Source organism: Hyphomicrobium sp., from assembly GCF_036833075.1.
GTDB lineage: Bacteria > Pseudomonadota > Alphaproteobacteria > Rhizobiales > Hyphomicrobiaceae > Hyphomicrobium_C.
In genome coordinates this window covers 1-50,891 of sequence record NZ_DAITQL010000025.1, presented here as the reverse complement: position 1 = coordinate 50,891, position 50,891 = coordinate 1, and the positions used below count along the sequence as shown (strand labels likewise).

The window sequence follows — 50,891 nt, the reverse complement described above, 5'->3', positions numbered from 1 at the left end:
TTCAATGACGACCGGATTCCAGTTGCCCCCGGATAAAAGAAGGGGGTCACATCATCGGTTGCGCAAACATGATGAAGCTGAACAGCCCTCGGACGTGCTCCAACAATTGGAGCAGCGGAGTAAACGCTCCAGTATTCTCGTTTTGATGCAATCTGCCGTCGAATGGGCCAGCATTGTCGCGAAAGGAGAACCGCTCCTGATGCAGAAGCTCGTCGACCTTCTCGACAAAGCTCCCGAAGGGCGTGACGACCTACGCGGGACTCTCCTCGGTTCTGTCGAACATCTCGGAGAAACAGTCGACGGTTTAAAGCTACTCTTGCCGCACTTGTATCACGGATTGGTTGGTTCTTCGGTGCTCGTCCGTTCCTATGCCGCGTCTGCCGTGGGTGAACTCAGCAGCCGAAATGTACCTCCTCTGGTCTATGAGGCATTCGCAGTGTTGCTTTGGGATCAGTACGTGGCGGTTCACCAATCGGCCGTCCACGCGCTCCGCTTCTTTCATTTGCCCGAGGCTTTGCGTGGGCGCGCGGCGCAAGCGTTATTGAACTTGATCCGATACTACTCGGAAAGAGCAGGTGAAGACCGCTTTGTTGTCGAATGTGTCAGCATGCTCGCGTCGGAGCTCCATCGCTTAGGTCGCGCGAAAAGCGAAGTTGCAAAATACCTGGTTCAAGTACTCTTAAAGGTCGACCCACTCTATGTACGCTCGGAGCTTAGATGGCTTTCACATTCTCTCGGCGAGACGGAAGGCTTCGTCGATCTATTGCTCCTCCATTTGCCGATGGTCCGAGCGGACCATCATCGCACCGACGAGGCGCTCGAACTTCTCGAAGCCTTGCCTGCCGAAGCAGTCCAGGCGAGGCGTGCGGAATTTGAAGCGATAGGACGGAAGTTGGCTACAGATGCACCTTGGTTGGCGGCGCATACGATTGAAGTACTAACGAGAGCGAGTTGCTGGGCGGAAGCGCGACAGGTAGCGCAGGCGGGTGTTGATGCCGGGGAGCCAACCGTCCGCAACCAAGCCAGACGCCTATATTGTCAGTCGATGGCAATCGCCGTCAGATTTGAGGAGGCGATCGGCGAAGGTCGCCTTGTCGACTTGGCCCAAATTTCAAAGCAATGGGGCGACAACGTTCTGGAGCGACAAGAGCACGACGCAGATGTCAAAAAACGCAATTCTCGATCAAGTTTTCCCGGTTCGCTCTAAAGCGATAGACGCATTGCGCGCTCCGCAAAAGTTGGGTGAGCCTCTGCGCGAGGTGGCTGGGGAAGCGAAGCACGTGGCCCTGTCCTACGGGCGCGCCGCCGCCGCGCTACGTTGGGAAACCTTTGCCGAATCACTGGAGATCGTCGGCCTGCTCCTGGAATGGCTAAACGCAGTGGCAGCGGCAGAGTTAGAAGCGGACCGGTTCCTTCGCGCAGCTCGTAAACGGATCAAGGAACTTCAAGCTCGCAAGTTTGAGGATCGCTACTGTATTCGGCTCATCGAAATACTCAACGCCGTTGACGGGGAGCCTAGGTCACAGAGCGTCGAACTCATTCGATCCGCAATTTGTGCCGAGCCTATGCCGGTTGCCATCTACGCTGATCCAGAACCGGAACGGCCAGATTGGGCGCGAAACTCCAAGCATCGAGTTGAAGAGCCAGCGGATATCGCTGTGGCATTTGTTGAGTTCAAGATCAACGGAACCGTCGCTGAGCGCCTTCAACATCTCCGGCCAGGAGAGATGCACGATTTGGATATAGCTGTTCGGGTATCGCGGTGGCCGGACAAGGCCACATCGCTTGTGCTCAGTCCGATGTCGATTGAGCCACCAAGCAGTTACGACCTGCCAGTTTTTCGGTTTGATCGGCCGATCGGGGAGCCGCCGTTCCTGTTCCAACAACGCGGACGGATGGCGTTGCGCATGGCGCAAAACCTAAAGGCCCGGCCATTTGAGTTCATGTATACGGCGGAATTTTTTCCTGTAGCGAGCGACCAGCCTGTATCGATCGCTGGGCAGCGTACTCTGCGCCTGAACGGATCGAAAAGCGATCAACCTATCACCGGCTATCCGGCGATCGACCGGAAGATGCTCTCGCTGCGAGATCGACTAAGGGTTGAACCACTGATCCCGGAACAGGACCTGGATGACTTGCTTCAGGTTTTGGTGCCACTTGGCAATTTGATGGGGCAGTCTGTTCAAGACGCGCTGTTTCCAACTGTCATATCGGAAGCCGAATTCCAGGCGCGGGTGCGCGAGTTCCTTAGGCGGCATCCAGCACTTGGCGTGAATGTGGAAGAACAGGCCCATTCTGCGGGTGGCCGCACGGACTTGTCATATCGCGGCATTCGCATCGAGCTAAAGAGCGAAACGAAGGTTCGTTTGTTGCCTGACGACTGCAAAAGATACGCGGGACAGGCTGCAAGCTACGCAGTGGGAACGAACCGACGTGTGGCGGTGCTGTGCGTGTTGGACTGTAGCCCGAAGGAAACCGGGCCGTTTCCCATGGAGGACGGACTATTCGTCTTTCCATTCGACACAGGTACGTCGCACGTTTACATCGTGGCCTGCCTCGTTCAGGGGAATATTCCCAAACCAAGTTCTCATTCTCGTTGAAGTAGAGCGGATGAGTGTGTGGAAGTGCGGCGTGCCCTGCGGGGTATGCACGAGATATTGGCCGTCGGCCGCTGATCCTCGAAGAACTGACCGAGCAGGCTCCCTCAACGCGCGCCAAGAAGACGGCGGGGGAAAGACTCCGCAGGATTTGTTCCAGCTTGCACGGTACAATTTAGTGCACCCGCCGACACCTCTTGCGGTCTCCTCGGCAACGGCAAGCGCATGCTCCGGCGGAAATGTTTGTAGCCAGGCTATCCAGGCCTTCAAAAACAGCAAGAAGTCCTCTTCGCTGACCGTGATCACTCAACAACGGATTTCCATTTGAAATACCGCGACGTCGACAACGATGAGCAAGCACCGGCGATGCGCTCGGGGATTGGTTCGGCCGCCACGAGAAATCAGTGGTGCCGCATCCCAGGGTGGCTTGTAGAACAGGCGCGCGGAACTTCCTCCTAGCTTTGCGGATGTGTTTGCTCGTCAACCGTAAGCAGACTTGATTTGCTAACGCAGCAAGGCGCGATCGCGGCCCCGGCGCGATGTCGGCTATTGGGACGATGCGCCTTCGTGCTGTGGGCCCTCGGCACCTCTTGGCCCGATGCCGCTATTCGGGTGTTTAGATCCAACCTCCCAAAAGGGCGGGGTACCGCAGTTTCGCCCACATACCGCCACCAACCGCTATTTTCCGCGGACTGTACGAAACCCGCACTACGGCGTAGCGCATCGCAAACTCGGCTATTCGCACCAGACGCCGGATCACCCAAACTAAAGAAATGCCTGAGAAAGCTACAGAAACTAGCGTGGAGAGATCTCATCCCGCTCGAGCGCAGCAGGAAACGCGTCCGGGTATGCACCCGCCAAAAGCGTTGTCCGCGGCTAATCTCGACGAGTGGCGTCAGCCGCATTCTGTTGCCCGTACGCGGGAAGCCCGCGCGGGAAGTTCGGCGCAAGAATGCCTGCAATCAAATGCAAATCACAGTATTCAGACAGTAGACTGGGCAGGTTGCCGGCTGGGGTGCATGTTATTTTTCCTCCCGCCACCTCAATTTTGCGTAGCACATGCGCACCAAAGGTCAGCCAAAACAAAAGAATTACTCATATTTTGCTTGGCGGCGGCTTTGCCGCGCGGGCGGTCGCGATCTTGCCAGTGGCGATATTCCAGGCTGGAACAGGCTCGGGAGATTGTCGGGTATGGCACGTAACCCTCGTTCGAACGGCGGATGGCCAAGGCTGATGCGGCCTCAAACTGCGGCCGCATATTGCGATGAAACGTCCGTCGACAGGTTCCTGAAGGACGTGGGGGTTATCTGGCCAAGGCCCGTGAAGGTGAAGGGCCGCGGCGAACGATGGATAAAAGATCATCTCGATTTGGCGATCGACCAACTCGGCGGGGAGCCGCAGAGCCGGACGGACCTCGCCGACGTGTTCTGAAAAAGAAGGAAGACCGGCGCCCAAAGGGTTGGCCAGCGCTGATGACGACGCGGAAATTGAAGAATGGCCTCACCTACTACTGGGTACCCCCTTCGCGCGACGTCAAAGCCGGGTACGACATTTCAAGCCGCAATCTCGGCACCGACTACGCGATCGCCTATACGCGCGCCAATGACCTCAACGAACGGATTGCGCGCTGGCGGCGCGGAGAGCTGGATCTGGCGTCGGAGGTCATAGTCGACGAAACCATCCCCGGCACTTTCGCATGGATGTTCGAGCGCTACTACGAAACCGATGCATTTCAGCGCCTCAAGCCACGCACACAGGAAATGTACCGCCGAATCATCAATCGCACGCTCAAGACGAAGAGCAAGGAAGGCCGCGAGCTCAGGGAGTACAGGCTCGCAGCCGTGTCGCCGTTGGCAGCCGACCGCATCTACCAGCGCCTCTTGCAAGGCCCCAAGGGAGAAGCCGTTCGGGTTGCCAACTTCTCGATCACGGTGATCAAGCGGGCCTGGCGCGTGGTGGGCCGTCAATACCGCCGGCATTTCCCTGCGCTCAATCCGTGGGAGGATTTGGAGCAGCGGCACAAGTACAAGCCCAAGCGCGCGGCCAGCCGCCGGGAGGCATATGCGCTGGCGCGCGCGCTGAATGAGAACGGCTATCCCCATCTCGGCCTCGTGGCGTTGGTTTGCTATGAGTGGCATCAGCGCCCCGAGAACATCCTGTCGGGATCATTGAAATGGAGCGACTGGCGCCCGCCGGATCGGCCGAACCATGTGCGTCTGGAGCACGCCAAGACAGGCGAGGAAGTGTGGCTGCCTCTGGTCGTGGACGGCAAGAAGATGTTTCCGGAGTTAGAAACCTACATCAAGCGCCTGCCGCGACTTGGCGAGGCCATGGTGATGACCATGGGCGAGCGTGGCCTGCCGCATCCTTACTCCTTCGAATATGCTAACCGCCGGATGCGGGAGGCGCGCGAGACAGCGAAGCTTGGAGCGCATGTAACCTTCGACGCATGCCGCCATGGCGGCATGACCGAACTCGGCGATGCGGACGTGACCGAGCAGGGCATCATGGCGCTGTCCGGCCACAAGACGCCGGACGCGGCACGTCGCTATGTGAAGTGGACGGAAGAGCAGCGCATCGTGAGCCTGAAGAAGCGTCGCGCTGTGATGTCGAGAGCCATGCGTGGCATAAAGGCGGAGGAACGCGCGGCGCGGCGCGAACGCTGAAGGAGGTGCAGTTAGGTCAGGCTTGATTATTGGCGGCAACGCCTGGGAGACGGAACCCTGGACGCTGAGCTAGCCGAACAAGTTCCGACATCTGCCCGTAGCAGTGAGCGAGCACGCTGTAGAGCGTATCGTCGACATCCTGAAATGATGACCTGTAGGTCTTGACGATATCCCTGATGCGATTGTCTATTCCGGGATCATCCAGCACATGCGCGATCTTGTTGCGCAGCGCATTAATCTTCTTGATCGTAGCGAAGAGCGTTTTCGGTTCTTCATTTGGCAACGCCATCGCTTCTGCGAGGCAGATAGCCTGATGGCTTTCGAGCCGCGCCGCCGCCAAGGCCTCGGGACTCAGCAAGCGTTGCGCGATAAACTCGTGCACCTTCTGCTCGATCAGCAGATGGCCCTTGAGAATGATCAGCGTAATGTCGGTAGTCGCCGCCGGAGGCATATTGCGGATGTAATGGTCGAGAGAGGCGAACTCTTCCTCCGTCCGTTCCTCTACACTCTTGAGACGAGCTTCGGCTTCAGCGCGCTGTTCATCCGTGAGCTCACCGGATTCGATAGCGGCGCGGGTGACGTCAATGAGGTGCTGAAGGGATCGAGGTCTCTTTGGATGGTTGCTCATCGGCGAGTGCCTTGCCGGATCAGAAAAGCGCGACGATGCACGCTTCTCACGATTCGTCGGCCACCAGAAGGGCAGCACCGTCGCCTGCTTCAACAGACCGGGCGGCGGCAACGCGAGCGGGGCTTGGCTTCGTTTCGACAAGGGCGTTCTGGCCACAGGCCAAGCCAGGGCAATTTGCGAGTACAAAGCGTTGATTTAATTAAATCTATTGTGGGACGCTGTCGAAACGACTTAGCCTCTGACTCTGCCTGTCTAGGTTCGAATCCTAGTCCCCCAGCCAACAAAATCAAACACTTAGCGGCTTCTAAAAATATCGCGACATCGTCCGGCGTACCGCGGGCGTACCGTTCGGGCGGTCGATTGAGCTTGGCGTGATCCCGCGATTTTAGAAATCGACCCTTAGCGAGGAGCCGGAAGATCGATGTGCTCGCACTGTCCCGAAGGTTCCCGGACAAGACGCATGTGTCCAACAGTCGTGCTCTTAAGCTCTTCGATGAAACGGGAAGTGTGATTCCCCAATCCATGAGGCGTGACCTACGCCCAGCTTGTGGAAAAACTGTCTGAGATCGGAGTTGCAGAGACCGAACCGAATATCCGCAATAAGCTCGCGAGAGGGAAGTTTACAGCGGTGTTCTTGATCCAATGTCTAGAAGCAGTTGGGTGCTCCACCCTCCGTTTGGAGTAGGTTTGGCCGTTGTCGCTATGCTCTTCGGAGCGGGGCTAGCTAACAAGCACAACGAGTCCACTCGCGCCTACAATGCCGCCGAGCACGAATATGGGATATCCCTCCAGGCGACGCTCCGAGCGGAGCTCGGATATCGCGATGAGAAAGCCTATCGCGACGAATGGCGGGCCGAATACGATCTTGAAGCGCAGAGGGAGATGGCTCGCGCGTCTTGGTGGATGGTGTTCGCGACCTTCGTTGGTGTCTTGTTCTTGGCTGGCACGCTCTATGAGACTGCCAGCGCTGCCACTGCGGCCGCGAAGGCTGCGGACGAAAGTCGGCGCGCATCTGACATTGCTGAGCGCACCCTTAACCTGAGCCAACGCCCGTGGCTGAATGTTGGCGCCATCCACGCAAAGGGAACTGATGGCATTATCGACGGGCGTCTCCATCTCGGAATGCTCATCAGAGCACGCAACTTTGGAAAAACCCCTGCTATCGACGTCATTAGCGACGAGTTGGTCCGAGTGGCCATTGGCGAAATTCACCTCAAGGATCTTGCAAAGGAGCTTTCCGATAAGCTCCTCGCAAGGCTGGGTAACGACACGTGGGACAACGTGACGGTTCCAGGCGAGTGGTTTAGTGAGCCCATAGGCAAATCCCTGACGGTGGATGAAGCACGCGTGAGACCGTTGAAGGACGGGACTCTTTCGGCAGCCGCTTTGGTCGTCGCGGGAGTTGCCTACCGAAGCACAACCGATCCAACCCCCCGCTACAGCATTCGGACATTCACTTATGGTTGGCGCAGAGATCCAAACAACGTGGTGTCCGTCAGTATAAAAGAGATCCCCGGCGGAAGTCTCATGAACTGAGTATATCGCCATCACAGCGACCACCGCCGCCCGCGCCAGCATCACCCAACCCCCACCCTGAGGCTTGGTGCGTTTGCTACGCAATGCCGGATTTGTCAGCGTGCATCATGAAGTGTACGGATGACAACGCTTGCGAGCAGATGCTAGGTTTCGAACGGCTGCTCGGCTCTCGTAGGGGCGGATATGAAAACGAGACTGATACTCTACAGTGTCTTCCTATGGCTTTTTAGTGCGTCCGGGGCATCGGCCGATATCACGGACATACTGTCTCATGAACGCACGCTCCTATCCGGCCAATGCACGGAGATCGAGTTTTATCCGGGCTTCATCGACGTCACGGATCTCAATGGCGATCGTTGGGACGATGCGATCATCGATTATCAGTACCTCATGTGCGATGGATCGTTTTCGGCATTCTGCGGCACAGGCGGATGTACGCTGAGGCTTTACAGCGGCGGTCCGAAGGGCACGTTCTCGGAAGCTGCCGAATTCCTGTCGCGGGGCCTTAAAACGAAGGGCCGCGGCAAGAGGATGCGCCTTCTCATCTCTCTTCACGGAAGCGAATGCGGGCGGCCGGGCGCTGCGTCCTGCGTGCTTACGGGGCGGCTCGGGCGTGGCACCTTCATCGTCGACTCGAAGCGATGACCGCTTGCGATCAAGCGATCGACTATGCGCCGATTGGGGACAGTACAGCACGCCATCGGGCCGCCTCCGATCTGCTCCAGCTCATGCAACGACGCTAGAGACGCGAGATGAAACTCATAAAATGTGCACTCGCTGTTGCGGCTTTCTTCGTCGCTATTCCGACCGCTGTTGCTCAAGAGCCGGATCAAGCGACGCTCAAAGGTTCTGACGGCACGGCATCCATCGCGCGTGCATTACCGCGGCATCGCGGCCAGATCAACGCGGTCGCATTCTCTCCGGACGGACAGCGGGTTGCTACCGCTGGAAGCGACGGGGTGGCGCATGTGACAAATGCGGACACCGGCGATCTGATCGTCACGCTATCCGGACACGAGGACCTCCTCAACACCGTCGCGTTCACGCCGGACGGGCTGCATGTCATCACCGGCTCCGGTGGACCGGGTGGCGGGCGCGCGGCTCCGGATATCGTCGACAAAACTTTGCGGGTGTGGGATGCCGCGAGCGGGCGCATGGTTCATCCGTTCAAGGGGCACCGACAGTGGGTTTATGGCGTCGCCGTTGCCCAGGACGGCCGTCACATTCTTTCCGCAGGCGACCAGGTTCGTCTGTGGCGCCTCTCGGATGCCGCGCTCGTTCGAACCTACAAGATCGGTGCGTCGGCCATCGCGATTTCTCCGGATGGGCACGTCTTCGCGACGGATGATCGCGTGCCAGGGTCTCGGTTCAGCCTTCGCGAGGTGAAAACCGGGCGGCTCATCCGCACCTTCGAAGGCCACACGAGCGTCATCATGTCGGTCGCATTTTCGCCGGACGGTCGGCACCTGCTTTCCGGCAGCGACGACGGCACCGCGCGCATGTGGGATGTGGCGGACAGCACGCCGATTCAAACGTTCCGCGGCCACGAGGCTCGGATAGATTCGGTTGCGTTTTCGCCGGACGGCGCGCGCGTCCTCACGGGCGGCCGCGACGGAACCGTGCGTCTATGGGATTCTGCAAGCGGAACGCTGCTCAAGACGTTCGAAACGGGGTCTGAATGGAGCATCGCCGTCGCATACTCGCCTGACGGCAGCAAGGTCGCCGCGGGGACCGACGAAGGCGTGCTGAAGATATGGGACGTTACGATGCGGCCGTCTCGACACGATACGGAGCCGCAAGCCGCTCACATCACCGGAAGATCCGAACAATCGGGCGGCGCGCCAAGCCAGAGCGAACAGCGACCATCGGGCGAGGCGCTTGCCAGGCTGCAACGTGAAACCAACGAACTTGAGCAGCTCTGGAACAGCGAAAGACGAGGGCCCGACCTGACAAGCAAGGTGCTCGAGCTTGCACCGGCCGTCGAGCGCCTTTTGCGGTCGACGCTCGACAGCCCGAGCAGGGATTGGCCGAACGCGAACACCGCGTCGTTTTTTCATCGCGTGCTCAACGACACGAGCTCGGACACGGAGCGGATCTCGGTCTGGCGCGACCTTTTTCTTCTCAAGACCGTCCGGGAGGGGAGCATTGTCGGAGATTTTGCGTCCGTCGCGTGGTTTTACATGCTGCTCGGAGACGCGCGATTGCGAAATCCAGCGGTGTATGAAACGGCGTTGCACATTCTCGATGAAACACACGAGGTGTCATGCCCCCCGCACCTTCGTCCCTCGGTTTGTGAACTCAACATCGGCGGCGGCGCATTGCGCGCGATCGGCGCACCCCATACGGGACTGGAGCTACAGGAAGCCGCCATCGCGCTCCTTGAGCAAGATCGGACGCAAGATTTCAATTACACCGCGATTGTACGGCTGAATGTCGCGGTCGGTTGGTGGCAGGACGGTATCGCCGGCCGTGCCGCGCAGCACGTCGCCCAAGTCGAGGCGCTGCTCGCCTCGGGACAGGCAACCCTACAGCCCGGCGACAAGGCTGCGCTTCACGCGCTCCAAGCGTCGATATGCGAGGCACAACTGCAGTTTCAATGCGCAGAGAGGGCGTTCAGAGCGGCAATCGACGAGATCGACGCGTCAACACCACAGGGGAACGCTCTCGAACTGGTGTATCGCGCTATGGGTCTCCTGAATGATTTGGCGGTTCGGCATATCGGAAGTCTGGACTGCACCGACTGCCATCAGGCGCTTCAAGGCGTCATCCGCGACTATGCTCTGGGGTTCGTGGGGCAGGACAACGACACCACGCCCAGAAACTATTCGCTGGCGATGATGCTGCTGCACACCCTTCCCAAAGGCGACATCGCCGATCAGGAGCGCCAACGACTGCTCGCAAGCCTTGGCCACAGCGATAGGCGGGTGCAGCGTTGGCTCAAACGTCAACGCTCGCCTGAGCGGCGATCGATGCTCCTCGCCGTGTACAAAGGGTTCATGATGGATGAACGGCTGATGTTCGCATCGCCCGATGATTCGACCGAGCTGGACCGATTCCAAAAGTTTATCGATGCAAAGAGCGTTGCAGTCGCCGATCGGCACGTTGACGCTCTCATGGAGCATGTCGTTCGCGCGACTCTCGAGTTCGGGGATGATCGCGCATTCTTCTCGGCTCTTCCACGCATGGCCCTGGATCTACGGACGTTTGGGGCCATCCCCGCTGAGCGTTCCCTCTTACGCTACACGTGGCGCGCCTATCGAACGCAGCTAGTGGATGTCCCCAATCCGGTCGGCCCCGCCCGCAAGGCAACCTTGGCGCCGGTGCTCGCACCCGCGTTCGCACGTTTGGCTTATCTGGAAAAGGAAAGTGGCCCATCGCGGGGCGCGCTCGCTTATGCCAACGAAGCCTATTCGATGCTGCGGCACAAATTTGACCGCGAGTGGCTGCTCGGGAAGGAGCGCTCGGTCGCGGCAGTGCGCTCACTTGCGCCGGTGGCGCATAGCGTGGCCTCGACGCTCCTGGACCTTGCTCCCAAACTCAATAGCAAAGACGCCGCACGAGCCAGACACCGTGCATTCGAACTGGCGCAGGTTTCATCTCAGAGCGACACGAGCGCAGCACTTCAGATCTCGTTGAGACGCCGCCTTCTCGACGCCGAAGGGCAACGAGAAATTTACGAACAGCGCGATCAGATACAGGAAGATATCGACATCGCGGCGGCGATCGCAGCAGAGCATGGCTTCATTACTCCGATCGGTGCGCTGCGGCGGCGTGCGGAACTGGAGACGAAGCGCGCGTCACTGGATGACGGACGTTCCCCAGCCGGGCCGCACCTGTATGACGACCTGACAGCGTCGCAGATCGTTCCGGCAGAGGAGATCGCAAAGCTTCTTGCGCCGGGCGAAAACCTGCTCATCGTCAGCTCCGGCAAGGAGGCGACTATCCTCTTCCTCGTCAGCAGTTCCGGAGGGATCAAAACGCACATCAGCAAGATCGGCGGCGCACCGCTGCGAGAGATGGTGCGTGAAATCCGCACCGGTCTACAGCTTCAGGGCGGGCACTATGTGGATTTTCCCGTTGCGCGCGCCTATCAGCTCTATCGTGCTCTGTTCGGCCCGTTGGGCAAGGATATCGTTGACGCCAACTCGGTGGTGTCGGTTGTCACCGGCCCCTTGGAATCCTTGCCGTTCTCTGTGCTGCCGGTGCGCGACGACAAAGTCGTCTCGATCAATATCGGCGAGGCAAGGTCGAGCCGCATATCGTGGCTCGCACGGCACACGGCCGTTTCGCGCGTTCCTGGCGTCTCGACGCTTGCAGCGCTTCGGAAGGCGAACGTATCCGATCGCGAAGCCGCCTCGTTCTTGGGGGTCGGAGATCCGGATCTGGGTGCGGCGGACATCGTGCGAGCAACAGAGTTTTCCAGCCTCGAACGGGCGCGCGGGTTTGTCGATCCCGATTGGCTGAGGCGTCAGCCCTCACTGCCAGAGACAAGCATCGAGCTGACCACCCTCTCGCGCGAGTTCCTGCGGAGTGAAATCCTGACGCGCGACTCAGCCCGCGAGGCGGTTCTCAAGCGCATGGAGCTCGATCGCTTCGATGTGGTCACGTTCGCCACGCATGGTGTCGTGGCGGGAACGGCATTCGACAACAGCGAGCCCGGCCTTATCTTGACACCGCCTCCGGAAGCCTCGGAAGAGGACGATGGATTTCTCACCATGACGGAAATCGCATCCCTCAAGTTCAACGCCGATCTCGTTATGCTGTCGGCCTGCGACACCGCAACGTCCGATGGGCGCCCGTCGGCCGATGGGCTTTCAGGCCTCGTCCGCGCATTCTACATTTCCGGGGCTCGTAACGTCGTTGCGACGCACTGGGAAATCCCGTCGGATCCAGCAGTGGAAATATCGACGCGCACGGTGCAAGCGCGACAGGCTGAAAAAACGCTCCGATGGTCCGAGGCGTTGCGGCGCGCGCAGGTGGCTCTCATGGATGACGTCGGCTTGCCAGAGTTCGCACATCCCGCGAGCTGGGGTGGATTTCAGCTCATGGGCGCCGATTAGCTTCGGGATCTCAGCCGACGCCACGTGCTATAATCGTCGTTGCTACATTTGCAGCGCCGTTCGGAGATGGCGTCGGCACGCGGTGCAAAGGCCACTTAAGCCGATACCGCTCTAGGGATTTGGCGGTAGTCGATCGCGCATCACTGATGCGTCAGCTCTTCGTCTGCTTCCGGACAATTAGCGTCGACACCGAGCCTGCGGGGATTGATGGAAGTCAAGCTCCGCTTCTGGAACAAACCTGCCCACCATACCGCCCGCAGCAGTGCCGCGGGCGGCGGGCGTGATGCTGGATCACCTACGGCCGTATTCGGAGGTCGAGCCATAGCTGATGGCCTCGACCCAGGACCTCAGATCCTCTTCGCGGTAGAGCACCCGGGCCCGAATGCCCCGTCCCGCCTTGAGATACTTCGGGCCCGCGCCTTCGACGCGCATGCGCTCGAGCGTACGCGGTGAAAGACGCAGGAAGGCGGCTGCTTCCTTGGTGTCGAGGTAGGAAACCGCGTTCGTGTTCGTGATATCCGACATGATTGTGGCCTCCCCTCCTCAGCGTTGACGCGTGTGATGGCGGTCGAGCCGTTGCCGCTCACGCTCTTGCACGCGCTCGGCCAATCTACGCAGCTCGCGTGCCTCGATGCGGCGGTTGAGCTCATTGCCGAAGTTCCACACCGCCTTGCTTTCGCGGGTGAGAGGACGGCCCAAATCATCCGCAGCCGGCGGTGGTGTCGGCTGGTGCGCTCGCTCGATGCGCTCGAAGGTGCGTCGGTCCCAGTCCGAACTCATTCGCTCGCGCAATGCCTTGCGTTCGTCCCGTGACAGCGGCTTGATGCCATTCAGCTTGCCGAACATCCGGTCATCGAACATTGTGCGCTCCTTTTCATGTTGCGTCTGCTTCAGGATCGTTGGCGCGTGCGCTCGAACACCGCACGCAATGGCTCTCGCACCTGCCCTTTCTTGCGCTCCGGCAAGCCGACAACCGCGCGTTTTTGCTGGTCGGCCGCCTGCCGGATGCGGGCAACGAGCTGCTCCTGACGTTGCCGCGCCGCACGCTCTGCCGCATGGCGCAGCAAGACACCGTCGAAGGCGTCGCTGCGGACCCCTGAGAACTTGAGCTCTCTCTTCAAGGCCGCGCGCTCGTTCATCAACCGCTTCGTCTCCCGGCTAATCCGCGCTTCATAGAGCTCGCGAAACAAATGCTCGGCCCTGTTGATGCGGATCGCGGCCCTTTCTGCAATCTTACGTATGCGTGTGATCTCGTCCGGCGTGCGGGCGCGGCGCATGAGCTCCTGCTCGCTACCCTCGCGGAACGCGCGACGCAGACGGTCCTTCAGATGCGGGCGGAAGGGGTCCATAGCCGGCACCGCTCAAGACCGATGAAAGCCGATCAACGGACATTCGCCGTCGGATGGACGACGCTCGTGCCGCCCCCAAGGCGCCCAGTACGTGCAGCGGCTGTAATGGAGCCCGGCATCCGTCTCGTGATAGGCGTAGGACAATCTCAGGTACGGCAGCCCGAGTGCGAAATAGACGAGACACGCCGCAAGCGGCCATGACAGCCACAGAACGTGACGCGGTGACAGAACCCGAAAGCGGGCGTCGCTCTGCGTCTCCCGACGCACCTCGCGGACGATCCTGACGACGTTGCGGTGGCTCATACCGGCTCTCCGTAGCTGATGTCGACGATCGGTTCGGACGGCAACTTGGCCGCTTCGAGTGGGTTCGTATCGAGCATGTCGCAAATCGGCGCGATCTCGTTCTGGTAGAGCTTGCGCGCACGAATGGGCTTCAAGCCGTCGCAGAAGATGATTTGCTCATGACGCGGCAGTGCCAGCACCTCCTCCGGCGACATCAGCGGGCGGCCCTGATCGCTGAACGTGGTCGACAGCTGGTCCTCGCGCGGTGTGTGCCCGTAGCTCGCCACCACATGATGCGTTCGGCCCAAGGCCTCGCTCACGCGCCGGGCCTCATCCCACGTGCTCACGCCCATCACCTGTTTGATGGCGGTGACAGCATCAATGGTGCGAGCGGACTTATCGGAGAACTGACGCTCAATTTCGCTCTCGGCCTGGGCCACCATCAGAACGCGCGAACCGAACTGGCGAATGATCGTGAGGTCTTCAACCAGACCGGCGACGGGCGCGTTGGTGAACTCGTCGATGATGAACTCGACCCTCCGCCCCGGCTCCTTGGCCACGTGCAGAAAGGCCGCCAGATGCAGGATGTAATGCGGGCGGGTGTCGCGCAGATGCTGCAGGCCTGCCACCAGGAACACGACGATCTGGCGGGAGCGGATCTCTTCGTGCGCGAGGTTCGCCGCACTCCCCGCCTCCCATAACAGGCCGCCCTCTTCGTAAACCTCGAGCCGCTGCAGCGCGGTGCTGCGGAAGTCGGCAAAATGCTGCGGGTTCTGAGACCGCTTCTCTATCAGCCGCCGCGCCAGGAGGCCCAGCGCGCTATCGTGGACTTCCTCCTCTTCGAGCGCGCGATCCAGAAGATCGTCCGAGCCAAGCACGTGGCAGGCTGCCGACGGCGTACAATCCTCCGGACAAATGCGGGCCAGATGCTCAATGACGAAGCGGAGAAGATCCCGGGGGCCGTCTCTGAAGTACTTGTTGCGCGCATCTCCCTCAGGCTCGGGCTCAAGCGTGAGGGCCGCGATCCGAACGAGCGTGGCCAGCTCCTGCAAGCCATGGCGTGCCGCGCGCACAATCAGACCAAACGGATTGAGCCGCGTGGCCGGACGCCAGCGCAGCAGATCGGTATCGTCGACAACGGCAACCTCGATGCCGGCGCGGCGCAAGGGGTCGGCGCATTGACCGGCGAGTTCGCCCTTGACGTCGAAGATCACCATCGACGGACGGTCCGGCGACAACGCCTGATGCATGATCGCCGTCACCACCGCGCCGATCGTCTTACCGGCCCCACTGGTCGCAATCACCTTGCTATGCACCGGATGCAGCCGGTGCGGCTCGAAAATGGCGCGACCGCTCATGCTCAGTCCGAGCGGTCGGCCGATGCCGTCAAACATGCCGGCCGCCGCCATCTCAGCCTCATTCGCCCATCGCGCCGTGTGAAGGCCCGCCCCTTGCGTGCGAAAGACATGCAGTTGCCGCCGGAGACCGACGTCCTGCCAGAAACAGCGTGCGGCCGAGATCAGCGAAATGCCAGCCAGCACAATCAATCCGTGGCCCAAAATCTGCGCCATGGGATCGTGAGCCGAGAGCAGCGCCCAGCCAATGCCCCCGCAGACAATGACCGAAAGACAATGTCTGTTGATCGTACGCAGCAACGTCCCGTGTGCCGCCTCCATGATCACCTCCCCTCGTGCAGGTCGCGCCCGATTTCGGTCCGGTGAGCCACCTGTGCCGCTCGGATGGCAGACCGCATGGCCTCAAGCCGCCACAACGGGCCCCACACGTAGCCGGTCTCGGTGCCGCGCCAGCTCGCGCCGCTCACCTGCATGGTGCCGACCTGCGAGGCCGCAAACACACCGACGCCCGATGCGAGCAGCACGCCCGCAATCTCCGACAGGTAGAGAATGTGATGCAGAAAGAACGTCGTGAGCACGGCCCCGGCCGCAAGGCCCAATGCACTCCAGAACGGCATGCGCGAGACTTCGACGGCCGTGATGCTGCGTGTATCGAAGTCCTTGCGTGGGGTCTCGACACGATCCGGTGTCACGGCCCATCTGCCGCAGCGATAGAATTCCGTCATGCGCGCACCTCGCACGCTGCGACGATCTCCGAGCGCCGCATGGCGCTCTGCCAATCACTCACCGGGAACGCGCTGATGAAACCGAGTGACCCCACATGCCAGGCAACACCCGATCGGCCGTCAGAGCTGTTGATCACCGCGCGTGCGCGGCAGGTACAGACATCGCCCGATGCCGCGGCATTGAGCTCCCCAACCTGACGCACACGGGAAACAACCGCATTGTAGTCTTCGCGCGCCGCGTCGACCTGCGCTTCGAGCGGCGCCGCAATGCTTCGGCCAAATTGCTCGAACTGCCCCCCATAACGCTGCATGTACGCGTTGCCGCCGGGATACGCGCCGAAAATGCTGCCCATGATCTGTCGCATGGCGACACCGGTGTCGGGGATCTCGCGCGGTTTGGGTACGGCGGCGATCGCAGCTTCGGTGCTCTCTGCCGCAGCGCTCTTCAGCGCAGCCGTGCAGCGCGCAATCTCCCCGCCCTTGATCACCAACCGCTCGCCAATGGTCGGTGCGGCCACATACGAACCCGCACACCAGAGAAGCGCCGCGCCAGCAAGAACACCCGCGCTGCCGGCAAGTCTTGTCACGTCGATCATGAGGTCTGCTCCTGCTTCATCGTCCCCGTCTGGGCGGGAACTGCAGGAATCCTAGCGGCGCAATGGCTCCCCTGATTACCGAGCCATTCTCCTTTTACGGTCCATCCGTTCACCTCTTACTTGCGTCAGAAGTGAATTGGCGACACTCTTTACGGAGCGACGCCAAGGGGGAGACTGCCATGCGGGGACAGGCCGATCCGGCACTGAAGAAAGCGCTTCGGAAGTTGCGAGAACAGGATCGGGAGCTCTGGAACGCCAATAACGTTCGCAATTTGATCAACAAGAACCCGGATCGCTACGGCAGCCCCACCGGCATTTCCTACAATGCCGTCTGTCACGCCATGAGCGGCCGCCCCATCAGCCCGCACACGCGCGATGTGCTCACCGCCTTCGTCCGGTCACAGGATCGTACGCTTCTGCCCCATACATTGCCCGAGTGCGATCTCGACCTGGCCCTCTTCTACGGCACCAACGGTCCCAAGATGGCCAAGAGCGCATTGCACATCGAAGGGCACTACCAGACCTACGCGCACTCGCTCACCAATAGCCGATACATGCGCCTCGGACGCGTTTCCCTGCGCTTCCAGAACGATCCCGAAAAACCTCGACTCTTCATCGAGGAGGAACAATATCGCCCGCAGATCGGCAGCCTGCCCGAAGTGCGCCTGCTCTGGGAGGGCTATGCCACCGCCCGCGGCGGCAGGTCCTACTTCGCAATCATGCGGGCGCGCGAGGATCTCGAGGACGGCATGGCCATGATGTGCATGATCGAAAAGCAGTCCTCAGGTGCGCACGGCATCAATCGGGCCCGCATGTACACGCTGCAATACGAACCCGAACGCGGCCAGTATCTGCGATCAACGAGTGTGCTCGTGCGCGTGCCGGCATCGCAGCGCGATAAGATCAAGTACGACTTCGTGCCTCTGCTGGAGTTCGAGGACGACACCATCATCAAGGATCTTTGGCTCGAGCCCGTTATTCAGCAACTGACCGACGAACTGGCGCTCCGGAATGCCGCCGGTGTGCGCCGGAGAAAACGTCCGACCCGACGCACCGCGCTCCCGCCCCGCCTCGCCGACAAGGCCAAACGCTGATCCTCACGGGGCGGCACACGGGCCCGTCCGAGCATCGCCGCTGATCTTCGCCCGCGTGACGTCGGGCGTCACGGGGTTCGCGCCTGAGCTTGTTCTGCTCAAAACTCCTCTCCTTCTTGATCGCAGACCGCGCTGATTGCCGTCAGCGTCGTGGGCCTCGCACATCTCTCCCGACCGCGCGTCGCGCTCGCGCAAGCAAGCCCAAACAGGGGCACGCCACGCCGGCCAAAGCCGGGGCGTGCCATCCCGTTCGTTTTGCTGGCGCGTCGGGAGCGGGCGATGTGCGTCTCAGGCCTCACGACGGCAATCAGGCCGTCGCAATAACAAGAAAGGATCTCATCATGAGCACCTCCCAAAAAGCCCTGCCAACCCACCGCGTCTCCTTCTCGGCCGTCATCGGTCGCGACGAGACCGGCGAGAAACTCTCCAAGCCCGTCGAGTGCGGCGCCGTGTGGGCGCGGAAATCCGGCAAGGGCGCAATCATGCGCCTCGATGTCGTGCCGGAAGGGTTCGGTCGCGCCGGTGCCGGCGTCATCTTCCTCAGCCCCGTCACATCGAACGATCGGGGGTTCGCATGAGCCTCGATTGCCAACAGATCAGCCCGGCCCGCCGCCTTCCCGGCGGGCCCCGGCTCGCCCCAAACCGGGCGCCAAACGAGTATTATCCGACGCCACCCGCCGCCACGCGCGCTTTCCTCGACGCCGAACGCTTCGACGGCTCCATCTGGGAATGTGCCTGCGGGGAAGGCTGGATGGCCAAAGAGATCGTGCGCGCCGGCTATGAGGTCTTTGCATCCGATCTTGCCGACTACGGGTACGGCAAGGCCGGGCTCGACTTTCTCGAATGCGAAATCCCGCGCGGCAAACACATTGTCACCAATCCGCCCTATGGCGATGGTCTCGCCGATCGCTTCGTGCGCAAGGCCCTCGCGCTTACCGCCCATACCGGCGGCAAGGTCGCCATGCTGCTCAACCTGAGTTCACTGGCCCATCCCGCTCGCCATGCCAGTTGGATCAAACGGCCGCCGGCGCGCGTGTTCGTGCTCGATGACTGCACCTGCTTTCCCCAGGGCAATCCGACCGAAGCCAACCGGTGGACGCGCACACACCGCTACTGCTGGGCCGTGTGGACAAGCACGCCGGTCGCAACCACCGAGCTCAGGTGGCTCTCGACAGCCCCCTTCCAATCGCAACGTCGTGCGCGGCAGTGATCGCATGGCGTGGCCTGCCTGCGTTCGACGCAGGCAGGCGCGCGCGGAAGGCCTCCGGTCCTGCCGCAAGCGCAAGGCCGCGCACGGCCGTCGTCGTGCGCGACAGACGCAACTCGGCGACGAGCGCCCAGAACAGCGCATCGAAACCGGCACGTGACACGGGCTCTGCCGACGAGCCCGCGCACCACTGCTCATAGGCGGACCAGGCCGCGTCGATCGAGAGCCGCGCGCCAGGCGCGGGCACAATGCGCGCAACCCAGAACGCTTCCATCCGCGCCCGCGCCGACTGCGCGGAGGGCAGTGCGATCGGGGCCGCAGCCTCTGGCAGACGCTTGGCGCTTTCGCGGACGGAGGCGGCACGCGGCGCGCTGTGTTGTAGCGCCAGGTAAAGACCGAGACCGCTGCCGACCTCGAGAAAGAGCGCCGCCAGCAGAACCAGGGCCGTGCGCACACGCGGCGCGCTCTCACCCGATAGCATCGCGAGCATCTCGACCTGCGGCTCGCGCATCAAGCCCGCCCCGTCCGCACGCAAGCGCGCGATCTCGCGGCGCACTTCTGTAAGTTGATCCTCCCACGTCACCCGATCGCGCGCGGTTTCGAGCTCGCCCTTCATCGAGAGGTAGTGCGCGCAGTACGTGCGCGAGGCTCGGACCGTGGCCTCCGTGCACGCTACCGACGTCGTCCAACGCGCATCCTGGCGCAGCGCCGCCAAGTCTGCCTCGATGACAGCAGGCGAGCGCGCTTCGTTCGTCGCTTCAACGCGGCGCACAAGGCGAGTCTCGTCTGCGACGGCGCGCCTCAAAAGCTCCGTCTCGGTCTGGCGAACCTGGGCGTGCCGGTCGCGGATGTCTGCGGCATAGCCCAGCGCAGCAAGCAGCGAGACCGCCGAAAGCAAACCCCATGCCGGCGCTCCTAGCACTAGGAATAGCCATCGGCGCGACCGCCAGGCGAGGACGAGAAAGAACGGCAGACAGGCCTTCAGGATGTCGCCGGCCACGGCGGCCGCGCCGAGCGCCATCGCCGCCTCAGAGGTGTGCGCAAACCCCGCCATGAAGCCGTAGTTCAAATGCGCCGACACCGCCATGAGCACGAAGGCGGCAATCACCGACAAGCCGACCAGCAACGCCCGCATAGCCCTAGCCTCCCTCCGGCTCCAGACCACCATAGGCGGCCTCATAGCAATCGAGCGCGTGCGCCAGCAGGCGGGCCTGGCTTAGGCCGTCCCGGCGAGCCAGGCCTGCCATGCGGTCGGCATCCCCGCGCGCAATCGAAAGGTTTTTCTGCACGCGGGACTGCGTGTCCGGCGTTGGAACGGTGCCGAAACGCGCTTCCAGGATGCGCCAGGCCTGCGTCGCCTCTGCACCGGCGTGCGGCACGGCTTTATGGGCCGCTGTCGCTGCCTCGGGCCGCGCCAAAGTCTCGGCAGCGGCCTTGATCGGGCCGGAGAAAACCGGTCCGATCAAATTTTTTGCTTTACGCACAAATACGCTTTTCATAGATTTATTCTGACCCTCTTTTGAGTTTATGCTTTTATTTATTATTTCCCTCGCGACGTGTTTCTATAATTCTTTGAATTCTGGTTTTTGTGTCAAATGAATTGTGCTAAATCGCGCTTTTAGCGGGGTAGCCAGATAGAGGTTTGTAAACAAACCCATCTGGGCAGGGCTAAGGGGCCTTCCGCGGCCCCTTCCTGCACCGACACCCCACGGCTCAGCGCGCGGCACTTACCTGCACCCGCGCAAGATTGGATGGCGAGCACACCCGATGGCTGGAGCCCGCAACAAGCGACGCGATCCCTCGGCCCAGAGGGTGGCGCAACCGCCCGATCCCGAGCGGCGCTCGCAGGTGATTGCAACCCGCGTCTCACCGCTCGAGCAGCAGGCTATCCTCTCGGCCGCCGTCGCCGCCCAAATGTCGCTCTCTGACTTCGTGCGTCATGCCGCGCTCGGGCGAACCGCCGTCCCGCCACCGCGCGCCGAGACGCCCATGTTCCGGCCGACCTATCTGCCGCTCGTGCGTGAGATCAATGCCATCGGCGTCAACCTCAATCAGCTGACCCGCATCGCCAACGCCTCAGGCCTCATACCGCCCGGTCTCGATCAGGTTCTCGATGAGATCAATGACGCGCTCGATCGCATGATGGATCTGGAAGGTGGCGCATGATCCCGGTTGTCACCACCGGCACCTCGTTTCGCGGCTGCGTGTCCTACATGGCGCACGACAAGCGTCGTGAGGGTGATCCCGGTCCGGCGACGTCGGACCGTGTTGCCTGGACCCAGACACGGAACTTGCCGACCGACAATGTTGAACGGGCCTGGCGCATCATGGCCTTCACCGCCACGCACCAGAAAGAACTCAAGGCCGCCGCAGGCGAACGGCTGACCGGACAGCGCTGCAAGAAGCCGGTCTATTCCCTGACGCTCGCCTGGGATCCGTCACAAAACCCGTCGAAGGATGAAATGCTGCGCGCCGTCGATGAAGCGCTCAAAACCCTGCATATGGACGGACGCCAAGCAGTCGTCTTCTGCCATACCGACGAACCGCAGCCGCACGTCCACGTGGTCGTCAATCGTATCTGTCACCTGACCGGCCGCGCCGCCGATATCAAACGCGATTGGATCAAGCTCTCCAAATGGGCCGAGCGCTATGAACGCGAGACAGGCCGCATTCTCTGTGACCTGCGCGTCAATCACAATGCGCGGCGCGCCGCCGGCGAATATGTCAAGAACGACAACCTCACCCGGCACGAATACGAAACCGTCCGCCTCTATATGGAAAAATCGCCCGATCAGATCCGCACCGAGCGTTCCCTGCAGCAGACCGCCGATCGCCTGCAGATTGTCTCCCGCCTCGCCTATCGGCGCAGGATCTTCGAGCGGCGGCTTGAGGAGCTCTATGGCGCCGCGCGCGATACCGTCGCACGGCAGATTTCGGCGCTCGAAGGACAGCGTAGCCTCAAGGGGCTGTTTGCCGCCATCGTCCGATTTACAAAACGCCTCACCGGCGAAACCGCACGCCAGGAGCGCCGTATCTCCGATCTCAAGAAGACATTGGCCAATCTCGAGATACGCATCAAGGAGCAGCGCGTTACGTTCGAGGCTCAGCACACCGCTGAGATGGCGAAGCTCAAAAACCGGCATCGCGTCGAGCGCGAGCGCGATGAGCGCCTCATCGCCCATGCCCGCAGCCGATCGGAGCGCGAACACATGGGTCTCAAGGCGCGGCTCAATTTCAAGCTGCGTGGCGATCCTGCGCAAAGGTTCGTGCCGCGCGAGGAACACAGGCAGATCCTAAGCCGCGATCTCAGTTCGGCCGGTGCCGATACGCGTGAAAAACGTTGGAGCCGCAAAGAGGGGCGCGGCGCACATCGGACGCTTGGGCGTGCGCGCCCCCAGGAGCGGCGGCGCGAGCGGGATTAATGCAGCCGGCTACGGCGCCTGCCTTTGGCCTTGGCAAGCTCGCGGTGGACATCGGCCGGCAGGCGCTCGAGTGCATCGGCCATCGCCTCGGGGCTCATGTTGGCCTTGAGCATGCCGGCAAGACGTCGTCGCTCGGACGCCGACCACGCTGCCCCTGCCCGCCGCGGCCGGCCGTTGGCAATGCGGGCCAGATCGGGAGCGTCCGCCTTCTCGCCCGCCATCATCTCAAGTGTCTGCGTTAGAGCGTGCCGCGTTGCCTGGCGCTTGACCGCCCCGCCCACCGCCTGGGAATTGAGCAGCGACATCCCGCGACTCAGTGCCAACTCGATCCAGAAGATCTCAGCCCTCAATGCGGCATCCATGCTCTCACAGCGCTCCAGCACCATGACGAGCGGCAGAAATCCCGCCAACCGGATCTGACGGACAACCAAGCCCGAAAGCTGATCGGTCCCCTCAAGGTGCTCAGCACGCCGGCGCGGCAAGTCCGAGGTCTGGCCGATGTAGAATATCCCGTCCGAACGAGGATCAATGAGGGCATACACGCAATGCTTCACACGTGAAGTGTAACGCCATCGGATTCACGGGGACAAATGATTTTTGTCCGTTGACTGAACTATTAGTGCGCGGCAGCATCGGGCCGTGGTTTCGCGCGTTCCAGATGGCCGTTTTCCTGCCGTAGCCTCCGCCCTGCCCGCAGGCGCGCAGGATCTTCAGTACGACCTCTTCACACGCTTCTTCGGCAAGCCCGAAAACCTCTCCAACACCATCGAGCTCTGGGATGCCCTCCCCAAGTACAGCTTCTCCGCGCGCATGCAGGCGCTGTTGCGCGACGCGTCGGGACGTTTGCCGCTCTATCAGCGCGCGTTCGACTACCGTCCCGCACCCAAGGCCGAAAACCCCACACTCACCTGCACTTTGAGCCTGCAGCCGGCAAGCCTCCTCATCGACGGCAGGCGGGTCGACTTTTATCCCTCGACCGACGAGGAACTCATCGAAGAGGTGCTCAAGAAGATCTTCACCGATCAAGCCTGCGGCTATCACGACAGCCGACGCGGCGAGAGCTGGGTGCGCTTTACTTTACATATGATCCGCACCGAACTCGCCCGGCGCGGTCGCACGCGCTCGATCGCGGAAATCAAACAGTCCCTCGAGATCCTCTCCAAGACCGTCGTCGACGTCGCCATCGAAGGTCGAGGGGCAAAGCGCGCCGTCTACACCAACCCCATTCTCAGCGATCTCACCCGCGTTACCCGCCTCGATCTGGCCGAAGATCCCAAATCCATGTGGACGGCCCGCCTGCCGGCCCTGTTGAGTGCCAGTATCAATGCCCTCTCCTACCGGCAGTTCAACTACGCCGTGCTGATGAGCCTCAAGTCGCCACTCGCGCGATGGCTGCACAAACGGCTCAGTCACGAGTACACCAACGCTCACCTGACGCACCCCTACCGCATTCTCTATTCCACCATCGATCGCGACTCGGGGCTTTTGCACAATTGCCGAACGAGCGCCAACCTCAAGAGCATCGAACGCGCCCTCGACGAGCTCATCGCACATCGCGTGCTGCTCGCCACCGACAGCGCGCGCCGCATGGATGGGGCCAGCATCCGCGATGTCCTCTTCACACTGACGCCGCATGTGGACTTCGTCAGCGACATCAAGGCCGCCAACGCCCGCGCCCAAGAAGCGCGCACCACGATCGATGGTGCCAGCAATCGCATTCCAATCAGCGCCGCCCGCGCACTTCGGTGAAGAGATGGCGTCTTGCCGGTTGAGGCGGGAGGCGATGCGTGCACCTTCAGGAAGGTTGAGCGTGCAGCAGACGGGAGGCGGAGCATGCAGCGCCCCTTCCAAGGCATTTTCCCACAGACTTACCCACAGGCGGCGCGGGAGGTGGAGCATGCAGGCCCGCCCCGATGCAGAAGGTGGAGCGTGCACAAGCACGAGGTGGACCGTCCGGAGACGCCGCACATGCGGAAGGTGGAGCATGCTGCGCGCCGCGTGGTGGAAGGTGGACCGTGCAGACCGCGACGCTCTAGCCCGCGCCCCGCAAGGCGCGACTCGACAGAGCCGGCAGCGTATCCTTTCCTTTCTCTTATCCCTTCTTCTCCTGGGATCGCGTGGTGAAAGCCTCGCCTTGGCTCGGTCGATATGGACGGGACCGCACACGCGGTCCCGACGTATGTGTCCCCTCACCCTCCGCGCGCGTTTCGCGCGCTGCGCCGCACCTCCGAGATGGCATCGGCCATCCGGCCGATACGCTTGGGTCTTATCGGCAAAGGGCAAGCACATCCCTACAAGCCCCAAACATCTGCGCCTGTGTGAGCGATCGCGACTGTTGCTCGGCGAGACGAGCAAGCGGCCCCTGCGGCAACAAAGCAGGCGAGCTTTGCAGCGGCCGAAAGATCGCCGTTGTGGCGCAGGAGGGCACGCTCGTGCCGATGTTCTGGATCCGATGACGGTCGATGGCCCGCTTCAAGCGTCGCAACAGAGCAGCATCGATCGGGCCAGGGCGAAGCGCTCTCGCCAGGGAAATTGTGCCGATGGGTCGCGTGGTGAGAGCCAGACGTGGGTCACACTCTCGCGTCCGGTCGTCGATGCCGCCCGCTTTGGCCCACAGATGCACGAGGAGCGCGATGATGGACCGCAACACGCTTCCACACCCCGCACCGAACAGGCCCATCAGCAGTCAACGTCGGCCCCGTGCGGCGATCCGTATTCTGGAAAGCAAGACCTCTGTCGAACAGCGCGCGCGGGACGTGCCGCCGGGAAACAGTGTGCGCGCCTTGCCAACTGCGCAAATGTGGATTTGCCCAATGGCCCCATCGTGCAAAAGCGCAAAAGCGCACTTGCGCTCATCTTTATTTGGGCAACCGTGCGCTTGGGGAATTGCCGAATTGCGCCATTGCCGGACTGTTTGTTTGTTGAATTCCACACTTGGGCATTTCGGGGATTCAATTCTTTCGTGTTGTATGGCATCCTTGTTTTCATGATTCGGTTTAATGTCTATTTTCTATAGTGCGTCATGATTATTTCCTTTGCCTCCTCAAAAGGCGGCGTCGGCAAATCCACCACCGCCGCGTCCGTCGCCGCCGGCCTCGCGCTCGCCGGGGCCAACGTCCAGGTCATCGATCTCGATCAGGCCCAGGCGCTTTCACGATGGAGCCGTAAGGTCTCCATTCCAGGGCTCACCATCGATGCCGTCGCGCGTGAGGAGTTCACGGGCTACTTCCTCGAGCTCTTCACCGGCACACCGCCCGATCATGTCATCATCGATCTGCCAGGTGTGCGCGAAGCCACCGTGCTCAAGGCCATCGCACGGTCCGATCTCGTCATCATTCCAAGCCAGGCCTCCGAGCTCGATCTTTACGAGGCGCTGCGCGTCGTCTCCGATATCCGTGCCGTTGCGCAGGAGACGGGCAGGGAGGTGCCGTATCGGCTGCTGCTCACCAAGGTCTTTCCGCTGCGCACCCGCGTCACCGACTATGCCTACGACGAAATGGAACGGCACGGGCTGCCGCTGTTTCGTACCGCCCTCGTTGAACGCTCCGCCTACAAGGAGATGTTCCTGGTCGGCACACCGCCCTCGGCCGCCGAGCCGAATAAGGGTGCAGGCCTCGAAATCCGCACCCTCATCGATGAGGTGCTCGTCATCGGGGAAGGGGAGGGGGCAACCCGGAAGGCGGAGCATGCAGCATGAGCCCATCCGCCAAACCCGGCTTCCCGCCCTTGCAGCTCGAAGAATTTGATGCGCGTCTCGATGCCGAAGCCGCCCGGCGCGGCATTCCCACACTCACGACGCCGGCACCCTCGACCACGTCACGGGGCGTTGAGCCGGAGGCGGAGGAGGGCCGCGCCGTAACCGCGCCTGCCGCCGAAACCATGCCCGGCAAACGGACCCGCCTCAGACGCAGTGCACGCAGGCAGGCCGCGCCGCAAGCACCAGAGGACAATCAACCGACGCCGCGCAGCCGCATGAAGTCGTTGAACGTGGAACTTCCCGACTATGCCTGGGTCGATCTCAAAAGCCGCGCCGCCCGCGAAATGGTCTCGGTTCGCCATATCATCATGCGCCTCTTGAAGGACGCCGGCATCGATATCGCCGACGCCGACCTGTTGGAAGACGGTCGGCGCTTGCGGTAGGGCCGGGGGAAGGGGCATCCCTCTTGGAGGTTCGTCGGCAAGGTCCCAGAAGCCGAAGTCGGGCGCTCAATGTGTAGCGACGCTAAAATCGTCGCCAACAATGCCCCTTGTTAAGGGTAGACCGGTCGAGGTCGCGGATGGGCTGGCGCCCGCTTGTACCCCAAGGTGTTATGGGCCTTCGGATGTTCTACCTACCCGACAATGCTGCCAATCGCGCGCTTCAGCCTCTGCCCGACATCAGCCGCGGCTTCTTTGAGCCGCAGATTGTCGACAGCCTGCATTGAAGCTACGGGGTCGATCGCCGCGATCTCAACATTGCCGTCGGCTAAGGCCTGCACAACCACGTTGCACGGTAGCATGGTCCCGATTTTGTCTTCCAGCTGAAGGGCTTCGTGCGCAAGTTTTGGATTGCACGCGCCGAGAATCCGGTAAGGCCGAAAGGCAACGCCTATCTTCTCTTGCAACGTTTTCTGCACGTCGATGTCGCTGATGATGCCGAAGCCCTCCGCTTTAAGGGCCAGGACTGTCCGAGCCACAGCGTCCTCGAATGCAGTGGTTAGTGTCGTGTTGAAGTAGTAGGTCATTAAGATACCGCTGCTTACGTTCCCTTCATCGTTCCGCCGGATGACCGCGCTCGGGCAGTATGAGATGGCCGGCTGAGCAGAACTGACAATACAACGAAACTACTACACCACCTTGACCCCGATCAGTTCTGAGTACGTCGTCTCGGGATAGAGCTGGGCGGAAGTCGGGCAGGGGCTGAATGGTGGCTAAATGGAATTGCAGACCAGAACCCCCGGGCTGCCCGGGGCCGTCGTCGCGCTCTTGTATGTCTTGGCTGCGCTCTCGCCCATGTTCGCCGCCGCTGTAACTGGGATCGAGCCGGCCAGTGCTCCCAGCGAATTTGCGACTGCTCTGGGACTTACGGGGGCAGCGCTGCTGTTTCTGCAGTTTCTGAGCTCCGGGCGCTTCGAAAGCATCTCGGGACGCATGGGCATTGACCGCACGATGGGGTTCCATCGCATCGCGGCCTGCGTCCTTCTAGCATTTGCGACGCTGCATCCACTTCTCTACCTCTCAGATACGTTGTTCGCTGACCCCATCGCTGCTTGGCGCCGCCTTCTTGGCATGCTGGCCAGTCCCAGGTTGCGCACGGGTGTCATAGCTCTCGCAGGTCTGTTCGTGATTGTGTGCCTCGCTACGATCCGTACGCGGCCGTTCATCCGCTACGAAATGTGGCGCATCACGCACGGGCCGCTCGCCATCGTCGTCGCCGGCTTAATTCTCCATCACGCTGTCACGGCGGGTGCTTACACTGACGAAACGGTGCTGCGCATCGTCTGGTTTGTCCTCACTGCGGCCGCGGCAGCTGCAGCGCTATCGGTTTATGTCGTGAGGCCCTGGCAAATGTGGCGCGAGGATTGGCGTGTCGAACGCGTTCGGCGCGTCGGCGAGCGCGTCGTCGAGATGATCCTGCGCGGCCCACCAACAACGCAGCTGCGGTTTCGCGCCGGGCAGTTTATCTGGATGACGCTCGCCCCCAAGCGGCCCCCCTTCCACGATCACCCGTTCTCGATTGCATCCTCTCCCGCTGATCTGCCGCGACTTCGGCTTGTGATCAGCGAGGTGGGCGACTGCACTCGCACCTTCGAAGGCATTCTCCCTGGTACCCGGGTCGCGGTCGACGGTCCGCACGGCAGCTTCTGCCTCCCGCCCAATGCCTCGCAGGTAATCCTCGTCGCGGGTGGCGTGGGGATCGCCCCACTCCTTGGAATTTTGGAAGCGGCCGCCGCACGGCGCGACGCAAGACCGTATCGCCTCCTTTATGCAGTGAGAAAGCCAAGCGGCTTGGTCTTGAAGGATCGACTGCGTGAGCTACAATCGCAGCTCGATCTGTCGATCAGCTATCTTGTCGATGATGATCCGAGGCAGACAGAGTGCGAGGCGGGGCCACTGCGCGCATCGTTCGTTAAGAGACTCGTTGGAGCCTCAGATACGGGCAAGGCCGTCGTGCTCATTTGCGGCCCCCCACGTATGATGGAGGTTGCCGCCGACGCCCTATTGGATATTGGCGTTCCCCCTGCCTCCATCCTTTATGAACGGTTCGACTATGGCGCCGGAAAAGGGCGGCTAGACCGAGCACGGCAGCGGCAGGCACTGCTCGTGTTTCTGGCATTGGTTGCAGCCATGACAGCCTTCAGCCTTCGCTAGCCTGTCATTGCAGCGATAGGCCCACGAGATACTCGGCGATGGCAGCGCGTGTCTGCGCATCGCCGGAATGGTGCTTCTCGAGAAACTTGACGAGTGCCGCTGAGCGGGCATCGGCGCTCTCCCCTTCCAGACGTCGCGCCAGCGTGCGGGCTCGCGGGTGACAGCTTGCGCATTGCGCCTGGAAGACAGGTGCGTCGGCAGCGGCGGCGGTGCGCGGCGGAAAGCATGATGCCGCAATTACGGTGGCGATCAGTGTGAGTCTAAGACGGCTCAGTTGATCCTCCCTGTGTCAGTCGAGTTTGTTTGGTGGGGACGAGCCCGAGCCACTGGCATCGGTTGCCCCAGTGAGCCTTGCAACGAGGGACGATTGCTCGTCCGGCAAGCGCGCCGCCCAGATGGCAACGGCGCAGGCACCAGCGACGAGCACGACCGATGGGATGAGCATCAAGATGAATGTTAGATAATCGGTCATGCAGCAACCGGCGCGGAGTCCGCATCGACGCGCGCAAGTCGACCGATCGACTCTACAGGCTCGATCCAATACGTGAGGTCGGGGGTTCCCACCCTTGAGCGAATTTCCTCCAGGACGGTGCCAAGCCGCGAGCGCGGAAGCACCACGGCGAGCACGCCGCGCGCCGCCCGGCCGCGCACGCGTTCACGCACGCTTGCCATGCTGAAGTCCTGGCCGTGGCCGTCCGCCTTCCACGTCGTGAATCCGGCGAGTGGCGGCTCCGCATTCACCAAGAGATCGACAATGTGATCCTCCACCGTTGGCGGATAGATCAGCGTCAGCTTGCGAAGGAGTTGGTCCATGACAGGCTCCGTGTTTGAGGGTCGGCCGAGCACGCGGCAGCGCCGAAGCGGCGGAAGAGGATGGGCAGCAGAACGAGGGTGAGTGCCGTCGAGGTGATCAGGCCACCGATTACGACGATCGCGAGCGGCTTTTGGATCTCGGAGCCTGGTCCACTGGCGAACATCAGCGGGACCAAACCAAAGGCGGCGATGCTCGCCGTCATGAGCACGGGGCGCAGGCGCCTAAGGGAACCTTCGAAAACCACCTGCTCGAGCGGCATGCCGGCAACGAGGAGCCGGTTGAAGTAGCTGACGAGGACTAGACCGTTCAGAACGGCGATACCGAGCAGCGCAATGAACCCGACCGACGCCGGCACCGACAAATACTCGCTTGCTACCCAGAGCGCGAGAACGCCGCCGATCAGAGCAAACGGAACGTTGGCTAGGATCAGCACAGCCTGGCGCACCGAGCGCAGGGTCGCAAACAGCACGAGGAAGATGAGCACCAGGGCGATCGGAACGACGATTGCGAGGCGCGCGGCTGCTCGCCGCTGATTCTCAAACTCGCCGCCCCAAACGAGGTGGTAGCTGGGGGGGAGCTCTACCGCGGTCGCAACTGCCTTCTGAGCATCCTCAACGAAGCCAACGAGATCGCGCCCGGAAACGTAGGCCTGCACAATGGCAAAGCGCGAAGCGTTCTCGCGGTCCACCTTGACGAGGCCCGCCGTGCGATGCAGTCGGGCGATGTCGCCGATGCGGACGAGGCCGCCGTCTCCGGCAGCCAACTGGCTCTGCATGAACAGCTCGGGCGCTCTGCGCAGGGCCTCAGGTCCGCGGATCACGATGTTGGTCCGCTTCTGCGCCTCGGCGACGATGCCGGCCGGTGCACCCTCCAAAAGCGCGCGCAGCTCGTCCTCGATACGCGTCACAGAAAGGCCCGTGCGCCCTGCCGTGAGGCGATCCACGTCGATCTGCAGATAGTCCACCGTATCGTTGGAAGCCGTGAACACCTCGGACGCCCCTTTGACCCCAGCGATCGACGCTTGGACGCGACCGGCAAGCTGGGCGAGCTGCTTAAGATCCGGCCCGAAAATCTTCACCGCCAAGTCGCCGCGCGCGCCGGTCAGCATCTCGGAAGTGCGCATCTCGATCGGTTGCGTAAAGGCGAATTCGACACCCGGCAGCTCGGTCATGGCTGCGCGCAGCTGGTCCAGCAACCACTCCTTATCCGGCACGCGCCACTGGTCCTTGGGTTTGAGGACCAGGAACGCGTCGGTATCGTTGGGGCTCATGGGGTCGAGCCCCAGCTCATCAGAGCCGACGCGCGCTACGACGTGGTCGACCTCCGGCACCTTCTCTAGAAGGACGCGCTGAATGCGCAGGTCGGTCGCAACGCTTTCCTCAAGGTTGATCGAGGGGAGCTTGGTCGTTTGCATGATGACCGACCCCTCGTCCATGGTCGGCATAAACGACTTGCCAACGGCGAGATAGGCAAAGGCCATTACGGCCGCTCCGGCGGCAGCGGCGACGTAGACGGGCATAGGATGTGCCAGGCAAAAGCGCAGAAGTGGGCCGTATCCGGCCTCGATGACGCGCATCAAGATCGGGTTCTTATGGGCGCGGCCGCGCAGGAAGAGCGACGACAGAGCCGGGATCAGGGTGAGTGAGAGCAGCAGCGAGCTCGAAAGAGCAAAAATGATAGTAATCGCCACGGGCGCGAACAGCTTGCCCTCGAGCCCTTGAAGCGAGAGCAGCGGCAGGAAGACTAGGCAGATAATAATGATGCCCGAGGCAACCGGCGTGACGACCTCTGCTGCCGCCTGGTAGACTTGACGCAAGAGCGGAATGCGCGCGTCGTCCGCATGATGATTGAGACGCTCGACCGTATTCTCGACAACGACAACCGCAGCATCGACGATGAGGCCGATGGCAATGGCGAGCCCACCGAGGCTCATGAGGTTCGCGGACATGCCGAAGAGCTTCATCATCAAAAATGTGCTGAGCGCAGCCATTGGCAGCGTGACCGCCACGACGAGGGAGGCGCGTAGGCTTCCGAGAAAGGCGAGCAGCAGGATGACGACCAGCACCGTCGCTTCGATCAGTGCTTTGGTGACGGTACCCACGGCGCGTTGAATGAGGTCAGAACGGTCATAGAAGACTTGCAGCGTTACGCCTTCTGGTAAACTTGGCTTTAGCGTTTCGAGCCGCGCTTGCACGTCCTTTACGATCGCGCTGGCATCGGCGCCGCGCAGCGAGAGCACGAGGCCCTGCACTGCTTCGCCGCGTCCATCCTTGGTGACGGCTCCATAGCGGGTGAGGCTACCGATGCCGACCGTGGCGACATCCTGCAGTCGCAATACCTTGCCGCCCTCCGACCTGAGGACGACCTGCTGTAAGTCCGCTGGCGTGCGAATGGCGCCCTCAGAGCGCACGACGAGTGCCTTCTCGCCGTCGGAAAGTCGCCCAGCACCGTCATTGCGATTGCTCGACGCGATCGCATCTTTGATATCGGCGACACTTAACCCCGCAGACGCCAGCGCCGCGCTGTCGGGCACGACCTCGAACGTGCGCACCAAACCGCCGAGCGCATTGACGTCGGCGACCCCCGGTATCGTCCGGAGAGCTGGGCGGATGGTCCAGTCGAGCAGACTGCGCCGGTCTTCCAGCGAGAGGTTGCCGCCCTCGATGGTGAACATGAAAACGTCAGACAGCGGCGTGGAAATCGGCGCGAGCCCGCCGGAAACGTTGGATGGTAGCGCGTCCCTGGCGTCGGCCAGTCGCTCAGTCACCTGCTGGCGAGCCCAATAGATGTCCGTGCCGTCCTCGAAGTCGATGGTGATGTCGGCAATCGCGTACTTCGCCGACGAGCGCAGGACCGTCTGGCGCGGAATGCCGAGCAGTTCCAGCTCGATCGGCGCGATGACTCGGGTCTCCACCTCCTCAGGCGTCATCCCCGGCGCCTTCATAATGATCTTCGCCTGGATAGATGAGATATCCGGGAAAGCGTCGATGGGTAGGTGCAGAAAGGAATAGCTGCCCGCCACGGCGACCAGCAGCGTGCACAGCAGCACGAAGGCCCGTTGCGTGAGTGTCAACTCGACTATACGGCGCAGCATAGCTTACTCCGCACCAATCATGTTTTCGAGCTGAGCGAGCCCTGATACGGCGATCTTCTGCCCCGCTGTGAGGCCACCTCCGATCGTGGCCGCGCGTAGCGTCTTGCCCTTGAGGACTACGGGCTGCACGGCAAATCCCATTTCCGTTCGCACGAAGACACTGGGAGCCGCGCCCAGCCAAACAACCGCTTGTGCGGGAACCTCGACGCTGCTGATGGCGGCCTGTCTATGTATGCTGAGGGTCACCATCTGCCCCGGAACGACACCGGCCGAACCGGGGATGGTGCCGGTGAGCGTGCTCGAGCGAGTCTTCGGATCGAGCGTGTGCCCAACCGAAAGGACCTTGCCCTTAGTGCCATCCTCCAACGTGATGCTGTCGCCGGGATGCACTTTGCCGACCAACGACGCCGGCAGTTGCGCCTCAACCCACAGCTCATCGCTCGTGTCGAAAACCACGGCCGCTTGCATGGCGCCGATGCTGGCCCCTGGCGCGACGTTCGCCTCGACAATGCGGCCGGCACGCGGGGCGATCAGTGCATAGCTGCCGTCGGGATCGGTCTTGATTTTGCCCAGGGAAACAAGCCGCCGATGCTCATCGACGACAGCCTCAAGTCCTGCGCGCTGCGCTTCGGTCTCGGCTGCGCGCGTCGGAGAGGCGATATTCTTCTCAGCAAGCCCGCGATAGCGTTCGGCGACGGCGCTCGCAACGGCGAGGTTGGCTTCCGCTTGGCGCAACTGAGAGAGCGTCTCGACAAGCTCGCGGCTTGCAATCGTCATCAGTGTGCGACCCTGCTCGACGGATTGGCCGGGCAGAACGTGCACGGATACGACGGTGCCGGCGAAGGGCGCGGGCACAGCAATGCGGCTGTTCATCGGGGGGATGATGGTGGCGGGCAGGAGGGCAACCGCCTCCTGTGTGGCCGGGCGCGCCTCCTCGAGGTGGATCTCGAGACGGTCGATCTGGGCTTGGGAAACGGCGATTTCAGCGCTTTGCACAGACTCGTGCGCCGCCCAGGCGATAAATGCCACTGAAGCTGTCAGACATTTGATTAAAGACATGGGCCGTAACCTCCAGATCGGGTTACAGCTGTCGCACGCGTACCTGAAACCAACCTGAAACGCGGGTGCGTCGCCCTGCCGGACGACATATTGCCCAGGGCATCGAGCTTTTCAGGTCGAATTCAGGTAGAGCGCCTAAAAGTGCGACCTTGGCTGTGGAGGCTCGTCATTCGCATACTGCTGGTCGAGGACGACAATGACATTGCCGCGCGCCTCGTCACCGGGCTGCGCCCGGAAGGGTTCGTCGTCGACCGCGCGCAGAACGGCGAGGACGGCTACGCGATGGGAGCCCACGATGAGTTCGATGCCGCCATACTCGATCTCGGCCTACCCAACATGCAAGGACTGACAGTTCTGCGCAAATGGCGCGCCGCAAAGCGCGACATGCCTGTGCTCATCCTTACCGCCCACGGCACGTGGGCAGAAAAGGTAGAGGGGCTGAACGCGGGTGCAGACGACTACATCACCAAGCCGTTCCATATTCCCGAGGTCGTGGCGCGGCTGCGCGCACTCATTCGCAGAAAGTCCGGCGCAGCGAACTCTGTCCTGACGCACAAGGACATCAGCCTCGACACCGTCGCCGGCAGGGTCGCCATCGCCGGTAAGTCTGTCAATCTCACCGCCTCGGAACTGCGCATGCTGACTTACTTCATGCATCGCGCGGGGCGCGTCATCTCGCAGAACGAGCTGATGGAGCATCTCTACGCCCTGGAGGAAAGTGCTGAGTCCAATACCATCGAAGTCTACATCAGCCGCCTACGGCGAAAGCTGGGTCGCGACATCATCACCACGGTGCGTGGCCTCGGCTATCGCATGGATTGAGAAGCACAGCAATGCGCAGTCTCCGTGCCCGCCTTATCATCGTCGCCGCCATCTGGGTCGTGGCGGGCGTCAGCATTGCTGGGGTTCTTCTGTCCGGTGAGTTCAAGGGCTTTCTGACGGAGCAATTCAACCAGGAGCTGGAAGAGCATCTCGACGAACTCGAAGGCATCGCCGAGGTCGACGAAGGCGGTCGCGTTCATATGCAGCGCGCATTAAGTGACCCGCGCTACTCGGTGCCGCTCTCCGGCTTTTATTGGGAGGTACAGAGGAACGGAGCGATTTCCGCTCGGTCGAACTCGCTCGAAGGGCCCATGCTGCAGGTGCCGATCGATGCGGGTAGCGATGCTCAGGTTCACTACCACAGCATTTCGGGGCCGACCGGCGCGCTCTTGATTGCCGAACGGCTGCGCTGGATGGGCGGAGTGAAGGAGCCGACCCGGATCATAATGGGGACGGACAAACGCCTCCTCGATAAAGTCCTCGACCGGTTCAACAGCGTGCTTTTATGGTCGCTCGGCCTGTTTTCGCTATCCATGATCGTCGTAGCGGGCTTGCTGCTGGCCTATGCCATGGCGCCCATCGGCCGCCTACGGACAGCCTTTGCGAACTACCGTTCCGGCGCAACCGCGGACATGCGAGGTCAATTTCCCGACGAGGTGCAGCCACTTATCGACGACCTCAACAGTCTTCTTGCTGCATCTGGCGAGCAGATTCAACGCGCTCGGGCGCAGGCGGGAAACATCGCGCATGGCCTCAAGGCGCCGCTGGCGATTCTGACCGATGAGGCGCACCAGCTTAGACAGAAAGGCGATGAACAATCGGCCGCGGTCATCTACGAACAATGCCGACGCATGCAGGGCCAGATCGACTATCAGATCGCGCGTGCGCGCACTGCTGCTTCGAGGGCAAGGCCCGGTATCGCTGCGTCGCTCACCGATGCGGCTGACTCTGTCGTCCGAGCGTTGACGCGTCTGCATGCGGACCGCAGCTTGCGCATCGACAACGAGATTCCTCCCGGCGTGATGGCCGCCTGCGAAGTCCAGGATCTGAACGAGATGCTGGGTAACCTCATCGACAACGCCTGCAAGCACGCCAAGACGGCGGTCGCAGTGCGGCTCGACGACAAGGTTGCACCCGGCTTTATCCGGATTGTCGTCGAGGACGACGGCCCAGGGTTGCCGCCCGAGGCATGGGACGTCGTCTTCAACGTCGGAGAGCGCTGGAGAAATGAAGGCGGGGGCTCTGGGCTCGGCCTGGCTATCGTTCGTGATCTGGTGCAGCTCTACGGTGGCAAGATCACGCTTGGCCAATCAGTACTCGGCGGCCTTAGAGCACAGCTCGCGCTGCCCAGTTTGAGCCAGCGAGCCGATTGATGCGGATCAAGATGGGCCGGCCCGCACGTATGTAAGAATTCCACTACCGCGAGGAACAGTTCATGTCTGAGCTCAAAGAATATGCCGCGTGGGATGCTCCTACCCGCTGGTTCCACTGGATCAACGTGCTCGCCGTCATTGGCCTCGTGGGTACCGGCCTCGACATTCTTTTCGGCAATCCGCTCGGACTTTCCGCGCCGGGTAAGGTTATACTCAAGGATGTCCACGTTTCCTTCGGCTACGTCATGGCTGTTAATCTGATGTGGCGGTTTGCTTGGGCGTTTTTCGGGAACAGTTACGCGAATTGGCGTGCCGTTATTCCCGGCGGTCCCGGCTATCTTGCAGCATTGCGCGCCTATACAGCGTCGTTCCTTGCGGGAGAACCCCAACAGTATGTGGGGCACAACCCGCTTGCGCGCATCGCCGTTGCGCTGCTCTTCTTGCTATTACTTCTCCAGGCGGTGACCGGCCTAATTCTGGCAGGGGCCGACCTCTATTGGCCGCCGTTTGGCCATTGGTTCGCGGCGTGGGTTGCCGCTCCAGGCGTCGACCCATCCTCGGTCGTACCGGGGGCAACCGAACTTATCGATCCAACGTCTTACGCCGCCATGCGCGCGTTCCGCAGTCCGTTTGTCCAAGTGCACGAACTCGGCTTCTATGCACTGACCGTTCTGATCGCCATCCACATCGCCGCGATCGTTGTCACCGAAGTGCGTGAGGGCGGCAGCATCACGTCGGCAATGTTCACCGGCCGCAAAATACTTTCGCGACCTCCGCCCGACGCTCCTTAGGATGCGAGCTTGCCTCTGTCGTCGACCTTCGAGGAGCGTCATGGTCGAGGAACGCTTCGCCAGATGCACCCTTGCTGTTGCCGCTCTGCTCGGCCTCATATTCGGCGGCAGCGCATTTCTCGCAGGCTATCCTGCGACGGCTGGGTGGATGTGGACCGCGGCAACGATCCCCGTCGTCATTGCGCTCGCCGTCTCCATCGTCTGCGATTTGACAGCCGGACGTATGGGCGTCGACGCCATCGCGCTTCTGGCCATGTCAGCCGCCCTTCTTCTCCAGCAGCCGCTGGCGGCGATTGTCGTCGCCATCATGTACACGGGCGGAACGGTGCTCGAGGATTATGCGGTCAGCCGCGCCGAGCGCAACTTGAAAACGCTCGTCGATCGGGCGCCGCGGCTGGCGCATCGCCGCATAGATGAGACCATCACGGACGTCGACATCCGTGACGTCAAAGTCGGCGACGCGATCCTCGTTCGCGCCGGCGAGATCGTCCCCGTCGACGGGCTGATCACATCTCCGCGTGCGGTCCTCGACGAAGCGGCGCTCACCGGCGAGCCAATCCCTGTCACGCGGCAAGCCGGCGAGAGCGCCCGCAGTGGCACGCTCAACGCGGGTGACACCTTTCAGATCACGGCAACCGCGACGGCCGACGAAAGCACCTACGCTGGCATCGTGCGGCTTGTGACCGCCGCACAGACTGCCAAGTCGCCCTTCATTCGGCTGGCGGATCGCTACGCGCTGTTGCTGTTGCCGGTGACGATCGTGGTTGCTGGATTGGCGTGGGCACTGTCGGGTGATCCAATCCGCGCTCTCGCTGTTCTAGTAGTTGCCACGCCTTGCCCGCTCATACTGGCGGCGCCTGTCGCGTTCATAGCCGGCGTATCTCAGGCGGCGCGTCGGGGCATCATCATAAAGGGCGGCGCGCCCCTGGATGCTCTGGCACAGACGCATACCGTTCTGTTCGACAAGACAGGCACCCTCACAGTCGGCGGAGCGCGCCTGATCGCGATCGAGACCGCGCCCGGAGAAGACGCTGGCGAGGTGCTTCGCCTAGCCGGTTCGTTGGAGCAGGCTTCGCAGCATGTCGTGGCTGCCGCCATCGTGGCTGCCGCCGTCGGCCAAGGTCATTCTCTGCAGATGCCCCAGGAGGTGCATGAGGTCATGGGTTCTGGCCTCGAGGGAGTGGTTGCCGGGCGGAAGGTCCGCGTCGGCTCACACCAGCTCGTCTTCGGGCAGCGCAAGCTGGACGACTGGGCCGCGCGTGCGCTGCGCCGCGCCTCCTGGCGATCGGCCCTGAGCGTGTTCGTATCGGTCGACGGCCGCGTCGTCGGCGCGTTGCTCCTTGCTGATGAGCTGCGCAAGGAGACGCCTCGCGCACTGCAATCCCTGCGCGCGGCTGGGATTTCCCGCATCGTGATGGTCACTGGGGATCATGCTGACGCCGCTGAGACGATTGCTGCTGCGCTGAATATCGATGCGGTGCTATCCGACCGTGTCCCATCAGATAAAGTCGATGCCGTCATCCTGGAGAGCCGCTTCCACCCGACGCTGATGGTGGGAGATGGAATCAACGATGCTCCGGCACTCGCGGCGGCGGACGTTGGCGTCGCATTAGGCGCTCGCGGCGCCAGCGCGTCGTCGGAAGCGGCCGACGTAGTGATCGTTGTGGACAGGCTTGATCGGGTGTCGGAGGCGGTGATCATCGCCCGGCGTGCCCGGCGTATCGCGATCCAAAGCATCGTAGCGGGCATGGGGCTTTCCAGTATCGCCATGCTATTCGCCGCTTTCGGCTGGCTGACGCCTGTGGCCGGTGCCTTGACGCAGGAGGCCATCGATGTCGCTGTGATCCTAAATGCGCTGCGGGCTCTCAAACCGGGTTGGCACCGACCACGAGAAGTTCTACCGGACAAGATGGTGCGGGCCTTGAGCGACGAGCACCGATTGCTCGAGCAGGAGTTGGATCGGCTGCGATCGATCTCGGACGCGCTAGACGACGCGACCGGCCCGTACGCAGTCGACCTTATCCTCAGCGCGCATGCGATTGTTGAAGACAGCGTTGTGACGCACGAGCGCGAGGACGAAGCTACGCTTTACCCGCGGTTATCAAAGCTACTTATTGATATGCACGGGTTGTCGGCAATGAGCCGGGCACATCGCGAGATACTGCATCAGGCGAGGCTCCTGGCGCGCCTCGCCGGTGGACTGCAGGCCGAGGACGCCGACAAGTACCTCGTCCGCGATGCCCAGAGGGTAATCGGATCCATCGAAGCCCTTGTGCGCATCCACAATGCGCAGGAGGAAGACATATACGAGGCAGCTACTAACACGTGAGCACTTGAACAACGGATCCGTTGGCGGCCCTCGCATAGGTCTTGTCCGCTGCGGGAGGTGTTGCGGTCATATTAAGGTCAGCCCAGTACGGTCGCGACCGACACCATGCGAAAGTCCGCTCTCTCGGCGTTTCGACGTTGCTGAATGAGCACCGCCTACGGAAGATCACGCCACCCAAGGATTAAAACACTCAAGTGGATGAGGCAATACGATGTTGGGGCCCGCTCTCAATACGGACATTCTACCCGTTTCTGATGACGTTGAGGTGTAGGACGGCTCCCTCCCTGCGGTCGGGCCACGCTCTCCTGCGCGGCGAAGGTCCGCGCAGCCGAGCCGCGATACACACCCGCGTCTCGGCCCATGCGGGGAACGATCGTTGCCGCAAGTGGCCCACGGAATGACACCCATTCACTGACGGCAAGTGCCAGGTTGAGACCATGCACCCTGCATCCTACACGCCAGGACGGTGCCACGTTATGTCATTTCCAGGCTTTTATTGACCGCATACGGATTATTTCGTAAAAATATTGGGATACTTTGTAGCCTTTTCCCTTCACCGCATACTGAAACACATTTGGAGACGCCATGACCAAGACACTCAAAATCAATGGAGGAACCGCCGTTCCCATATCCGCAATCCGACGTATCCGCCCCGTCACCGAAGAAGACCGCACGCGCATATCGGAACGCTACGACCAAGTCGACGACGCAAGCAAATATCAGTTGCAGATCGAGTTCGCCGACAAGACCACCAAGCTCATCAAAGACTCACTCGACGACATCCGTGGCCAGGGGGTCGCCGTCGTCAATCTTGGTGGCGATCGCTATGTCCCCGCTGTCAACATCAAGTTCGCTGAGCCCTTCACCAAAGAGGACGCCGACAAGATCAAGGAAAAGGACTATACGTTGACGCAGAACTTCCGTTCACGCGTCGAGACAACCGCCGGCACGGTGCTCTCTTCCGCAACACCGGCGCAGGTGATCGAACGCCGCGAGAAGGCTATCGAACAGCTCCCACAGCCGATGGCCAGGAGAAACACCGGGCTCAAGAACGACGCCGTCTAACTGGACGCTCGCCCTGGTGCCGCTCCTCGCTCATGGCGAGGGCATCATTGCATGGTCTCTCGCGGCCACGGGCAGTCCAAGGGCACTGGGACGACCCAGCCCCGATTCGCGATCTCTTGCGATTCTATTATCGATCATATATTATCATTTAATGCCTAATGTACGCAGAAAGTGATAATATATTGACTATTACTCTGAAAACACCCAATGACGTCCAGGGCGAGCTGCGCCTGCGCTTTCGCGCGCTGCGGCTGAGGCGCAACCTCACCCAGGACGGTCTGGCCAAGCGCTCGGGCGTGTCGCTGCCGAGCCTGCGCCGCTTCGAGCGGACTGGACGCATCGCCTTCGAGTCCCTGCTCAAGCTCGCCCTGGTCCTCGAGTGCCTGTCAGATTTCGACAAAGTCGCGGCCGCAGATGAGCAATCGTTGACGGGTCGCTCGCTCGACGCCGTGCTGGCGCAAAAGCCGGGACGTAAGAAGGGACGTCTGAGATGACATACGTTGCAGCCACATTGCTCTCCGTATTCCTTGAGGGGCGCAAGCGCCTCAAGGTCGGGCGCCTGGCTCTGCAGGACCGGCGCATTCTGTTCGAGTACGACCCGGACTTCCTCGCTTCCGGTATTGAGATCTCGCCCTTCCAGCTACCGTTACGCTCCGGCGTGATAATTGCCGAACCGGCTCCTTTCGATGGACTGTTCGGCGTCTTCAACGATAGCCTGCCGGATGGGTGGGGGCGGCTGCTGCTCGATCGCGCCGTTGAGCGCGCGGGACTTGTGCGTGGCAGCCTGACGCCGCTCGATCGCTTGGCCTATGTGGGCCGTTACGGCATGGGCGCGCTCAGCTACGAGCCGGACTACAGTCAAAGCGAGCGCGAACCCATTGTGCTGAAACTCGACAGGCTGGCCGCAGACGCCGTCATGGTGCTCGCGGGAGAGCAGGGGGCCGTCGTCGACGAACTCCTGAAGCTCAATGGCGCCTCCGCCGGCGCACGTCCCAAAGTGGTGGCACAGGTCAGCGCCGACCGAAAGAGGATCATTCATGGACCGGGGCCGCTTCCGGCCGGCTATGGGCACTGGATGATCAAGTTTCCTGCTCAGTTCGATGAAGCCGACGTGGGCGCCATCGAATACGCTTACAGCCGCATGGCCCGCGCCGCCGGTCTCGACATGCCGCAAACGCATCTCTTCGGCAGTAAAAGGAAGCGGTATTTCGGCATCAAGCGCTTCGATCGTGACGGGGATCGGCGCATCCACATGCACAGTCTCGCAGGCCTCCTGCACACAGATCACCGTACGCCGTCGCTTGATTACGATACCTTCCTCAAGGCCACGCAGGTGCTGACCAAGGATGCGACGCAGGTGGCGGCAGCGTTCCGCCTCGCGTGCTTCAATGTGCTGGCGCATAACCGCGACGATCACGCCAAGAACTTTTCCTATCTCCTCGACGACACCACAGGCGCATGGTCGCTCGCGCCGCCCTATGACTTGACGTTCTCGGCCGGGCCCGGCGGCGAACAGAGTATGATGGTGATGGGCGAGGGACGTGCGCCCGACACCGAGCACTTGCGCGCCCTCGCAAAAAAGCATGGGCTCAAGGGGACAGATGCCATTTTGGATGCGGTCTATGCCGCGATCGCCCGATGGTCCGAGTTCGCGGCAGAAGCCGGCGTTTCGAAGCGCTCGGCTGCCAAGATCACGGCGCGCATCTGTCCGAAGCCGGCGAAACCTGCGAAGCCATCGAAGAGGTCCGCAGCCGAGACCGCGACACCATCAAAGAAAAAGCCTGCCGCCGGCAAACGGTCGTCATCCACAAAGACGCGCAAGACAGGAAAATCGCGTCCATGAGACCACTGGTACTGGCCTCACTCCTTCGTAAGCGCGTTGGCAATCTCGACGATCAACGCACCACCATCATCAATGCATTGGATTTTGTCTTGCAGGGCTGCTGCACTGGACACCGGTCAGCGCGCCGACGGCGTTTGGTGTTCGAACGCCTGCCCTGTTTGACATAACAAACATTATCACACTGACCGATTTTGGCGGAATTCTGCGGTGGGTTGGCGGTCTGACTTTTCATAGCACCGCGACGAGGACTCCAGACGCACGCTTCTCTGGCTCACCATAAACCATGGCCGTTGGCGGCAGATCCTCGCCGCGTCGCACGCAATGCGTGCCCGATCCGCGCCCTTCCCGCCGCAAGGCAACCCCTGGCGGGGCGCGCGTTGCGCGACCTTGCGCCCGGGCGCTGTTCGGGCTTGGCGCATCCGCGACGGCGGCTCCAAAAACCATGCCGGCATCCCGCAATCCGCCTCTCCTAATCAGGGCTTTGTGCCGCCCTGTACTTGGCGAGCTCACGGTAGAGCGTCGGCACGGATACGCCGCACGCGGCCGCAACGCTTTTGCGCGGGATATTTTCCGCAATCAAACGCAACGCCAGCGCCAGCTTCTTTTCACTCATGAGATGCCGCCGACCCAGGCGCTTGCCCCGACCGCGCGCCGCGTCAAGCCCGGCGCGCGTGCGCTCAGCGATCGCACGGCTTTCGAAATCCGCGAGCGCCCGCATCGTCGCAAGGAAATACCGCCCGGACGCACGGCCCGTATCAATGCTGTCGGTCAGCGACTGAAACCCGTATCCGTCGGCACTCAGGGTCTGCACGACCTCGATCAAATGCTGAAGCGAAGACCCAATGCGATCGAGACGCCAAACCACCAGCACGTCGCCGGGCCGCAAGGCACGGAGCGCGCGATTGAGGCCCGGGCGCTCGGCCGCAACGGCAAGGACGCCGTCGTCGCGGAACACCCGCTCGCACCCGGCGCTTCGCAATGCATCGACTTGAGAGCTCAGGTTTCCCTCACCGGCGGACACGCGCGCATAGCCGATCAGCCTCCGTCTGTCCCTACCCGCTTGACCCTCCATATCCTTCATCTGAACCGACCGGCGCTCTCAGAACAGCGCGCTGTCGAAAGCCTTATCCCGGCACACGCGTACGAGGCATCTGAACGGTCTATCCTCAACTTCAAACAGCGGATCATCGACAAAAATGTGGGTTATTAAGGTTTGATAAACAAAACATCTTCACAATTATCAGTATACAGATATTTTTGAGGGGAAACAGGGTTTCGAGAGGGGGCGATTTCACTGCAGAATTCGGGGCGTGCTGCGAAAGCGCCAAGCACAAGGTCTCTCACCGCTCCCGCCAATGCAACGGCGAGCGGTCCTCTTCGCACAATCGCGCCACGAGACGCCAGGCTCACATCCGCCCTCACCTCCACGCCCCGCAGCCATGGTTTAGCCAGCCGATCGCGCACTGCCATTGAGAGAGGCGCCGCATGATGCGCCGGCGCACCCCGCACGGGCCTCTTCGCCGCTTGCGCCAATCGGGGAACGTGCTGTTCACCGTGTTCGCGCTGCTGGCCGGCGCGGGCGTCATCGGCGCGACCACCACCGCGATCTTGCGCGGCCCCGTCGCCAATACCGCCAAACTTTCCAAACAACAGATTGCCGCAACCGCAATGGACGCTGCTGCACGGCTTGTCGGTTCGCCTCACGGACCGACAAATGACTGTGACAGTGACGGCTCGTTAGAGCCGGTTGCATGGCAAGCCCCCGCCGGCAGTGCTCCCATGCCGTCCGGCGGGGGTCTCTTGCCAAGCACGCTCGGCGCGGCAAAGGCCGACCCGTGGGGCAGCGCTTACGGCTACTGCGTGTGGGATCACGGCACGCAATCCGTCTCCGATAACGTCGCGGGCTGCGGCGGCAGCGGTGCGAACCGCCTTCAAGGCGCCGATACAAAAACCGAACCCGTGATCGCGATTATCTCCGCCGGGCCGGACAGGGTGTTTCAGACAAGCTGCGCGGCATGGCTTGATGCCAACGCTGACGGCGCACCCGATAGTCCGCTTGTCGTGCGCGTGAGCGGTAGCGACGACATCATCCACACCGAAAGCCTCGAAACCCTGCTCAAGGCCGGGGGCAGTGCGCAGCTTCCTGAACTGCCCGACGACGCTTGCACGCCGGAAACCATCGGCTTGATGCGCTTTGAAATGGACACGGTGCAGATCTGCACCGAAGACGGATGGGAGGAGCCGGGCACCGCCGTCACGGCCGACGGCACGTTCGCGCCGACGAACGGGGTTGAGCTATCGACCACGCACACTACGTCCAACACGATTACGTTCTCCGGTTATTTCGGGACACGAACGGCGAGCGTCGACAACGGCGGCGCGATCATTGTCAACGGCGTCCATCAAGGCGCGAGCGCACAAATTGCGGCGGGCGATACGGTAGCCTTGCGCGGCGCGGCGTCGGCCACACCCGCGACACCCGTCGTCTATACCCTCACGATCAGCGCGGTGCAGCGTCCGTGGGTGCTGACCACGCGCAACCCGACGCCGGTCAACCTCACCATCCAGCCGACGACGCAAAACACTATGAACGTCACCGGCCCGGGCAACCCGGCCTTTGGGGCGACGGTGAGCTTCCTCGTGCGCAACACCGGCGAAACGCCGACCACGCTGATCGCGTCGCTGTTGTCGAACACGGCGCACTTCTCGTTCGCGACCGGGGGATCGGATGTCGGTGATGATTGCGCAGGAAAAACGCTCGGCCTCAATCAGACCTGCGTGATCGACGTGCGTCCGCGCGCGAGCGACGACGGCACCTATAATGGCACGCTCACCGCGCGCGACGGTGTGCGCACGGCGCAATCTGACTTATCCGGTACGGCGACGGGGTGGATGTGTACGGTCGCGGCGAACACCACATGGACCGTGGCGGGCAAGACCTGCACAGTGCCCACCGCGCTCACCATCGCCAGCGGTTCGTCGGCGGTCGCCACAGATTCAACGCAGCCGACGACCGGCACGGCCACCTATTCGTGTAGCGGTGGCACCGCGACCGTCGCCGCGTCGACGTGCGTCGAACGCTGTACGGTGGCGGCGGGTGCGACATGGGCCGTATCGGGAAAGACCTGCACCGCGCCGACGGCGCTCACGATCAATCACGGCGCAACGGCAGTTGCGACTGACGCCACGCAACCGACAACAGGCACCGCGACCTATTCGTGCAACAACGGCACCGCGAGCGTGACGACATCCTCGTGCGTCGAGCAATGCTCCGTCGCCTCCGGCACAACGTGGACGGTATCCGGGAAGACGTGCACCGTTCCAACAGCCTTGACGATTGCAAATGGCGCGAGCGCGACATCGACGGACTCGACCGCACCGACGACGGGGTCGGCGACTTATTCCTGCGCCAACGGCACGACGAGCATCACGAGTTCAAGCTGCGCGGAAAGCTGCACGGCGAACCAGACGGTAAGCTGGTCACCCGGTTGCTCGGCTCCGTCCGGCGCTGTGCTCGCCAATGGCGCGAACCGCACCATCACCAATACCGCGTCCGGTTACAACGGCACGCGCACGATTACCTGCAACAACGGCACATTGACGCAAAGCGGCGGGAGTTGCGCATCAGCAGCTCCTTGTTCTTCATGGCAAAAAAAGCGCCGATGTACCGGTATGGATATGTGGGATGGGCCTCTTGTTCTCACGAGCCACAACATGGTGACGGCACGCGCGGCATGTGCCGCATGGTGCAGCGCTCAGAGCGCTACCTGCTGTACATACCATTGTGCCCAAATGGCGGACATACCGGATCCGAACGGAACTTGCCCAGGATACGGGATGTGCTCGGCGCGAGGCAGTCTTCCCCTTTATGATGCCGGGTACAACAACGAGTATGCATCCGGTTGCCCATGACAAAAAGGAGGACCAGCGCACGCTGAATTGTATTTGAAGGAATGATGTTTGAAGACGGATTGATTGTTGCACTTATTTTGATGGGCCTGATGGCCTTGTTTGTGGTGCGCCGTGCCTTTAGGCGATCGTTATCCGCTCGCCGCTTCAAACAATCCGGCAACGTGTTCTTCATGCTGTTCGGCGCGGTAGCGATCGCGGGGTTGATCGGCGTGTCGACCATGACGACCATGAAGGGGCCGACGCGCGGCATCACCCATTCCAATCAGGTCGCGGCGGCGAACAACACGCTCTACACCACCGCGCGGATGATCGCCGGGGCGGTTCAAGACGAAGCGGATTGCGATTCCGACGGCATCGTCGAACCGCCGCCATGGCGCGATGCTGGAGGGCTGTCCGCGCCATCGGGCGGCGGCCTTGTGCCTACCGACCTCGGCGCGACGCAGCGCGACCCGTGGGGTAGCGACATCGGCTATTGCGCATGGGATCACGGGCGGCGCACCGTGACGCATGACGTTGCCACCTGCGGCGGCGCGGGCGCGAACCGCCTCGTGGGCGTCGATAGCAAATCCGAATACGTGATTGCGGTCATCAGCGCCGGGCCGGACCGCACGTTTCAGACGACGTGCCATCCATGGGTGGACGCAGACGACGACGGCGTTCCCGACGCCCCGTTGATCGTCACCCCGGCGGGCAGTGACGACATCGTCCGTGCTCAAGCCATCACCGCCTTGTTCGCGGAAGGCACCACCAACCAGCTCCAACAGCTTCCCGACGACGCGTGCACCCCGGACGCGATCGGTACGCTGCGTTATGACGCCGGGACCATGCAGGTCTGCCGCGATGGCGGCTGGCAGGAAGTCGGCAGCGCCATTCAGGTCAGTGGCAGCTTCCTGCCCGTGACCGGCGCGCAGCTGAATAGCGAGCATACGACGTCCAACGGAATCTCTTTTACCGGGTTCTTCGGCACCCGCACGGCGAGCGTCGACGGCGGCGCGGTCCTGATCGTCAACGGCGTCGAACAGGGCAATACGGCCTCGATCGTCGCGGGCGACACGATCGAACTCAAGGCCACCGCTGCGGGCGCACCGGCCACGGCCAGCACCTTCACACTAAGCGTCAGCACGCTGCGCCGGGCGTGGACGATCACGACGCGCGATCCCACGCCGCCCGTGCTCGTCATGACGCCCGCGTCCAACAACGCGATGAACGTCACCGGGCCGGGCAGCCCGGCGCACGGCGCGACGGTGCGCTTCACGGTGCGCAACAGCGGCGAGACGCCGACCGTCGCGCTCGGCGCGGCGCAGCTCAGCAACACCACCAACTTCGCCTTCGACGCGTCCGGCGCGAATGTTGGCGATGCGTGTCAGGGGCAGGTTCTCGCGTATAACGCCACGTGCTTCATCGACGTTCGCCCCCGCGCGACCGACGACGGCACCTATAACGGTACGCTCTCCATCGCCGCCGGAAGCGTTAGCGATGATTCCTCTCTATCCGGCACGGCAACAGGCTGGACCTGCACGGCCAATCAGGACGTAAGCTGGTCTCCGGGCTGTACTGCGCTGTCCGGCGCGGTATTGGCCAACGGCGCAAACCGGACAATCACGAACACCAATAGCAGCTATGACGGAACCCGTGTCATCACCTGTACTGACGGCACACTCGTCCAAAGCGGGGGGAACTGCGTGGAAACCGCAACGTGCGGGGGCGGCGGTTACCCATACGATGGTTATTGCTATTACTACGCAAACGCAGGCCAGAATTGCGATACGGTATGTTCATCGAGAGGGGGGTGCAATCTAGCCGGGACAATTTATATCGGCAGCGGCGCGCCAAATCACAACAGATGCGTTGACGTACTAACTGCGCTGCGTGGTGTGACCACAAGCGTCACAACATCTGCGTCCTCCGGCCACGGCTGCAATTGGAACAACGCTTATCCTCCCGGGAGACGACGGACGGTTTCAACTGTCTGCGCCGGGAGTCACGGCAACATTCGGCGCGCTTGTGCGTGCAACGAACTTGACACGACGCCCGATGCGTTTGCATTCACCGATCAGACCGACGTGACGCTGAGTACGACTATTACATCGAATACCGTCACGATCAGCGGCATCAACACCGGTACGACTGTGTCGGTCAGCGGGCACACGTCGGCGCGGATATCCATCAACGGCGGGAGCTGGGTGACGTCCGGGACGATCAGCAACAATCAAACCCTGCGCGTGCAGTTGACGAGCTCGGCGTCCTTCAGCACGGCGCTCAGCGCGACTGTCAATGTCGGCGGTGTCACGGATAGTTGGAGTGTGACGACACGTGCTGCCAACGGATGTTCGAACACGACGATGAGTTGGGCGCCAGGCTGTTCCGCACCGTCTGGGGCGATGACACATGGGCAGACGAAGTCGGTCAACAATACCGCATCCGGCTATGACGGCACCCGCAACCTGTCTTGCAGCGACGGCACGATCAGCCAAAGCGGCGGAAGCTGCACCAGCGCTTGCGGAGGATTTAGTTATGGTGGCTATTGCTACTATGGGGGAGGCAACAATGAGTCATGCGATACGGTATGCAGTGGGAGGGGCGGATGCAATCTTGCAGGGCTTAATTATATTGGGCCAAACGGTACGAATGAAGGATGTACTACCGTATTGAGTGAGGTGCTTTTGGGTGGTTTTGGCACGGCCGGCTCTACGAGCGGCTCTTATGGATGTCATACGAGAGACGTGGGGATGGGAGGACGTCATAGAATAAGACACACGGCCATGACCAGCTGTGGAGGAAGGCAAAATGCTATTTTTCGCGCGTGCGCGTGTAACAACTAATGAGCGAGAACCAGCGCACGCTGAATTGAATTTAAAGGAATGATGTTTGAAGACGGATTGATTGTTGCACTTATTGTTACGGGCCTGATGGCCTTGCTGGCGCTGCCTGCGGTGCGCCGCGCCGCTCTACGCACATGGCGCGCGAAACCACGGCATCAAAGCGGCAACGTATTCCTCATCCTGTTTGGCGCGGTGATCTTGCTGGGCGGGGTCGGCAACGTGCTGACCAAGATCATCTCCGGCCCGGCGCAGGGCGTGGGCACGATTACGCGGCACGCTCTATCGGAAACCGATCTGGCCAATGCCGCCAAGATCATCGGCGCGGCGGCGCGCGCCACCGTGGGCGATTGCGATGGCGACGACATGATCGAACCGCTGCCGTGGCGCGATCCGGCGGGCGCGCCCGCGCCGGTGGGCGGCGGCCTTGTCCCCGAAGGCACGCCCGCGCCCACGCGCGATCAATGGAAACGCCCGATCGGCTATTGCGCGTGGGACCACGGCTCTTCCACCGTATCGGATAACGTTGCCGGCTGCGGCGGCAATTCTGCGAATCGCCTGAACGGCGGCGACCTGATTACCGAATACGTCATCGCGCTGATTTCCGCCGGGGCGGACGGCGCGTTCCAGACGACCTGCCGCGCATTCGTCGATGCGAACAGCGACGGCGCACCCGATCAACCGCTCGTCCAGAAAACACCGGGCAGCGACGACATCGTGCTCGCCTATACCTATGGGGAACTCTTCGCCGCCGGTGAAGGCGGCGCGACGGGCAATATCGGCCCGCAGCCGGACGAAGCCTGTACCCCGGAAACCGCCGGGTTGTTGCGCGATGAGATGGACACCATTCAGGTCTGTACCAGCGACGGATGGGAAGAGGTCGGCGCGTCGATTACCGGATCGGGCAACTTCACGCCCGTGACCGGTGCGCCGTTGAACAGTGCGCACACATCGACGCCGATCTCCTTCACTGGGTTTCACGGGACGCGGCTGGCCACCGTGGAAGGCGGCGCGATTATCGAGATCAACGGCAACCCGGTCGGCGCGAGCGCGCAAGTCGCGGCGAATGACGTCATTACCCTTGTCGCGAATGCGGCGGCTACGCCGGAAACGGAACGGGTCTTCACCTTCTCCATCAGCTCGATCAAGCGGGAATGGCGTATCACGACGCGGGACCGCTTCCCGGCGGCGCTGTCGATCTCGCCGTCGACGGCGGCGGGGATGAACGTCGCGGGGCCGGGCAGCCCGGCCTATGGCACGGCGGTGAGCTTCACGGTGACGAACACCGGCGAGGCGGATAGCGCGCATATGCAGGCGGCGGTGCTGTCCAACACCACCCACTTTGAATTTTATGTCGGCGGCGGGCATCTGGGTGACAATTGCAACGGCCGCACACTCGCCGGTGGCGGCACGTGCCAGATCGCGGTGCGTCCGCGCGCGAGCAACGACGCAACCTATAACGGCACCTTGGGCGTATCGGACGCCGCGGTGAGCGCGAGCGCGACTCTCTCCGGCACGGCGTCGGGCTGGAACTGCACGGTGGCGGCGGGCACGACATGGACGGTGGCGAGCAAGATTTGCACCGTCCCATCCAATCTTGTCATCGCGCATGGCAGCACGGGCGCCGCGACGGATTCAACCGCGCCCACAACCGGCTCGGCGACCTATTCCTGCAGCGGCGGGACCGCGACGCTCCAAGGCGGCGCGACCTGCGTCGAGAGTTGTTCCGCGAACCAGACGGTAAGCTGGGCACCCGTTTGTTCGGCTCTGTCCGGCGCACAGCTCGCCCATGGCGAGGGGCGCACGATCACCAACACCGCGTCCGGTTATACAGGGACGCGCACCATCACCTGCAACAACGGCGTGCTCAGCCAAAGCGGGGGGAGTTGTGCGTCGGCGTGTGGCAGTGGGGCTTATGCCCTTGATGGGTACTGCTACTATTATGCAAACGCAGGTCAACACTGCAATTCCGTTTGTACATCCAGAGGTGGATGTGATTTGACCGGTACTAGATACCTTGGAAGCGATGCACCGAATAACGATAGATGTGAACCGCCCCGGGTTTGCCGGAGGCTCCAACTCTTGAGAGACTGGAGCCATGA

General features: G+C 62.0%; 44 protein-coding genes. 28 read left to right on the top strand and 16 right to left on the bottom strand.

What is annotated here, in order from left to right; translation table 11 throughout:
• The 4 genes from V7082_RS09650 to V7082_RS09635 form a co-directional block, all read left to right on the top strand.
• On the top strand, window positions 1–1,207 hold a 1,207-nt coding region (locus tag V7082_RS09650; protein WP_334147995.1), incomplete at its 5' end, for a hypothetical protein.
• A complete protein-coding gene (locus tag V7082_RS09645; protein ID WP_334147994.1) occupies window positions 1,161–2,600 on the top strand; it encodes a hypothetical protein in 1,440 nt (479 codons plus the stop codon). The genes V7082_RS09650 and V7082_RS09645, both read left to right, overlap by 47 nt.
• A 1,056-nt stretch (window positions 2,601–3,656) precedes the next feature.
• A complete protein-coding gene (locus V7082_RS09640; protein ID WP_334147993.1) occupies window positions 3,657–4,028 on the top strand; it encodes a hypothetical protein in 372 nt (123 codons plus the stop codon).
• 56 nt (window positions 4,029–4,084) lie between these two features.
• Window positions 4,085–5,263, top strand: coding sequence for a tyrosine-type recombinase/integrase (locus V7082_RS09635; protein ID WP_334147991.1), 1,179 nt, complete (start codon window positions 4,085–4,087; stop codon window positions 5,261–5,263).
• Between the two features lie 16 nt (window positions 5,264–5,279).
• Here V7082_RS09635 and V7082_RS09630 read toward each other — a convergent pair whose 3' ends face one another.
• A complete protein-coding gene (locus V7082_RS09630) occupies window positions 5,280–6,032 on the bottom strand; it encodes a hypothetical protein (protein ID WP_334147989.1) in 753 nt (250 codons plus the stop codon).
• A gap of 388 nt (window positions 6,033–6,420) precedes the next feature.
• Between V7082_RS09630 and V7082_RS09625 the strand changes: the two genes are divergently transcribed.
• The 4 genes from V7082_RS09625 to V7082_RS09610 all read left to right on the top strand — a co-directional run bounded on the left by V7082_RS09625 (window position 6,421) and on the right by V7082_RS09610 (window position 12,487).
• Window positions 6,421–6,576 (top strand): DUF6471 domain-containing protein, encoded by a 156-nt coding sequence (locus V7082_RS09625; protein ID WP_334147987.1) that lies wholly within the window; start codon window positions 6,421–6,423, stop codon window positions 6,574–6,576.
• A gap of 2 nt (window positions 6,577–6,578) precedes the next feature.
• The gene (locus tag V7082_RS09620) at window positions 6,579–7,427 is read left to right on the top strand and encodes a hypothetical protein (protein WP_334147985.1); all 849 of its coding nucleotides are present in this window, start codon (window positions 6,579–6,581) and stop codon (window positions 7,425–7,427) included.
• A 183-nt stretch (window positions 7,428–7,610) separates the two neighbouring features.
• Window positions 7,611–8,072 (top strand): hypothetical protein, encoded by a 462-nt coding sequence (locus tag V7082_RS09615; protein WP_334147984.1) that lies wholly within the window; start codon window positions 7,611–7,613, stop codon window positions 8,070–8,072.
• Window positions 8,073–8,179: 107 nt separating this feature from the next.
• Window positions 8,180–12,487 carry a CHAT domain-containing protein gene (locus V7082_RS09610; RefSeq protein ID WP_334147982.1) on the top strand — a complete coding sequence of 1,436 codons (4,308 nt, stop codon included), beginning with the start codon at window positions 8,180–8,182 and terminating at the stop codon, window positions 12,485–12,487.
• A gap of 291 nt (window positions 12,488–12,778) precedes the next feature.
• Here the strand turns inward: V7082_RS09610 and V7082_RS09605 are convergent, their stop codons facing one another.
• From V7082_RS09605 to V7082_RS09575, 7 genes are all read right to left on the bottom strand, one after another.
• Complete coding sequence (locus V7082_RS09605) at window positions 12,779–13,012, bottom strand: helix-turn-helix domain-containing protein (RefSeq protein ID WP_334147980.1); 234 nt, start codon at window positions 13,010–13,012, stop codon at window positions 12,779–12,781.
• A gap of 18 nt (window positions 13,013–13,030) precedes the next feature.
• Window positions 13,031–13,348: a hypothetical protein gene (locus V7082_RS09600; RefSeq protein WP_334147978.1), complete on the bottom strand. Its 318-nt coding sequence runs from the start codon at window positions 13,346–13,348 to the stop codon at window positions 13,031–13,033.
• Window positions 13,349–13,377: 29 nt separating this feature from the next.
• On the bottom strand, window positions 13,378–13,764 hold the full coding sequence (locus V7082_RS09595) for a hypothetical protein (protein WP_334147976.1): 387 nt from the start codon (window positions 13,762–13,764) through the stop codon (window positions 13,378–13,380).
• A gap of 84 nt (window positions 13,765–13,848) precedes the next feature.
• Window positions 13,849–14,139 carry a hypothetical protein gene (locus V7082_RS09590; RefSeq protein WP_334147974.1) on the bottom strand — a complete coding sequence of 97 codons (291 nt, stop codon included), beginning with the start codon at window positions 14,137–14,139 and terminating at the stop codon, window positions 13,849–13,851.
• Entirely contained in the window at window positions 14,136–15,794 is a 1,659-nt protein-coding gene (locus V7082_RS09585) for a type IV secretory system conjugative DNA transfer family protein (RefSeq protein ID WP_334147972.1), read from the bottom strand. The genes V7082_RS09590 and V7082_RS09585 overlap by 4 nt, the downstream gene beginning before the upstream one ends.
• 2 nt (window positions 15,795–15,796) lie before the next feature.
• Window positions 15,797–16,198, bottom strand: coding sequence for a hypothetical protein (locus tag V7082_RS09580; RefSeq protein ID WP_023786353.1), 402 nt, complete (start codon window positions 16,196–16,198; stop codon window positions 15,797–15,799).
• Window positions 16,195–16,794, bottom strand: coding sequence for a hypothetical protein (locus V7082_RS09575; protein WP_334147970.1), 600 nt, complete (start codon window positions 16,792–16,794; stop codon window positions 16,195–16,197). The genes V7082_RS09580 and V7082_RS09575 overlap by 4 nt, the downstream gene beginning before the upstream one ends.
• A 179-nt stretch (window positions 16,795–16,973) precedes the next feature.
• Between V7082_RS09575 and V7082_RS09570 the strand changes: the two genes are divergently transcribed.
• The 3 genes from V7082_RS09570 (at window position 16,974) to V7082_RS09560 (ending at window position 19,098) form a co-directional block, all read left to right on the top strand.
• Window positions 16,974–17,888, top strand: a complete 915-nt coding sequence (locus V7082_RS09570; RefSeq protein ID WP_334147969.1) for a hypothetical protein — start codon at window positions 16,974–16,976, stop codon at window positions 17,886–17,888.
• A 341-nt stretch (window positions 17,889–18,229) separates the two neighbouring features.
• A complete protein-coding gene (locus tag V7082_RS09565) occupies window positions 18,230–18,466 on the top strand; it encodes a hypothetical protein (protein ID WP_144083511.1) in 237 nt (78 codons plus the stop codon).
• Window positions 18,463–19,098 (top strand): hypothetical protein, encoded by a 636-nt coding sequence (locus tag V7082_RS09560; RefSeq protein ID WP_334147966.1) that lies wholly within the window; start codon window positions 18,463–18,465, stop codon window positions 19,096–19,098. Before V7082_RS09565 ends, V7082_RS09560 begins: the two co-directional genes overlap by 4 nt.
• Here V7082_RS09560 and V7082_RS09555 read toward each other — a convergent pair.
• Both V7082_RS09555 and V7082_RS09550 read right to left on the bottom strand, forming a co-directional pair.
• Window positions 19,046–20,230, bottom strand: coding sequence for a hypothetical protein (locus tag V7082_RS09555; RefSeq protein ID WP_334147964.1), 1,185 nt, complete (start codon window positions 20,228–20,230; stop codon window positions 19,046–19,048). The two genes, V7082_RS09560 and V7082_RS09555, sit on opposite strands and share 53 nt — an antisense overlap.
• A 4-nt stretch (window positions 20,231–20,234) precedes the next feature.
• Window positions 20,235–20,561 (bottom strand): hypothetical protein, encoded by a 327-nt coding sequence (locus tag V7082_RS09550; protein ID WP_144083510.1) that lies wholly within the window; start codon window positions 20,559–20,561, stop codon window positions 20,235–20,237.
• 301 nt (window positions 20,562–20,862) lie between these two features.
• Between V7082_RS09550 and V7082_RS09545 the strand changes: the two genes are divergently transcribed.
• Window positions 20,863–21,261, top strand: coding sequence for a MobC family plasmid mobilization relaxosome protein (locus V7082_RS09545; RefSeq protein WP_023786347.1), 399 nt, complete (start codon window positions 20,863–20,865; stop codon window positions 21,259–21,261).
• Window positions 21,258–22,517, top strand: a complete 1,260-nt coding sequence (locus V7082_RS09540) for a relaxase/mobilization nuclease domain-containing protein (protein ID WP_023786346.1) — start codon at window positions 21,258–21,260, stop codon at window positions 22,515–22,517. The genes V7082_RS09545 and V7082_RS09540 overlap by 4 nt, the downstream gene beginning before the upstream one ends.
• Here the strand turns inward: V7082_RS09540 and V7082_RS09535 are convergent.
• Window positions 22,514–23,059 carry a GIY-YIG nuclease family protein gene (locus V7082_RS09535; protein WP_334147959.1) on the bottom strand — a complete coding sequence of 182 codons (546 nt, stop codon included), beginning with the start codon at window positions 23,057–23,059 and terminating at the stop codon, window positions 22,514–22,516. The two genes, V7082_RS09540 and V7082_RS09535, sit on opposite strands and share 4 nt — an antisense overlap.
• Before the next feature lie 97 nt (window positions 23,060–23,156).
• Between V7082_RS09535 and V7082_RS09530 the strand changes: the two genes are divergently transcribed.
• The 4 genes from V7082_RS09530 (at window position 23,157) to V7082_RS09515 (ending at window position 26,657) form a co-directional block, all read left to right on the top strand.
• Window positions 23,157–24,266 (top strand): hypothetical protein, encoded by a 1,110-nt coding sequence (locus tag V7082_RS09530; protein ID WP_334147957.1) that lies wholly within the window; start codon window positions 23,157–23,159, stop codon window positions 24,264–24,266.
• A 703-nt stretch (window positions 24,267–24,969) separates the two neighbouring features.
• Window positions 24,970–25,533 carry a hypothetical protein gene (locus tag V7082_RS09525; RefSeq protein WP_334147955.1) on the top strand — a complete coding sequence of 188 codons (564 nt, stop codon included), beginning with the start codon at window positions 24,970–24,972 and terminating at the stop codon, window positions 25,531–25,533.
• A gap of 6 nt (window positions 25,534–25,539) precedes the next feature.
• A complete protein-coding gene (locus tag V7082_RS09520) occupies window positions 25,540–26,214 on the top strand; it encodes a ParA family protein (RefSeq protein WP_023786342.1) in 675 nt (224 codons plus the stop codon).
• The gene (locus tag V7082_RS09515; protein WP_023786341.1) at window positions 26,211–26,657 is read left to right on the top strand and encodes a hypothetical protein; all 447 of its coding nucleotides are present in this window, start codon (window positions 26,211–26,213) and stop codon (window positions 26,655–26,657) included. The genes V7082_RS09520 and V7082_RS09515 overlap by 4 nt, the downstream gene beginning before the upstream one ends.
• Window positions 26,658–26,848: 191 nt before the next feature.
• Here the strand turns inward: V7082_RS09515 and V7082_RS09510 are convergent, their stop codons facing one another.
• A complete protein-coding gene (locus V7082_RS09510) occupies window positions 26,849–27,241 on the bottom strand; it encodes a DUF302 domain-containing protein (protein ID WP_023786340.1) in 393 nt (130 codons plus the stop codon).
• A gap of 190 nt (window positions 27,242–27,431) precedes the next feature.
• Here V7082_RS09510 and V7082_RS09505 point away from each other — a divergent pair, with 190 nt between their 5' ends.
• A complete protein-coding gene (locus V7082_RS09505) occupies window positions 27,432–28,868 on the top strand; it encodes a ferredoxin reductase family protein (RefSeq protein WP_023786339.1) in 1,437 nt (478 codons plus the stop codon).
• A 468-nt stretch (window positions 28,869–29,336) separates the two neighbouring features.
• Here the strand turns inward: V7082_RS09505 and V7082_RS09500 are convergent, their stop codons facing one another.
• Genes V7082_RS09500 through V7082_RS09490 form a run of 3 tightly spaced genes read right to left on the bottom strand, consistent with a single transcriptional unit; the run spans window position 29,337 to window position 33,772 of the window.
• Entirely contained in the window at window positions 29,337–29,681 is a 345-nt protein-coding gene (locus tag V7082_RS09500) for a DUF3240 family protein (RefSeq protein WP_023786338.1), read from the bottom strand.
• Window positions 29,657–32,776, bottom strand: coding sequence for an efflux RND transporter permease subunit (locus tag V7082_RS09495; protein WP_023786337.1), 3,120 nt, complete (start codon window positions 32,774–32,776; stop codon window positions 29,657–29,659). The genes V7082_RS09500 and V7082_RS09495 overlap by 25 nt, the downstream gene beginning before the upstream one ends.
• Before the next feature lie 3 nt (window positions 32,777–32,779).
• Complete coding sequence (locus tag V7082_RS09490; protein WP_334147946.1) at window positions 32,780–33,772, bottom strand: efflux RND transporter periplasmic adaptor subunit; 993 nt, start codon at window positions 33,770–33,772, stop codon at window positions 32,780–32,782.
• A gap of 204 nt (window positions 33,773–33,976) precedes the next feature.
• On the opposite strand from V7082_RS09490, the gene V7082_RS09485 reads away from it, so the two are divergent.
• From V7082_RS09485 to V7082_RS09455, 7 genes are all read left to right on the top strand, one after another.
• Window positions 33,977–34,657 (top strand): response regulator transcription factor, encoded by a 681-nt coding sequence (locus V7082_RS09485; RefSeq protein ID WP_023786335.1) that lies wholly within the window; start codon window positions 33,977–33,979, stop codon window positions 34,655–34,657.
• An 11-nt stretch (window positions 34,658–34,668) separates the two neighbouring features.
• A complete protein-coding gene (locus V7082_RS09480) occupies window positions 34,669–36,030 on the top strand; it encodes a sensor histidine kinase (RefSeq protein ID WP_023786334.1) in 1,362 nt (453 codons plus the stop codon).
• Between the two features lie 62 nt (window positions 36,031–36,092).
• Window positions 36,093–36,821, top strand: a complete 729-nt coding sequence (locus V7082_RS09475) for a cytochrome b/b6 domain-containing protein (RefSeq protein WP_023786333.1) — start codon at window positions 36,093–36,095, stop codon at window positions 36,819–36,821.
• Window positions 36,822–36,861: 40 nt separating this feature from the next.
• Complete coding sequence (locus V7082_RS09470; protein ID WP_334147942.1) at window positions 36,862–39,150, top strand: heavy metal translocating P-type ATPase; 2,289 nt, start codon at window positions 36,862–36,864, stop codon at window positions 39,148–39,150.
• A 585-nt stretch (window positions 39,151–39,735) separates the two neighbouring features.
• Entirely contained in the window at window positions 39,736–40,215 is a 480-nt protein-coding gene (locus tag V7082_RS09465) for a hypothetical protein (RefSeq protein ID WP_334147940.1), read from the top strand.
• A 182-nt stretch (window positions 40,216–40,397) separates the two neighbouring features.
• Window positions 40,398–40,709, top strand: a complete 312-nt coding sequence (locus V7082_RS09460; protein ID WP_334147938.1) for a helix-turn-helix domain-containing protein — start codon at window positions 40,398–40,400, stop codon at window positions 40,707–40,709.
• Window positions 40,706–42,058, top strand: coding sequence for a HipA domain-containing protein (locus tag V7082_RS09455; RefSeq protein WP_334147936.1), 1,353 nt, complete (start codon window positions 40,706–40,708; stop codon window positions 42,056–42,058). Before V7082_RS09460 ends, V7082_RS09455 begins: the two co-directional genes overlap by 4 nt.
• 469 nt (window positions 42,059–42,527) lie before the next feature.
• Here the strand turns inward: V7082_RS09455 and V7082_RS09450 are convergent, their stop codons facing one another.
• Complete coding sequence (locus V7082_RS09450) at window positions 42,528–43,130, bottom strand: recombinase family protein (protein WP_334147997.1); 603 nt, start codon at window positions 43,128–43,130, stop codon at window positions 42,528–42,530.
• Between the two features lie 413 nt (window positions 43,131–43,543).
• On the opposite strand from V7082_RS09450, the gene V7082_RS09445 reads away from it, so the two are divergent.
• The 3 genes from V7082_RS09445 to V7082_RS09435 form a co-directional block, all read left to right on the top strand.
• On the top strand, window positions 43,544–45,970 hold the full coding sequence (locus V7082_RS09445) for a hypothetical protein (RefSeq protein ID WP_334147934.1): 2,427 nt from the start codon (window positions 43,544–43,546) through the stop codon (window positions 45,968–45,970).
• 44 nt (window positions 45,971–46,014) lie between these two features.
• Entirely contained in the window at window positions 46,015–48,792 is a 2,778-nt protein-coding gene (locus V7082_RS09440; protein WP_334147933.1) for a hypothetical protein, read from the top strand.
• 39 nt (window positions 48,793–48,831) lie between these two features.
• Window positions 48,832–50,891: hypothetical protein (locus V7082_RS09435; protein ID WP_334147932.1), on the top strand; the 2,060-nt coding region annotated here is incomplete at its 3' end.

Coding starts and splice junctions, on each gene's coding strand:
- V7082_RS09645 (WP_334147994.1), top strand. CDS start 1,161: ATGTCAAAAAACGCAATTCTCGATCAAGTTTTCCCGGTTCGCTCTAAA.
- V7082_RS09640 (WP_334147993.1), top strand. CDS start 3,657: ATGCGCACCAAAGGTCAGCCAAAACAAAAGAATTACTCATATTTTGCT.
- V7082_RS09615 (WP_334147984.1), top strand. CDS start 7,611: ATGAAAACGAGACTGATACTCTACAGTGTCTTCCTATGGCTTTTTAGT.
- V7082_RS09610 (WP_334147982.1), top strand. CDS start 8,180: ATGAAACTCATAAAATGTGCACTCGCTGTTGCGGCTTTCTTCGTCGCT.
- V7082_RS09605 (WP_334147980.1), bottom strand. CDS start 13,012: ATGTCGGATATCACGAACACGAACGCGGTTTCCTACCTCGACACCAAG.
- V7082_RS09600 (WP_334147978.1), bottom strand. CDS start 13,348: ATGTTCGATGACCGGATGTTCGGCAAGCTGAATGGCATCAAGCCGCTG.
- V7082_RS09595 (WP_334147976.1), bottom strand. CDS start 13,764: ATGCGCCGCGCCCGCACGCCGGACGAGATCACACGCATACGTAAGATT.
- V7082_RS09590 (WP_334147974.1), bottom strand. CDS start 14,139: ATGAGCCACCGCAACGTCGTCAGGATCGTCCGCGAGGTGCGTCGGGAG.
- V7082_RS09585 (WP_334147972.1), bottom strand. CDS start 15,794: ATGGAGGCGGCACACGGGACGTTGCTGCGTACGATCAACAGACATTGT.
- V7082_RS09580 (WP_023786353.1), bottom strand. CDS start 16,198: ATGACGGAATTCTATCGCTGCGGCAGATGGGCCGTGACACCGGATCGT.
- V7082_RS09575 (WP_334147970.1), bottom strand. CDS start 16,794: ATGATCGACGTGACAAGACTTGCCGGCAGCGCGGGTGTTCTTGCTGGC.
- V7082_RS09570 (WP_334147969.1), top strand. CDS start 16,974: ATGCGGGGACAGGCCGATCCGGCACTGAAGAAAGCGCTTCGGAAGTTG.
- V7082_RS09565 (WP_144083511.1), top strand. CDS start 18,230: ATGAGCACCTCCCAAAAAGCCCTGCCAACCCACCGCGTCTCCTTCTCG.
- V7082_RS09560 (WP_334147966.1), top strand. CDS start 18,463: ATGAGCCTCGATTGCCAACAGATCAGCCCGGCCCGCCGCCTTCCCGGC.
- V7082_RS09555 (WP_334147964.1), bottom strand. CDS start 20,230: ATGCGGGCGTTGCTGGTCGGCTTGTCGGTGATTGCCGCCTTCGTGCTC.
- V7082_RS09545 (WP_023786347.1), top strand. CDS start 20,863: ATGGCTGGAGCCCGCAACAAGCGACGCGATCCCTCGGCCCAGAGGGTG.
- V7082_RS09540 (WP_023786346.1), top strand. CDS start 21,258: ATGATCCCGGTTGTCACCACCGGCACCTCGTTTCGCGGCTGCGTGTCC.
- V7082_RS09525 (WP_334147955.1), top strand. CDS start 24,970: ATGACGGTCGATGGCCCGCTTCAAGCGTCGCAACAGAGCAGCATCGAT.
- V7082_RS09520 (WP_023786342.1), top strand. CDS start 25,540: ATGATTATTTCCTTTGCCTCCTCAAAAGGCGGCGTCGGCAAATCCACC.
- V7082_RS09515 (WP_023786341.1), top strand. CDS start 26,211: ATGAGCCCATCCGCCAAACCCGGCTTCCCGCCCTTGCAGCTCGAAGAA.
- V7082_RS09510 (WP_023786340.1), bottom strand. CDS start 27,241: ATGACCTACTACTTCAACACGACACTAACCACTGCATTCGAGGACGCT.
- V7082_RS09505 (WP_023786339.1), top strand. CDS start 27,432: ATGGAATTGCAGACCAGAACCCCCGGGCTGCCCGGGGCCGTCGTCGCG.
- V7082_RS09500 (WP_023786338.1), bottom strand. CDS start 29,681: ATGGACCAACTCCTTCGCAAGCTGACGCTGATCTATCCGCCAACGGTG.
- V7082_RS09495 (WP_023786337.1), bottom strand. CDS start 32,776: ATGCTGCGCCGTATAGTCGAGTTGACACTCACGCAACGGGCCTTCGTG.
- V7082_RS09480 (WP_023786334.1), top strand. CDS start 34,669: ATGCGCAGTCTCCGTGCCCGCCTTATCATCGTCGCCGCCATCTGGGTC.
- V7082_RS09475 (WP_023786333.1), top strand. CDS start 36,093: ATGTCTGAGCTCAAAGAATATGCCGCGTGGGATGCTCCTACCCGCTGG.
- V7082_RS09470 (WP_334147942.1), top strand. CDS start 36,862: ATGGTCGAGGAACGCTTCGCCAGATGCACCCTTGCTGTTGCCGCTCTG.
- V7082_RS09465 (WP_334147940.1), top strand. CDS start 39,736: ATGACCAAGACACTCAAAATCAATGGAGGAACCGCCGTTCCCATATCC.
- V7082_RS09455 (WP_334147936.1), top strand. CDS start 40,706: ATGACATACGTTGCAGCCACATTGCTCTCCGTATTCCTTGAGGGGCGC.
- V7082_RS09450 (WP_334147997.1), bottom strand. CDS start 43,130: ATGGAGGGTCAAGCGGGTAGGGACAGACGGAGGCTGATCGGCTATGCG.
- V7082_RS09445 (WP_334147934.1), top strand. CDS start 43,544: ATGATGCGCCGGCGCACCCCGCACGGGCCTCTTCGCCGCTTGCGCCAA.
- V7082_RS09440 (WP_334147933.1), top strand. CDS start 46,015: ATGTTTGAAGACGGATTGATTGTTGCACTTATTTTGATGGGCCTGATG.